This window comes from Mobiluncus curtisii subsp. curtisii ATCC 35241 (assembly GCF_000146285.1).
GTDB classification, from domain to species: domain Bacteria; phylum Actinomycetota; class Actinomycetes; order Actinomycetales; family Actinomycetaceae; genus Mobiluncus; species Mobiluncus curtisii.
Map to the genome: position 1 here is coordinate 57672 of NZ_GL385912.1, position 57671 is coordinate 115342.

50 protein-coding genes (2 of these 50 cut by a window edge) are annotated in these 57671 nt (G+C 55.7%); 34 read left to right on the plus strand and 16 right to left on the minus strand.

What is annotated here, in order from left to right:
* Positions 1 to 415 carry the 5' end (the start) of a hypothetical protein gene (locus tag HMPREF0574_RS00280; RefSeq protein WP_004006652.1) on the minus strand. It extends 650 nt beyond the left edge of the window, so only the first 415 of its 1065 coding nucleotides appear in the window; the start codon lies at positions 413 to 415; its stop codon lies beyond the left edge, outside the window.
* 2 nt (positions 416 to 417) lie between these two features.
* Positions 418 to 3114, minus strand: coding sequence for a sodium-translocating pyrophosphatase (locus tag HMPREF0574_RS00285; RefSeq protein ID WP_004006653.1), 2697 nt, complete (start codon positions 3112 to 3114; stop codon positions 418 to 420).
* Positions 3115 to 3465: 351 nt separating this feature from the next.
* On the opposite strand from HMPREF0574_RS00285, the gene HMPREF0574_RS00290 reads away from it, so the two are divergent.
* The 5 genes from HMPREF0574_RS00290 (at position 3466) to HMPREF0574_RS00310 (ending at position 7963) form a co-directional block, all read left to right on the plus strand.
* Positions 3466 to 5100 (plus strand): methyl-accepting chemotaxis protein, encoded by a 1635-nt coding sequence (locus tag HMPREF0574_RS00290; protein ID WP_036324797.1) that lies wholly within the window; start codon positions 3466 to 3468, stop codon positions 5098 to 5100.
* A gap of 306 nt (positions 5101 to 5406) precedes the next feature.
* Positions 5407 to 6510, plus strand: coding sequence for a translation initiation factor IF-3 (infC, locus tag HMPREF0574_RS00295; RefSeq protein ID WP_004006655.1), 1104 nt, complete (start codon positions 5407 to 5409; stop codon positions 6508 to 6510).
* A gap of 1 nt (position 6511) precedes the next feature.
* Positions 6512 to 6706, plus strand: coding sequence for a 50S ribosomal protein L35 (gene rpmI, locus HMPREF0574_RS00300; protein WP_004006656.1), 195 nt, complete (start codon positions 6512 to 6514; stop codon positions 6704 to 6706).
* Between the two features lie 19 nt (positions 6707 to 6725).
* Positions 6726 to 7109: a 50S ribosomal protein L20 gene (gene rplT, locus HMPREF0574_RS00305; protein WP_004006657.1), complete on the plus strand. Its 384-nt coding sequence runs from the start codon at positions 6726 to 6728 to the stop codon at positions 7107 to 7109.
* A 26-nt stretch (positions 7110 to 7135) separates the two neighbouring features.
* Positions 7136 to 7963 carry a TrmH family RNA methyltransferase gene (locus HMPREF0574_RS00310; protein ID WP_004006658.1) on the plus strand — a complete coding sequence of 276 codons (828 nt, stop codon included), beginning with the start codon at positions 7136 to 7138 and terminating at the stop codon, positions 7961 to 7963.
* A gap of 48 nt (positions 7964 to 8011) precedes the next feature.
* On the opposite strand, the gene tpx is transcribed toward HMPREF0574_RS00310, so the two are convergent.
* Together tpx and rpmB are read right to left on the minus strand one after the other, a co-directional pair.
* Positions 8012 to 8509, minus strand: a complete 498-nt coding sequence (gene tpx, locus HMPREF0574_RS00315) for a thiol peroxidase (protein WP_004006659.1) — start codon at positions 8507 to 8509, stop codon at positions 8012 to 8014.
* A 181-nt stretch (positions 8510 to 8690) separates the two neighbouring features.
* Positions 8691 to 8888: a 50S ribosomal protein L28 gene (gene rpmB, locus HMPREF0574_RS00320; RefSeq protein WP_036324183.1), complete on the minus strand. Its 198-nt coding sequence runs from the start codon at positions 8886 to 8888 to the stop codon at positions 8691 to 8693.
* Positions 8889 to 9155: 267 nt separating this feature from the next.
* On the opposite strand from rpmB, the gene aspA reads away from it, so the two are divergent.
* The 4 genes from aspA (at position 9156) to HMPREF0574_RS00340 (ending at position 17406) form a co-directional block, all read left to right on the plus strand.
* The gene (aspA, locus tag HMPREF0574_RS00325) at positions 9156 to 10601 is read left to right on the plus strand and encodes an aspartate ammonia-lyase (RefSeq protein ID WP_004006661.1); all 1446 of its coding nucleotides are present in this window, start codon (positions 9156 to 9158) and stop codon (positions 10599 to 10601) included.
* A 167-nt stretch (positions 10602 to 10768) separates the two neighbouring features.
* Positions 10769 to 12388, plus strand: a complete 1620-nt coding sequence (locus HMPREF0574_RS00330) for a DAK2 domain-containing protein (protein ID WP_004006662.1) — start codon at positions 10769 to 10771, stop codon at positions 12386 to 12388.
* An 86-nt stretch (positions 12389 to 12474) separates the two neighbouring features.
* Positions 12475 to 14925, plus strand: a complete 2451-nt coding sequence (locus HMPREF0574_RS00335) for an ATP-dependent DNA helicase RecG (protein WP_004006663.1) — start codon at positions 12475 to 12477, stop codon at positions 14923 to 14925.
* Between the two features lie 42 nt (positions 14926 to 14967).
* Positions 14968 to 17406, plus strand: a complete 2439-nt coding sequence (locus HMPREF0574_RS00340; RefSeq protein ID WP_236585896.1) for a tellurium resistance protein TerC — start codon at positions 14968 to 14970, stop codon at positions 17404 to 17406.
* Here the strand turns inward: HMPREF0574_RS00340 and rsmD are convergent.
* Complete coding sequence (rsmD, locus tag HMPREF0574_RS00345; protein WP_004006665.1) at positions 17378 to 17938, minus strand: 16S rRNA (guanine(966)-N(2))-methyltransferase RsmD; 561 nt, start codon at positions 17936 to 17938, stop codon at positions 17378 to 17380. The two genes, HMPREF0574_RS00340 and rsmD, sit on opposite strands and share 29 nt — an antisense overlap.
* 38 nt (positions 17939 to 17976) lie before the next feature.
* Here rsmD and coaD point away from each other — a divergent pair, with 38 nt between their 5' ends.
* Genes coaD through HMPREF0574_RS00375 form a run of 6 tightly spaced genes read left to right on the plus strand, consistent with a single transcriptional unit; the run spans position 17977 to position 22323 of the window.
* On the plus strand, positions 17977 to 18519 hold the full coding sequence (coaD, locus tag HMPREF0574_RS00350; protein WP_004006666.1) for a pantetheine-phosphate adenylyltransferase: 543 nt from the start codon (positions 17977 to 17979) through the stop codon (positions 18517 to 18519).
* An 8-nt stretch (positions 18520 to 18527) separates the two neighbouring features.
* Positions 18528 to 19295 carry a hypothetical protein gene (locus HMPREF0574_RS00355; RefSeq protein WP_004006667.1) on the plus strand — a complete coding sequence of 256 codons (768 nt, stop codon included), beginning with the start codon at positions 18528 to 18530 and terminating at the stop codon, positions 19293 to 19295.
* Entirely contained in the window at positions 19288 to 19929 is a 642-nt protein-coding gene (locus tag HMPREF0574_RS00360; RefSeq protein WP_004006668.1) for a YceD family protein, read from the plus strand. Before HMPREF0574_RS00355 ends, HMPREF0574_RS00360 begins: the two co-directional genes overlap by 8 nt.
* Positions 19926 to 20675: a ribonuclease III gene (gene rnc, locus HMPREF0574_RS00365; RefSeq protein ID WP_004006669.1), complete on the plus strand. Its 750-nt coding sequence runs from the start codon at positions 19926 to 19928 to the stop codon at positions 20673 to 20675. The genes HMPREF0574_RS00360 and rnc overlap by 4 nt, the downstream gene beginning before the upstream one ends.
* 7 nt (positions 20676 to 20682) lie before the next feature.
* The gene (mutM, locus tag HMPREF0574_RS00370) at positions 20683 to 21648 is read left to right on the plus strand and encodes a bifunctional DNA-formamidopyrimidine glycosylase/DNA-(apurinic or apyrimidinic site) lyase (RefSeq protein ID WP_004006670.1); all 966 of its coding nucleotides are present in this window, start codon (positions 20683 to 20685) and stop codon (positions 21646 to 21648) included.
* 12 nt (positions 21649 to 21660) lie between these two features.
* Positions 21661 to 22323: a response regulator gene (locus HMPREF0574_RS00375; protein ID WP_004006671.1), complete on the plus strand. Its 663-nt coding sequence runs from the start codon at positions 21661 to 21663 to the stop codon at positions 22321 to 22323.
* 38 nt (positions 22324 to 22361) lie between these two features.
* Here the strand turns inward: HMPREF0574_RS00375 and HMPREF0574_RS00380 are convergent, their stop codons facing one another.
* From HMPREF0574_RS00380 to HMPREF0574_RS00400, 5 genes are all read right to left on the minus strand, one after another.
* Positions 22362 to 23573: a GAF domain-containing sensor histidine kinase gene (locus tag HMPREF0574_RS00380; protein WP_013189620.1), complete on the minus strand. Its 1212-nt coding sequence runs from the start codon at positions 23571 to 23573 to the stop codon at positions 22362 to 22364.
* 109 nt (positions 23574 to 23682) lie between these two features.
* Positions 23683 to 25626, minus strand: a complete 1944-nt coding sequence (gene cydC / locus HMPREF0574_RS00385) for a thiol reductant ABC exporter subunit CydC (protein WP_004006673.1) — start codon at positions 25624 to 25626, stop codon at positions 23683 to 23685.
* A complete protein-coding gene (gene cydD / locus HMPREF0574_RS00390) occupies positions 25623 to 27416 on the minus strand; it encodes a thiol reductant ABC exporter subunit CydD (RefSeq protein WP_178029817.1) in 1794 nt (597 codons plus the stop codon). Before cydD ends, cydC begins: the two co-directional genes overlap by 4 nt.
* A 127-nt stretch (positions 27417 to 27543) precedes the next feature.
* Positions 27544 to 28698: a cytochrome d ubiquinol oxidase subunit II gene (gene cydB / locus HMPREF0574_RS00395; protein ID WP_004006675.1), complete on the minus strand. Its 1155-nt coding sequence runs from the start codon at positions 28696 to 28698 to the stop codon at positions 27544 to 27546.
* A 15-nt stretch (positions 28699 to 28713) separates the two neighbouring features.
* Entirely contained in the window at positions 28714 to 30321 is a 1608-nt protein-coding gene (locus HMPREF0574_RS00400) for a cytochrome ubiquinol oxidase subunit I (RefSeq protein ID WP_004006676.1), read from the minus strand.
* A gap of 992 nt (positions 30322 to 31313) precedes the next feature.
* Here HMPREF0574_RS00400 and HMPREF0574_RS00405 point away from each other — a divergent pair.
* From HMPREF0574_RS00405 to HMPREF0574_RS00445, 9 genes are all read left to right on the plus strand, one after another.
* Positions 31314 to 33122: an Rne/Rng family ribonuclease gene (locus tag HMPREF0574_RS00405; RefSeq protein WP_004006678.1), complete on the plus strand. Its 1809-nt coding sequence runs from the start codon at positions 31314 to 31316 to the stop codon at positions 33120 to 33122.
* 68 nt (positions 33123 to 33190) lie between these two features.
* Positions 33191 to 34993 carry an ABC-F family ATP-binding cassette domain-containing protein gene (locus HMPREF0574_RS00410; protein WP_004006679.1) on the plus strand — a complete coding sequence of 601 codons (1803 nt, stop codon included), beginning with the start codon at positions 33191 to 33193 and terminating at the stop codon, positions 34991 to 34993.
* Positions 34994 to 35047: 54 nt separating this feature from the next.
* Positions 35048 to 35983, plus strand: a complete 936-nt coding sequence (gene rapZ / locus HMPREF0574_RS00415; protein WP_004006680.1) for an RNase adapter RapZ — start codon at positions 35048 to 35050, stop codon at positions 35981 to 35983.
* A 17-nt stretch (positions 35984 to 36000) separates the two neighbouring features.
* Positions 36001 to 37026, plus strand: coding sequence for a gluconeogenesis factor YvcK family protein (locus HMPREF0574_RS00420; RefSeq protein ID WP_004006681.1), 1026 nt, complete (start codon positions 36001 to 36003; stop codon positions 37024 to 37026).
* Between the two features lie 67 nt (positions 37027 to 37093).
* Positions 37094 to 38074, plus strand: coding sequence for a DNA-binding protein WhiA (gene whiA, locus HMPREF0574_RS00425; RefSeq protein ID WP_004006682.1), 981 nt, complete (start codon positions 37094 to 37096; stop codon positions 38072 to 38074).
* A 73-nt stretch (positions 38075 to 38147) separates the two neighbouring features.
* Positions 38148 to 40229: an excinuclease ABC subunit UvrC gene (gene uvrC, locus HMPREF0574_RS00430; RefSeq protein WP_004006683.1), complete on the plus strand. Its 2082-nt coding sequence runs from the start codon at positions 38148 to 38150 to the stop codon at positions 40227 to 40229.
* A 3-nt stretch (positions 40230 to 40232) separates the two neighbouring features.
* Positions 40233 to 41513, plus strand: coding sequence for a methyl-accepting chemotaxis protein (locus HMPREF0574_RS00435; protein ID WP_004006684.1), 1281 nt, complete (start codon positions 40233 to 40235; stop codon positions 41511 to 41513).
* On the plus strand, positions 41510 to 42691 hold the full coding sequence (locus HMPREF0574_RS00440; protein ID WP_004006685.1) for a methyl-accepting chemotaxis protein: 1182 nt from the start codon (positions 41510 to 41512) through the stop codon (positions 42689 to 42691). Before HMPREF0574_RS00435 ends, HMPREF0574_RS00440 begins: the two co-directional genes overlap by 4 nt.
* A 17-nt stretch (positions 42692 to 42708) precedes the next feature.
* The gene (locus tag HMPREF0574_RS00445) at positions 42709 to 43497 is read left to right on the plus strand and encodes an HAD-IIB family hydrolase (protein ID WP_004006686.1); all 789 of its coding nucleotides are present in this window, start codon (positions 42709 to 42711) and stop codon (positions 43495 to 43497) included.
* A gap of 22 nt (positions 43498 to 43519) precedes the next feature.
* On the opposite strand, the gene HMPREF0574_RS00450 is transcribed toward HMPREF0574_RS00445, so the two are convergent.
* The gene (locus HMPREF0574_RS00450) at positions 43520 to 44371 is read right to left on the minus strand and encodes a TrmH family RNA methyltransferase (protein WP_004006687.1); all 852 of its coding nucleotides are present in this window, start codon (positions 44369 to 44371) and stop codon (positions 43520 to 43522) included.
* A gap of 203 nt (positions 44372 to 44574) precedes the next feature.
* On the opposite strand from HMPREF0574_RS00450, the gene HMPREF0574_RS00455 reads away from it, so the two are divergent.
* On the plus strand, positions 44575 to 45234 hold the full coding sequence (locus HMPREF0574_RS00455; RefSeq protein WP_004006688.1) for a hypothetical protein: 660 nt from the start codon (positions 44575 to 44577) through the stop codon (positions 45232 to 45234).
* 55 nt (positions 45235 to 45289) lie between these two features.
* On the opposite strand, the gene HMPREF0574_RS00460 is transcribed toward HMPREF0574_RS00455, so the two are convergent.
* The 3 genes from HMPREF0574_RS00460 to HMPREF0574_RS00470 form a co-directional block, all read right to left on the minus strand.
* Positions 45290 to 46336 carry a quinone-dependent dihydroorotate dehydrogenase gene (locus HMPREF0574_RS00460; protein ID WP_004006689.1) on the minus strand — a complete coding sequence of 349 codons (1047 nt, stop codon included), beginning with the start codon at positions 46334 to 46336 and terminating at the stop codon, positions 45290 to 45292.
* A 36-nt stretch (positions 46337 to 46372) separates the two neighbouring features.
* Positions 46373 to 47377, minus strand: coding sequence for an aldo/keto reductase family protein (locus HMPREF0574_RS00465; protein WP_004006690.1), 1005 nt, complete (start codon positions 47375 to 47377; stop codon positions 46373 to 46375).
* A 92-nt stretch (positions 47378 to 47469) separates the two neighbouring features.
* Positions 47470 to 48108 (minus strand): DUF3043 domain-containing protein, encoded by a 639-nt coding sequence (locus tag HMPREF0574_RS00470; RefSeq protein WP_004006691.1) that lies wholly within the window; start codon positions 48106 to 48108, stop codon positions 47470 to 47472.
* Positions 48109 to 48191: 83 nt separating this feature from the next.
* On the opposite strand from HMPREF0574_RS00470, the gene HMPREF0574_RS00475 reads away from it, so the two are divergent.
* The 6 genes from HMPREF0574_RS00475 (at position 48192) to HMPREF0574_RS00500 (ending at position 53290) form a co-directional block, all read left to right on the plus strand.
* Complete coding sequence (locus HMPREF0574_RS00475; RefSeq protein ID WP_004006692.1) at positions 48192 to 49565, plus strand: dipeptidase; 1374 nt, start codon at positions 48192 to 48194, stop codon at positions 49563 to 49565.
* Between the two features lie 10 nt (positions 49566 to 49575).
* Positions 49576 to 50094 carry a hypothetical protein gene (locus HMPREF0574_RS00480; protein WP_004006693.1) on the plus strand — a complete coding sequence of 173 codons (519 nt, stop codon included), beginning with the start codon at positions 49576 to 49578 and terminating at the stop codon, positions 50092 to 50094.
* 122 nt (positions 50095 to 50216) lie between these two features.
* On the plus strand, positions 50217 to 50561 hold the full coding sequence (gene erpA / locus HMPREF0574_RS00485; RefSeq protein WP_004006694.1) for an iron-sulfur cluster insertion protein ErpA: 345 nt from the start codon (positions 50217 to 50219) through the stop codon (positions 50559 to 50561).
* A gap of 200 nt (positions 50562 to 50761) precedes the next feature.
* Positions 50762 to 51646, plus strand: a complete 885-nt coding sequence (locus tag HMPREF0574_RS00490) for an FKBP-type peptidyl-prolyl cis-trans isomerase (RefSeq protein ID WP_004006695.1) — start codon at positions 50762 to 50764, stop codon at positions 51644 to 51646.
* Positions 51647 to 51698: 52 nt separating this feature from the next.
* On the plus strand, positions 51699 to 52754 hold the full coding sequence (locus HMPREF0574_RS00495; RefSeq protein WP_004006696.1) for an FKBP-type peptidyl-prolyl cis-trans isomerase: 1056 nt from the start codon (positions 51699 to 51701) through the stop codon (positions 52752 to 52754).
* Between the two features lie 131 nt (positions 52755 to 52885).
* On the plus strand, positions 52886 to 53290 hold the full coding sequence (locus HMPREF0574_RS00500) for a response regulator transcription factor (RefSeq protein WP_004006697.1): 405 nt from the start codon (positions 52886 to 52888) through the stop codon (positions 53288 to 53290).
* 5 nt (positions 53291 to 53295) lie between these two features.
* On the opposite strand, the gene HMPREF0574_RS00505 is transcribed toward HMPREF0574_RS00500, so the two are convergent.
* Positions 53296 to 53640 carry a hypothetical protein gene (locus HMPREF0574_RS00505; RefSeq protein ID WP_004006698.1) on the minus strand — a complete coding sequence of 115 codons (345 nt, stop codon included), beginning with the start codon at positions 53638 to 53640 and terminating at the stop codon, positions 53296 to 53298.
* A gap of 45 nt (positions 53641 to 53685) precedes the next feature.
* On the opposite strand from HMPREF0574_RS00505, the gene HMPREF0574_RS00510 reads away from it, so the two are divergent.
* From HMPREF0574_RS00510 to HMPREF0574_RS00520, 3 genes are all read left to right on the plus strand, one after another.
* Positions 53686 to 54510, plus strand: a complete 825-nt coding sequence (locus HMPREF0574_RS00510; RefSeq protein ID WP_004006699.1) for a lysophospholipid acyltransferase family protein — start codon at positions 53686 to 53688, stop codon at positions 54508 to 54510.
* A 21-nt stretch (positions 54511 to 54531) separates the two neighbouring features.
* The gene (locus tag HMPREF0574_RS00515; protein ID WP_004006700.1) at positions 54532 to 55731 is read left to right on the plus strand and encodes a pyrophosphate--fructose-6-phosphate 1-phosphotransferase; all 1200 of its coding nucleotides are present in this window, start codon (positions 54532 to 54534) and stop codon (positions 55729 to 55731) included.
* A 100-nt stretch (positions 55732 to 55831) separates the two neighbouring features.
* A complete protein-coding gene (locus HMPREF0574_RS00520; protein WP_004006701.1) occupies positions 55832 to 57226 on the plus strand; it encodes a class II 3-deoxy-7-phosphoheptulonate synthase in 1395 nt (464 codons plus the stop codon).
* An 81-nt stretch (positions 57227 to 57307) separates the two neighbouring features.
* Here HMPREF0574_RS00520 and pknB read toward each other — a convergent pair whose 3' ends face one another.
* On the minus strand, positions 57308 to 57671 hold the final stretch of the coding sequence (gene pknB / locus HMPREF0574_RS00525; RefSeq protein ID WP_004006702.1) for a Stk1 family PASTA domain-containing Ser/Thr kinase. Its footprint extends 1628 nt past the window's final position; 364 of the gene's 1992 nt are visible here — the last part of the coding sequence; the start codon falls outside the window, past its right edge; it ends in the stop codon at positions 57308 to 57310.

A 57671-nucleotide genomic window follows, 5' to 3' on the forward strand; every position in this document is an offset into this window, starting at 1 on the left:
TCCATTTTTCTGCCATCTCCCGGACTTCCATAGCGGTGCGTTCCGAGTTCGCAAAAGTGGGGAACAGGGCACAGGACAGAGCCATGGAGGCAATGCCTTCTACCGTCGTCAATTCGCGCGGAGACCACCACATGAAGTTCATGATGTGCGGTTTCGTCGCTCCGGCATTGTGCATTTTTTGCCACAGTCGCGGTGAATCAATGACATCCATATTGATAACCGCCGTGTCAGTCGGGTCGAGCATCTCGAGGGGAGCCACACTGAAGTTTTCGGCGCGCCGGGCGGGACCGCCTATCAGGATGGAGTCGGGGAAGTTACGCAAAACCCGTCGCACCAGAGTGTCGCCGGCAGAATGCCCAGACACCCGCCCGGCTTCGTCAACTTGGGCATTTTCCCACTTGATTGCCAATTTCATGGTTATTCCCCTTTCTGTTCCGCAGTCCGGTCGGATGGCTGCGGGGAATCGCTTTGCGATGGCTCTGCCGTTAATTCGAGGTCGGGAACGTGTTTCAGAAGGTCGGTGTCTGACGGTGATGCCTCGAGGATTTCGTCCAGCGCGGCCGCGTCGATGGGGGCTTCAATGCCTCCAGGGCGAGGAATCGCCTTGAATGAGGAACGGGCGACCCGATTCTTAACACTGGGAATCCCGTTCAACTCAGTGTCAACCGGAGGTTCATGATCATGCATAGCGTCCCGAGAGGCCCCGCGGATACGCATCTGATAGAAACTGCACCACACAAAGTAGGCTGAAGCCACAAAAAAGACCCCAGCTAGGATATGCACCAGCCGTGCCTGACCCTGGTTCGTCAGACTCACTGCCAATTCCACTGCCAACAGACCAAACAGGGTGGTGAATTTGATAATCGGGTTGAGAGCTACCGAGGACGTGTCCTTGAACGGATCGCCGACCGTATCACCGACGATAGTCGCATCGTGCAGTTCGGTGCCCTTCATATGCAAATCGACTTCCACGACCTTTTTCGCGTTGTCCCAAGCCCCGCCGGCATTAGCCATAAATATGGCTTGGTACAAACCAAAAATAGCGATGGAAATCAGGTAGCCGATGAAAAAGAACGGCTCGGCAAAGGCGAAAGACAGCGTGGCAAAGAACACTGCCAGGAAGATAAGCAGCATCCCCTGCTGAGCGTACTGTGTACAAATTTCTACCACCGCGCGGCTGTCTTTTTCGGAGGCTCGTTCGCTGCTGGCATCAAGGTGGATATTATCTTTGATAAACGCCACGGCGCGGTTTGCCCCGGTCGTTACCGCCTGGATAGAGGCCCCGGAGAACCAGTAAATGACGGCACCTCCGGTAATCAACCCCAGCAGGAAAGGAGCGTGCAGCAGGGAGAGATTGCCCACGGCTTGTGTGTCCTGCAAACGATTCGTGAGGGTCATGATGATAGAGAAAATCATGGTGGTGGCGCCCACTACGGCGGTGCCGATGAGAACCGGCTTTGCCGTGGCTTTAAACGTGTTGCCCGCCCCGTCATTGTCCTCCAGCATGAGTTTCGCGGTGTCCCATGCGGGCTTAATAGTGAAGTCTGCCATCAGCTCGGCTTCGATGTTCTCGACCGATTCGATACGCGAGAGTTCATAGACAGATTGGGCATTGTCAGTGACAGGACCGTAAGAGTCCACGGCGATGGTTACCGGACCCATCCCCAAGAAACCAAAAGCTACCAGTCCAAAAGCGAACACTGCCGGAGCTGCCATCAGGGATTGCGGTATCAGCAGGGAAATCAGGAAGGCAATTCCCATCAAACCCACTATCGTCATCCCCAGCCAGTACCCGGACATATTGCCGGAAACCATGCCGGACAAAATGTTTAGCGAGGCACCGCCCTCACGAGAAGATTTCACCGTTTCCCGCACGAAACGCGCTTTGGTAGAGGTAAATACTTTCACAAGTTCAGGAATCAATGCCCCCGCGAGGGTCCCGCAGGTAATGATGGTCGCCAGTTTCAGCCACAGGTGGCTGCCTTGCTCACCCAGTACAAAGAAAGTCACCAGGAAAATCAATACGATGCATAGCATCGAAGTCAGCCAGACCAGTGTCGTCAAGGGGGTCTCAAAGTTCATGCGTTTCGCGTCTCCGTAACGCCCTTTGACCCACAGGGCATTGAGGGCGTACGCCAGTGCCGCACCCAGAATCATTGCCGCGCGCACCGTAAAAATCCACACCAGCAACAGCGCCTGAATGGAAGTGTCGGGGACTGCCAGGATGACGTAAGTTACCAGGGCTACACCGGTGACTCCGTAAGTTTCAAAGCCGTCAGCGGAAGGTCCCACCGAATCTCCGGCATTGTCCCCGGTGCAGTCTGCGATAACCCCAGGGTTACGCGGGTCGTCCTCGTCAATTTTGAACACAATCTTCATGAGGTCCGCGCCAATATCGGCAATCTTGGTAAAGATACCCCCGGCGATACGCAGGGCGGACGCTCCCAGGGACTCCCCGATGGCAAAACCGATGAAGCACGAACCTGCCACGTCAGCGGGCAGAAACACCAGAATAACCAGCATCATGAACAGTTCGAGGGAAATCAGCACGGTCCCGATGGACATCCCGGCCTGCAGCGGAATCTGGTGGACAGGGTAGGGCTTGCCGCGCAGCGAGGCAAAAGCCGCCCGGGCGTTAGCAAAAGTGTTGACCCGAATGCCAAACCAGGCAACGGCAAACGATCCGCCCATCCCCAACAGGCTGAACAACACCACAATTCCGACTTTACCCCAGCTAAATCCCACCAGTACCTTGTAGTAAATGAGAATGATTACCGTGATGAAAGCCCACAGCAGCAACAGGAATTTGCCTTGCTTCACCAGGTAGGCTTTGCAAGTGGAGTAAATGAGTTCCGCTACTTCTAGCATGGATTGATGCACTGGTAGGCTGCGGAGTTTAAAAAACGTCACGATTCCAAATGCCAGACCTGCCAGGCACACTATCATGCCAAAGATTAGCAAGCTGGTACCGGCTATGCCGTGAACGTTAGCGAGGGACAAATCGGGAAGCACCAGGTTTGCCTCCCCGCCGCCGGGTCCGTCGCCTGGTTTTGCGCTGATTAGCGGGAATACCCCTGTCGGGCTTGCATCCAGAACCTTTAAGCTAGGAATCATTGGTCAGCCTCGTTTCCATAGGTCGTTACCTTGTTTGTAATTTTAGGAGGTATTTCCGGTATTTTGGGGGATTCTAAGAGGAAGCTTTGATTACGTCTGACAAAGCCGACTCCGTCGGTCTCATAATTGCCCTTAACAACCAATTGTCATTACTTAATGTCGTGGGTGAAATGGCTGATGGCACACTTATTCAGGATAATCAAAATTGTGAGAGTTGAATAAACGAAAAATATGCGTCTGAACTCTAGACCAAACAGACCGTATTGCTGTACACTTTTTGGAAAATATGGCTAAAGAATGTTTAGATTCTCGCCGTATGACGGCAAAAAGTCCATTTATCAAGGAGGAACAATGGCAAAGAGTATCTCTCGTTCGGCGAAACGTTTTACTATCGCCATGAAGCTGGCTTTGATTACCCTGGTAATGGTGCTGGCTATGGCGCTGATTGCCGTGGTTGGGGTGATTGGCTTACGCTCTGTGAATGCTGCCACCGCCGAGACTATGAAAGCCTCGGCGCTAAAGGAACCCATTCAAAAAATTTGGCATGCTGAAGTTTATGTACGCATGATGAGTGACTGGGTAGCACTGGAGCTGAAGCCTAAAGATAAAGATGGCGATAAGGAACGAGTCGATAAACACGATGCCATTATCGAAGAATCCATCCAGGAAATCAGTGAATCCCCGGAATCAAAGTACCTTCCCACCTTCCCGAAATTCGTTGAGACTTACCAGAAGTGGAAGACTCTGCGCGCCAATCAGTTGGTTCCTATGGCATATGCTGTCCAGGACGGTCCGAACTACGCTGCGGATTTTTGGGATTATGGTCTCGAGACTTTTAAAAAAGGACCGCAGGACAACCTCGGACTCATTAACGCTATGGAAGAACAGCTCACCCAGGTTGGCGTAGAAATTGATAAGCGAGTCTCCACGGCAAAAGCGGACGCTGCTCGTGCTCAAACTACTATGTTCATCGAGGTGGGAGGGGTCGCTCTAGTCAGCATAGTCATTGCAATACTGTTGAGTGTAAATATGACTCGACGTATCGTTAATCCCATTCGCCAAGTTAATCAGGGACTGGAGGCTTTAGCTGGCGGTAACCTGACCGTACACATGGACATTAATAGCAACGATGAGGCTGGCGACATGGCTTGTAATATGAACTTGGCCACCGAAAGCTTAAGAGGACTGATTGCCGATACTTACAATGTTTCCGCCAAGGTAAAAGAGTCCTCACAGCACGTTACCAACACTCTGGACGAAGTTGCGAGCAGCGCGTCCCAGGCCAATAGTCTGATTGCAAAAGTCGATAGTAGCTCAGAGCATGTCTTTTCTAATGTGTCCACCATTGCAGCCGGTTCGGAACAGATGGGTGCGTCTATTCGCGAGATTTCTTCTAACGCTACAGAGGCGGCGTCGGTTGCTCGTAATGCCACACAGGTTGCCGAGCGTACGAACAAGGTCGTAGCAAAACTGGGGGAATCTTCACAGGAAATCGGTGAAGTCGTAAAAACCATTACTAAAATTGCGGAGCAGACCAACCTGTTAGCTTTGAATGCCACGATTGAGGCGGCGCGCGCTGGCGATGCTGGGAAAGGCTTCGCAGTTGTGGCCGGTGAAGTCAAGGACCTCGCTGCTGAGACCGGTAGGGCCACGGAGGAAATTTCCACCCGTATTGAGCAAATTCAAAACGATACTACCGGCGCGGTGGAAGCTATCGAAGAAATATCTCAAATTGTCTCTCAAATCTCTGATTTCCAAACTACTATTGCCTCCGCGGTGGAAGAACAAACTGCTACTACGAACGAAATGAGCCGTTCTACAGCAAACGCGGCTTCGATTGCTGACGAAATAAACAGCATGATTACCGCGGTGGCTCAGGGTGGACAAGGCATCTCAGAATCGGTGGAGCACCTTTTAGAGGCGACTTCGGATTTGCGAGCCTTCGCCGATGAACTCGAATGTCACATGAGTGGATTCAAGGTTTAGCACAGGCGTTCGGTCTTTTGCTATACAGGGGGTCGTTGATGCGGCAGCGTCCCCCTGGCTTGAATCTGGTAAAATTCGAATCGGAAGTTCCTTTGCTGTGGATTGAATCTTGTCTAGGTGCGCAAAACCGAAATGTGCGAAAACCTCGTGGATGCGCTAGAATCAACTTTGTTCGGCTGTATGCCGAAGTAAGCGGAAAGTTTTCCCACCTCCACCCGGTGTAGTTTCCTGAGGGACGCACGTCTTGGGTTATGGTCTAAAGCGCTCGGCTGTGCTTTCTATGCCACGGTTGCGGGGTAACTTTGCGTGTGCTTTGGTTCGCGGCGTGGTTACAAGCAAGGAGTCCTCATTACTGACGTAAGGATTAATGACCAAATTCGGGTGCCCGAAGTGCGCCTGGTTGGTGTCAACGGCGAACAAATCGGAGTGGTGGCCACCATGAAGGCCGTCTCTTTAGCTGATGACGCCGGTCTGGACCTGGTGGAAGTCGCTCCCGATGCGCATCCGCCAGTTTGCAAACTGATGGATTACGGCAAATACAAGTACGAAGCCGCGCAAAAGGCTCGTGATCAGCGCCGGAATCAAGCCAGTACCCAACTGAAAGAAATTCGCCTGGGACTTAAGATTGACAGTCACGACTACGAAGTGAAAAAGGGTCACATTCTGCGCTTCCTCAACGGCGGAGACAAAGTCAAAATCATGATTAAGTTCCGGGGACGGGAACAGAGCCGCCCGGAAATGGGAATCAAACTTTTAGAACGCTTGGCTGAGGACATCGCGGATGATGGTGTTGTCGAGTCTGCCCCCCGTCAAGACGGTCGTTCTATGACTATGGTGATTGGTCCGGTTAAGAAAAAGACTGACGCCATGAGCCAGCAGCGCAAGCGCCGTGAGGACGAACGTCAAGCGAAGCGTGACGCTAAGGCGGAACGGGCGTTACGGAATCAGCAGCGGGTGGCACAACAGGCAAACGCCCCGGTTTTGAAGCCGTTGACATTTGACCAACTCGGTTCGAGCAACCTGAGCGCCGCGGCTCCTAAAGCTACAGAGCCTGCTGATGTAAAGCCGGCGAAAGCGCCAGCCCGAAAGAAACCTGCCAGCTCTGCGGACCCAGAAACTTCGGCGGCAGCGGAAAAACCTGCTGCACAGAGTCCAGCGGCTGCCCAAAGCCCGGAGGTTGGCGAAAAACCGGCAACGCGGAAAGCCCCGGCACGGAAGACAGCCGCCAAGACTGCGACAAAGACCGCTGCTAAAACTGCAAAGGCGAGCGATGCCCCTGCTGAGAGCAGTGCCAAGACTCCTGCCCGGAAAACGACTAGTACTACCAAAAAATCTGCCCCCAAGACAACCGCGGGCAAAACCGATAAACCGGCCACCAAGAAGGCCCCGCTTAAGAAAGAGGAGAAATAATATGCCAAAGAATAAAACCCATTCTGGGACTAAAAAGCGGATTCGTGTTACTGGCTCCGGCAAACTGATGCGTGAACAGACTAATAAGCGTCACCTGCTGGAACATAAGTCGTCTCGGCGCACCCGTCGCCTAAGCCAGGATCAGGTCGTGGCTCCGGCTGACGTGAAACGTATGAAGAAGCTGTTGGGTAAGTAAAGGAAAAAGGAGATAAATCATGGCACGTGTCAAGCGCGCAGTAAACGCTCACAAGAAACGCCGCACCACTCTGGAACGGGCCGAGGGCTACCGCGGTCAGCGTTCCCGCCTGTACCGCAAGGCTAAGGAACAGGTCACCCACAGTTTTGTGTATAACTACCGGGACCGCAAGGTCCGCAAAGGCGACTTCCGTCGCTTGTGGATTACCCGCATCAATGCGGCTTGCCGCGCCCAGGGTATGACCTACAACCGCTTCATGCAGGGTCTGCGTCTGGCTGGTATCGAAGTCGATCGTCGGATGCTGGCAGAACTGGCAGTGAGCGACATTGCTGCTTTCAATGAATTGGTTAAGGCAGCTCAAGCTGCCCTGCCCAAAGATGTAAACGCTCCCGCGGCTGCCTAAGCCCAGCGTTTATCGAGCAAAACTCTATGGTAGAACGCCGCGAAATTCTCGACAACCCCGGAAGCGATCGCATCCGGAAGGTGGCGGGGCTTTCGCGGCGTTCCGCGCGCCTTCGTTCGGGACTGACCCGGGTGGAAGGTCCCCAAGCAGTCACTGAGCTGCTGCACTGCGCGCCCCAGGGGGCAGTCACAGATTTATATGTGACTGAGGCGGGTGCTGCGACTCGTCCGGAACTGCTGGAATTCGCGCAGTCCACAGTATCCGCTGGGGGACTGCATATACATACTGTTTCCCCGCAAGTTGAGAAGGCTCTGAGTGACGCTGCACAAGGGTGGATTGCAGTGGCGCGTTTCGAGGCTTTTCCGTCTGTGACAGGCTCTCCCGAGGGAAGTTTGGCTTTGATTTTGCCTGCCACCCAAGACCCCGGTAACGTGGGGACGCTGATTCGGCTGGCTGATGCTTGTGGGGCATCGACAGTGTTTATGGGGCAGGATTGCGCAGACGCGACCAGCCCGAAAGTAATCCGTGCCTCGGTGGGCAGTGTGTTCCATGTTCCCACCCCGCGGTTCCAGGATTTGGCAGCGGTGGTGAAGGCTCTGCGAGCCGAGGGATGGACCATCGTGGGCACGTCCCTATCCGGAGACGTCATGCTGACGCCCGTTACTGCCGGGACTTGGAGCAACAAGAAAGTCGCCTGGGTCATGGGTAACGAGGCACACGGACTGGACGCAACTGAGGAGTCCTGGTGCGACGTGCTGGTGTCCATTCCCATGTTTGGGCGTGCCGAGTCCCTAAACGTGACGTCCGCAGCGACCTTGTGCTTGTGGATGAGTGCGGTTGCGCAACGGATGTAGCCGGTGGTTTTCCCGGTCGCTGCGGATTCGGCACGTAAACGGGGGAGCCTAGTTCAGTGCTTTTAGCGCATCTTCAAAGTTAGGATCCGTGGTGATTTCGTCGACCAGCTGCGTGTATTTCACCACACCGTTCGGATCAACAATCACGATAGACCGTGCGAATAAGCCTGCCATAGGGGAGTCAGCTATCTGCACGCCGTAATCCTCACCAAAACTGGAACGGAAGGCTGAAGTCGTGGTGACGTGATCAATCCCTTCTGCAGCGCAAAACCGACCCAGGGCGAAAGGAAGGTCACGCGAAACACAGACGACTTCCACCCCCTCGAGCTGGGCGGCTTCGGCGTTGAAACGACGAACAGAAGCCGCGCAAACCCCCGTATCGATAGAGGGGAAAATATTGAGAAGCACAGTCTTGCCACGTAAATCAGACAATTTCACTTCGGACAAGTCCTGTTTGACGGTCACGAAATCCGGGGCGGGAGAACCCACCGCGGGCAGTGAACCAACAGTGTTTACGGGATTACCTTGCAAATGAGTTGTAGCCATATCCCCATCCTAACAGTGTCCCATCCCGGTCAGGTCAAACCATAGCGGTGCCGGGGTGAGTCTAAATTAACGCCAAAACCCGAATCACACGTCCGTGGCGGGAAGAGACTGCTGCATTTGCTGAGAACAAATACCGCGCCAAGGGCGGACCCTGACGCGGCATTCAAGAAGTGAATTGGGGTTAGCGACCCGTATTACGCACCACTCGATTGGACTTAATGCACTTGGTGCACACGTTCAAATGACGGGGAGTGCCCTCGACGATGGCGCGAACCCGCTGAATGTTCGGGTTGAAACGACGCTTGTTGCGCCGGTGAGAGTGAGACACGCTCATCCCGAAACCGGGACCTTTTCCACATACATCGCATACCGCAGCCATGTTCTTACCTCTGATTTCCTGTAATTTTTCAAAGCCATTCACGGGGTTGAACCCGCAGCTCTAAACGAGCAACCTCACTATGATAAGGCAAAACCCGCTGATTTTCAAATCGTATCCCACTTTGGAGGCGTGTTGTCGCACGACTCCAAGACTACGGTAGTTCCAAACACGGCGTTGAACTCGCAGACTAGAATGGGACTGTCAGGACAATGCAGTCCTGGTAAATCGCGCGTACAAATCCTTTATCCGAGAAAACAGATAGGAGCGATGATGACTGGGCGTATCGAAGAGGACTTGCTCGGGAAACGAGAAATTCCTGAGGACGCATACTATGGAGTACAAACCTTGCGGGCAATCGAGAATTTCCATATCTCGGGCAAGAAGATTCAAGATGTTCCCGAATTCGTACGCGCCATGGTCCAGGTCAAAAAGGCTGTGGCGTTAGCGAACGAGGAACTGCACGTACTGCCTCATGACATTGCCCGTGCCATTGTGTCTGGCTGCGATGAAGTGCTGGTGAAAGGTCGCGCGATGGATCAGTTCCCGGTGGACGTGTTCCAGGGTGGGGCGGGCACCTCGGTGAACATGAACACGAACGAAGTTGTGGCAAACTTGGCGCTGGAACTGTTGGGCTATGAAAAAGGTCGCTACGACATCATTAATCCCAATGACCATGTGAACAAGAGCCAATCTACCAATGATGCCTATCCCACCGGGTTTCGGGTGGCGGTGTTTACCTTGCTGCGTGGGGTCGAGCGGGCGGTACGGGAACTGTCCGAGGCTTTTGCACGTAAAGGCGAGGAGTTTAAAGACATCCTGAAAATGGGGCGCACCCAGCTCCAGGACGCTGTTCCGATGACGTTGGGGCAAGAATTCAATGGTTTTTCGGTCAACATGACCGAGGAACTGACACGTTTGTCAGTGGCGGGAGATTTACTGCTGGAAATGAACCTGGGCGCGACAGCTATCGGCACCGGCGTGAACACCCCGGAGGGTTATCCACAAGTCGCGTGCCAAAAGCTGGCGGAGGTGACCGGTTACGACATTGTTCCGGCGACGAACCTGTTGGAGGCCACTTCGGATAACGGTGCTTACCTGGCAGTCCATGCGGTGCTGAAGCGGTTGGCATCCAAACTGTCAAAAATTTGTGATGATTTGCGGCTGCTTTCGTCGGGACCGCGCTGTGGTTTGCACGAAATTAATCTTCCCGAGATGCAGCCGGGTTCCTCGATTATGCCTGCCAAAGTCAACCCGGTCATTCCCGAAGTCGTCGATCAAGTCTGCTTTAAAGTCATGGGCAACGATGTTGCCCTCACCCATGCTGCCGCCGCGGGGCAGCTGCAGCTAAACGTGATGGAACCAGCTGCCGCTCAATGTATGTTCGAATCTATTGAGCTGCTGACCAACGCTATTGACACCTTGCGTACCAAGTGCATTGACGGTATCACCGCGAATCCTGAAGTCTGCGAGGCTTACGTGCACAATTCCATCGGTATCGTCACCTACCTCAATGACATTATCGGTCACCACAACGGTGATTTGATTGGTAAGGAAGCTGCCAAGACAGGCAAATCCGTCAAAGAGCTGGTGATTGAGAAAGGTCTGATGAGCGCTACGGAACTTGACGAAGTGCTCAGTGTAGAGTCCCTCATGAGTCCCCACTACACCGGCAAGGTTTGGGGTGACGAGGAAAGGGGTTTGCCTCCGCGTTGAATGCGTGGTGAGGACAGTTCCCGAGTCCGATTGGTCCCATTGTCGTTTCGGGTAGCGGCAGTGGGACCAATGTGTTGGTCACGGCGCGAAGCGGGCAGAAACCGGAATGGGAATCGGAAAAATTGGTCGGTAGCGGGTAACTTGGAAAGAAAGCAGAGGGGAACAGTTTGGATACCGCGCGACAAAAGCTAGAGACTAATGACCTGCGTGAGTGGTGCGTGCGCACGGGAGCGGTCCTGAATCAGGCGCGGGAATTGTTGGATGATCTCAACACTTTTCCGGTGCCAAACTTTAATACCGGGACCAATCTGGCGAACTCTTGGGCGGTGGCGACACGGGCGACTCAAACCTTGCCCCTTTCGCTGCGTCCTGCCGAATTTATGGCTGCGGTGAGTCGAGAAGTGGCGAAATTTACCCACGGTTCGGTCGGAATTTTTCTCGCTTCCGGTTTTGCGGCCTGTGCTGAAGCTTGGGGGGATGCACCGGTGGTGCGTCCTGCTGATTTGCTGATGTCCGTCGACGCTATGGACAGGGCGTTTCGGGAAGTCAGCGGGTCAGATACTTGGGAATTTGGGTTGTCCCGATTGATTACTACCGTTTCAGAACAGCTATCGGAGCTGGAATTATTGACGTTGTCTCAAGTCGTGGACACGGCTTTGGTTTGTGCGCAGGAGGCCACTATTGATTCTGCTGATGCCCACGGTGGGGTGGGGGATGCTGGTCTGGCAGGTGCGTGTTTGATTTTTGCCTCTTTGGCTGACTTGGCGGCAACGGCTGAAGGGGACGTTCCCACCAATGTTTCCACGGTACAAGCCATGCTGAGTGATTGGGCTAATCGATCGCGTAGCGTTGCGGAAAGTCTGCGTCACACGGTGCCGGGCGGCGAATTTGGTGCTACTTTCCATTTTGAAGCCCTGGACATGCCCACCGGAAAACTGCGGGAAAGTCTGCGAGCAGCCAGTTCCGAAGTGCTGATTTGTAAGGTTCTGGATGGAATTGGAGCGGGTCGTTTCGTGGCTCACGTACACACTCCATCACCGCTGGCAGCCCTGCCATATCCGCACGGGGCGGTGTTGATTCACCATCTCGGAAGGAACCCCGAGGCTTTCGAAGGCGATGAAGATCCCCTGACTCGACTCACTGCTGATTTTGACAATGTGGTGGTACTGTCTGACTTTGCCGCCCGTCAGGTTCCGTTGGTGACCCCCGGTCTGCTGGTTCTCAGCGCCGCTCCGGCACTGGTAGAGACCTACGCGAGGGCGGGAGCCACGGTCCTTTTGGGGACGGAAAATTCCGAACAGATTTGCTGGGCGTGGCGTTCTCTCCCGAAAGGTCGCGCTGCTCTCATCATTCCTGCTGACCCCGAAACGCGAAAAATGGCTCTGACGATGCGTGATTCTCTGGATGATGCCGAGTTATCGGATTCTCCCGTGATGGTGGCCGATACCGAAGACGAACTGAGTGCTGCGTGGCTGGTGCAATCTCTGCAGGGGAAGCAATTTCGTGGCAGGAATCTGGAGCAATTGCGCGATCTGGAAACTGCTTGCCGGGATTTGAAAGCCGGCATCCGTGTTGAGCCTTTGTCCCACCATGACCTAGATACCCAAATCCGGGATCTGGTCAATGATCTGGGACCAAACCGGGAACTCCACGCAGTAATCAGTTCTGGAAACGTCAGTACGGACCGGATGAATTTGCAGCTTGCTTTGGCGAACTATGCCGATATCGAACTGGTTGCCTACTACGGAGGACAGCCTGGCTCCACCTACATCGGGGTCAGATTTTGAAGCCTGACCCCGGTCTGACTGTGACGGTCTTCCATTTCTCAAAACTTTCGAATTTTCGGTGCGAGGCTCCCTGATAGGGTGAAATCATGGTTAACTTGCAGACCCCTCTCGAGCGGATAATTAAGGCGAAGTCTGTCGTCTCCAAATTCGCTCACCTAGGAGTGCTAACCTTGGGTGACCTGCTCTGGTATCCGCCACGACGGACTTATAGGTGGGGGGAACTGACAAATTTTGACTCGCTGATTCCCGGAACGGATGTCACCGTTTTTGCGGTGGTCATGGACTCGCACTTGGGCTGGACTCGTCGTCACGACAAAGCCATGCTCACGGTAACCCTGCAGGACCAACTGGAAACCGATGCGCGCAACGAGGGAGGTGCCCGTCCGGACTTGTGGGGTCAGAGAGCTAACCGCCTGACCGTGCGTTTCTTTGCGAAACATCCCAACGCCTTAAATCTGCATGCAAATCGCCTGGAAAAGGGAACGTTAGCGGTTTTTGCCGGGCGGCTTTCGGGGAAACCAGACAGCCTTGCCAGTGAAGCCTTCTTGGCGCATCCGGAATATCGGGTGCTTGCCGATTATGACCCGGAGATCGTGAAAACACTTTCGACCCAACCCCAGCCGCTATATCACGCCACCGCGGGTCTACCCTCGTGGAAGATTGGGAAAATTATCGACGCGCAGCTGCTGATGGTAAACCCTGCGGAGATTCCCGAAGCTATTCCCGACTCGCTGCGCCGGGAGAGGAACCTCCCTGATGCCTACACAGCTTTGCTCGGTCTGCACCACCCGGAGACTGATGCTCAATACCAAGCGGCGCTGGACTATCTGCGTTTCCGCGAGGCTTTCACGCTGGGGGCAGCTCTGGCGAAAGCCCGTAATCAGATTCAATCCCATCCGGCCTGGTCCTTGCCGGTTTCGCAGGATGTTTTCGAGTCGAGTACGGACTCAGACGGGGAACCTGGTGACTTGGTCGCACAAGCCGTGGCGGGGTTGCCTTTCCAGCTCACTGCGGGGCAACGCCAGGTTTGGGAAGAAATCGCCGGGGATATTGCCCGCGAAGTTCCGATGAATCGACTGTTGCAGGGGGAAGTCGGGTCGGGCAAGACCGTAGTGTCGGCTTTGGCATGTCTCGCCGCGGTACAAAACGGTTTTCAGGCGGCTTTCATGGCGCCCACCGAAGTCCTTGCCCACCAGCATTTTCAGACCTTGAATCGGCTGTTAGGGGACCTGGCTGACCCTCTGGGGGGTCTTTCCGGGGAACAGCCCGGCACGGATAATGTCCCACTGCGTTTACTGACCGGGTCAACACCCGCCCCGGAGAAACGAGAAATTGCAGACCGGGGTGCGGCCGGTGAGCCGATGCTGGTGGTGGGAACTCAGGCCCTGCTGACTGAGTCGCTGCAGTTATCCCGACTGGCCTTGGTTGTAGTTGACGAACAGCACCGTTTTGGGGTGGAACAACGTGGCGCCCTGCTGACGAGAGGGGAGAGAGCGCCGCATTTCTTGACGATGACCGCTACCCCGATACCGCGAACCGTCGCCATGACCGTGTTTGGGGACCTGGATGTTTCCGTATTGCGTCAGCTGCCCGCGGGGCGTGCGGAGGTTCAGACGTTCCTGGTCAATGAGGCAAATGTACGGTGGGTCACACGTGCCTGGAGCCGAGCCGCGGAAGAAATCAAACAGGGGGGACGTGTTTATGTGCTCTGCCCCAAGATTGCGCCGGATGCCACGGGACAGAACCCTGTTTCCTCCAGTGATTCTCGGCATCCGCCGCAAGGTGACCGGAAAACTCGGAAACCTGCGGTGCAAACCAGTTGGGGTGATGATTTAGCGGGGTTCGGTGAACTCGAGGCACTGGAGCCCGACCGGATTCTGCACACCGTCACCCAGACCGCGGCGCGACTGGCTGCCCTGCCTATATTCAGGGATGTTCCTATCGGGGTGGCGCATTCCAACCTGGATTCTGCCGCCAAACAACAGGCAGTGTCAGACTTTGCCGCGGGTCGCACCCCACTGTTGGTGTCCACCACGGTTGTGGAAGTCGGCATGGATGTGCCCGAAGCCTCCATGATGATCATCTTGGATGCAGACCGCTACGGGATTTCGCAGCTACATCAGCTACGAGGGCGGATTGGTCGCGGTTCTCGACCTGGCGTTTGCCTCGCTATTGCCCCCCTGGATTTCCCACCCGTTTCGGGCAATCTGCCGGAAATGATGGCACTAGCGGGGGCGGGGACACTGTCTCCGGCTCTGGCACGTTTGTGCGCTTTTGCGGCGAGCCGGGATGGATTTGCGCTGGCTGAAGCCGACTTGACTATCCGGCGAGAGGGTGACGTGCTGGGACAGAACCAGTCGGGTCGCCGCTCCCGACTGAAAGTGCTTTCCTTGGTTAATGATGCGGAAGTTATTACTGCCGCGAAAGTTGCGGCGGCGGCATTGGTCGCGGCAGACCCACAGCTTAGCGCTCATCCAGAGTTGGCTAGGCTGGTATTTGAGCTGGGGGATGGTGCCCAGAATCTCACCAAGTCATAGGGGAGTACGGTAGGCGTGTTTAAACTTGGTAAAATTCCACCTATGTGTTCATGGTGGCGGCGTCTGGGAGCATTTGTCGCGATGCTAGCAGTAACGCTGGCAGTACTACTTCCGCAGGCTAGCGCGATGACCGAGGTCGTGCACGAACCACAATTTCCCACCGCGAGGTGGACACAAAACGCTGACGTTATCCTTCCTTCTCCGGATGCCCCCGGCGTGTTGTTTTTAGGGATGAGCGGTCTGAAACCCAGCGATCTTGATTTACAGGGCAATCAACTGGGTCAAATGCTGGTTCCGTTCACATTTTCGGCACTGAGTACCAGGTCTTTTCGGATTTATACCTGCCCCACTGAGGGATGGATGCAACTGCGTGCCCGTGGCGATGTCGCGGACGAAGAAGGACGTCGACTGGCGCAAACTGTGGGGGCGCAGTGCTTGGGGATGAAACTGGTGAAGAGTGACGGTACGACCGCGGAAACCCCAGCGCAGATAACTCCCGCCGCCCCGTCCTTGCCCAAAACTACAGCGGTCACCTATGCACAGTTCAAAGGTCGTACGGAAAACATCACCTGGCCCGCGCGCGGGATTTTTGCTCCGGATGCGTGGGCAGTAGGAAGAAATGCGGGAATTCCGCTGGCGAATCACCGCGGTCAGGTCGCGCATTGGCAACCTTTGCCGGTAATCCCTGAAATGGAGCGGATTAATCCCTCCGCGCTGGATTCTCTCTATAACGAGCGTACCGGGGCTGGTGCCCGAGCTGCCTTTGACGCCAAAGCGCAACAGCCTGTTCCGCCGCTGGGCAAGCCCCTAAAGAACCGGACAGCCCTGGCATCCGCCTGGCAAGAACTTCTCGCTGCTGCCCCCAGCGATGTCGTGGTGGATTTGGATACCGTTGACACCGCCGTTCTGAACCAGAACACTTACGACACGGCAAAGACCCTATCCTTACAGCAACTTTCTGCCATCTTGAGCGCAAATCAGAGTGCAGCGCATCCTCGACCGGTGGTTATTGCTTCTTTGGGAGATTTTGAAGGAGCCAGGTCGCTGCAGCTGCTAGCCGCACAGACTCCGGGATTGGCGCTGACGGATGGGAAACCATCCGCGACCCCGAGGAAAGGATTGACTGAAACCACCGGTGTGCTCTATACCTCCACGACTCATGCTCTCGGCTTAGCAACCCTTGCCGACGTACGCGGTTTAGTGTTCAATGCGCGTGCCTATGTGGAACCCAAGATGGTCCCACCGGCAAATATAATCCTTCCCGAGCTGAGCGTCACCCCGGTCGCCGGCGTCGCTAAGGCTTGTGCCATGATTACTGAACAGCAGCGCCATGCTACCTCCGCCCTGCGAGCCAATTCGCCGTGGTATCAGGTGTTTCACCTGTTTTCCTACCTCGCTATGGGGGCGCTGCTAATTTGGGCTTTCGCTTCGTCTGGCACGCGACGCTTGGCGAACAACTGGTGGGTGGTGCGGCTCCTGGGTCTTGTCGCTTTCGCGATGCTTCCAGCTGCGCTGATCCTGAACTGGATTCCGTGGTGGAACTTGCCTGGTACCGACTCGGCGGTCGGATCAGTCGGGATATCCCTGGCTTTGACCGCGGTGATTACGGCGGTTTTGGTGGCTTCTCTGTGGCGTAACTCTCACGCGGTGGCTATCCTAGCGGGGATTTCGTGTTTCATTTTAGCGCTGGACATCATGCTGGGATCTGCCCACCAACGCAACGGATTCATGGGCTCTCTGGTGCTCAGTTCGCGGCGTTACTACGGTATCTCTAATCGCACCTACATCATCCTCATTGCCGGAGCTTTGCTGGCATTGCTGCCGGTACTGCAACGTTTCTGGGGTCAGCGTCGAGCTGGATGGATTACAGCAGGGCTCGGTGTCGCGGTTCTTTTAGTCGATGCTTTACCCGGTTGGGGCGCCGATTTTGGGGGACCTCCGGGAATTATTCTGGCTTTCGGGATTGTCGCCCTGATGGCTGCGGGGGTGCCGCCACGCTGGTGGCACGCTGGTTTATGGGTGGTGTCTACTCTGGCGGTGATGGGGATTATCGGCTGGTTCTCCCGCGGCTCAGACAGCCATATTGGGAATTTTTGGTCCAATTTGGGCAGCAGCGAAAGCCGGGAGCTAATTGCTGGAAAAGTCCGTGACGTGCTGCGTTCCTTTGTGAACAATCTGGGGGTCGTTATCCTTTTGGTGCTGGTGGTCGCGGTATTAGCGACGACTTTGGTGATTGTGAAACGTCGCCAGGTGTTCTGGCCGCGGTGGGTGTCTTCTTGGAATCAGCTCACCGACCAGCCCGCGCTGCGCGTAGTGGCTTTAGGTATCTTACTGGGCATGGCGGTGGCGGTGCCTATCAACGATTCCGGGATGATGATTGTAAAAGAAGCCATCTATCTGGTGCTGCCGGCCCTTGGTGCCATCATTGCGCAGGGTGCCGCTCAACTGAACCTCAGCTCGACACCCTCTGCAAATAAGTAACCAGGGTATCGCCGTAGTTTTTGGCGGCATAGGCTTGCAGTCCCGAAGGAATTTCAGGAGCAGGAAACTTTTTTGACGTCTCCAAGACCATGATTCCTTCCGGGCTGAGATGCGCGGTCAGACCTGCCAGAATCTCGCAGAGCACATAAGGCGCCAAAGCATAGGGGGGGTCCAAAAAAATGAGGTCAAAACAATCCGTCGGCTTCAGCTCCGAAACGAACTTGGCAGCGTCTTTCACCAGGACGCGCACGCGGTCGCGGTAGCGCAGGGCGTCGATGTTCGCGCGCAACACTTTGGCTGCAGACCCGGCGGCATCTACGAAGACCGCAGACGCCCCGCCGCGGGACAGCGCCTCCAAACCGAGAGCTCCTGAACCAGCAAACAAATCCAAAACCGTGGCACCTTGTGGGAACCCCGAACAAAGCAGGTGAGAGAACATCGCTTCGCGCACCCGCTCCGAAGTGGGACGGGTCCCCGACTTCGGGACATTCAGGCGCAAGCCCCCTTTTTCGCCAGCAACAATTCGTGTCACAGACCACAGCCTAGTCGAATTGCCGGTAATCTGGATACGTGACTCAAGCGCTTTGCCCCGGAACTTTTGATCCCTTCACCTATGGGCACCTCGATATGGTGAAGCAATGTTTAGCTTTTGCTGATGTCGTGGTAATCGGAATTGCTAATAACTCAAAGAAAACTCCACTGCTTTCAGTGGAGAAACGTATCGAACTGGCGCAGACCACTATCCGGGAAGCGAAACTCGAGACGCGTGTCAATGTAGAGACCGTGGAGGGACTGTTAGCTGATTTCTGTAAAGAACATCAGATTGACGTCATCGCGAAAGGGCTGCGCACGTCCCAGGACTTTGATTACGAAAATCCAATGAGTCAGATGAATCGCCAAATCGGAGCTCCGCCGACCGTATTCGTGGGCTGCAAACCGGCGTTGATTCACGTCTCAAGTTCTATGGTTAAAGAAGTCGCCAGTTACGGGGCTGATGTCTATACGATGGTATGTGCGGATACTGCGCGGGCTCTGTATGAGGCTTACCAAGTCAGCCCGCCAAACCGGGATAATAATGTCATTGCAGCCCGTTTCGACAAACACAACAGCTAGGGAGAAAAATGAGCGAGGAAAACAGGGACGACGAGATGAAGGAATCGGCGGATTTACCTACCGCAACAGAGGACAGCGTGGACGAAACAGCTGCCGAGCAGGTAACCTCTGAGACTCTCGGCGAGGAGGTGGACTCAGCAACGCCGGAACAGAGCGATAAAGCAGAAATCGTGGAGCCGGAAGCCCTAACCTCGGAACAAATGGTGGCGGCACTGAACGCTCAGGACTATAAAGGCTCGGAGCTGATGGATGTATTAGCCCAGATAGAAGCCTTAATTTCACAAGCGCGCTCCCTGCCGATGAGTTCATCCGTGCTGGTCAATAAGGCTCAGGCGCTCTCCTTGGTGGAATCGGCGCGCGAAGCTATGCCGGCAGATATCCGTATCGCAAACCAGATTGTAGCTGGAGCCAATGCGGTCATCGCCCGTGCCCAAGAGGAAGCAGAGGAAGCTTTGGTGCAAGCAAATTCCACTTCTGAACGTATCCAAGCTGATGCCCATGCTCGTGCCGATGAATTGGTCAATCAGGAACGTATCGTCGTTATGGCCAAGGAACGTGCCGAGATGATTATCGAGACCGCGACCCAACAGGCTACTGACCTAGCGGCGGGAGCGGATCGCTATTGTGAGGAAAAGCTGACGGTGCTGGAAGAAACCCTCGACAAGCTAAAGGAACAGTCCGCCGCGGGGCGGAGAGTCTTAAGTGAACGCGCGCGCTTCAACCCCGACGATTTGCCCCACCTGGAAGGGGAGAACGCGGAGGTTAAAAATGACTAGCAGCGCCACAGCGCGTGATGCCGGTAAACCCTCTGCCCGGTCCACCGGTACGCAGACCGGGTCTGACTACTGCATCGGTTTAACCTCTCTGCCGGGCAATCCCGGAAAGACGCTGGAACTGCACGATTACCTGTTGCCGTTGCCAAGCACGTGGACGAATGGAGTCGTGGCTTTGCGGGAGCCCGAAGGTAGTTTCGAGGTCAGCTTGCAGTCCCTGCACGAGGGGATATTGGTCAGCTTGCAGGGGACGGTGCTGACCGATGCCCAATGCTCGCGCTGTTTGGACCCGGTTCCAAGTACAGTAGAGGTTAACGAAACGCAGATGTTTTTCTTTCCCGGAGCGCGCGAAGCTGCCCGCCGGGAGGGAGACGAGGAATGGGAAGACATCCTTGAAGTGAGTGCCGAAGACGAGGTGGACCTCGAACCGGTGCTGCGGGACGCTCTGGTGCTAGGCATGGAGACTCTGCCATTGTGCCGACCCGACTGTCAAGGATTGTGCCCGGATTGCGGAGAAAAATTTGAGAATTTGCCCGCCGATCACCATCACGAAGTTTTGGACCCGCGGTGGGCGGCGTTGGGAGATTTAGCGAAAGAGCTGCGCGCCCAGGAAACTGGAGGGGACGAAGCCTCGTGAATCAGTCCCCACGAAACACAGACAAAATTGGCGAACCGGGTCAACCTCGAGCCACCCTAGAACGTTTACTGGCGGACTGGGGACAACCGGTCGATACAGAACTTTTGGTGGTCGCGATGACGCACCGGTCCTTTGCCCACGAACATGGGAAAACTGGCTCAACCGGCACGAATGAACGGTTGGAATTCCTAGGGGATGCGGTGCTACAGATTGTGGTCACCGAATACCTGTTCCGTAACTTCCCCGATGTTCCCGAAGGGGAGTTGGCTCCGATGCGGGCCGCCACCGTCAGTCAAACCCCACTGGCGGAAGTTGCACGACGACTGCATCTGGGCGATTACATCTTGCTGGGAATCGGTGAGGACCGACAGGGAGGTCGAGAAAAGGACTCCATCCTGTCCGACACTTTAGAGGCTCTGATTGGTGCGTCCTACCTCACCTCAGGGTTGGAATCGACGCGCGTCACTATCGAGCGTCACCTCCGCCGATACTTGCGCAACGCGCCGCGCCGGGCGGTCGGGATGGATTGGAAGACCCATCTGAGCGAGTTCGCGGCCGCTAATTCTCTGGGTGAACCGGAGTACGTGGTGCAGGGGAGTGGACCGGACCATGCTCGGGTATTTACTGCTCAAATTCGTATAGCCGGTGAAGTGCTGGGCGAAGGTCAGGGAACCTCCAAGAAATCCGCTGAGCACAGCGCAGCCGAGGCAGCTTTCGAAATTTTGCAAGACCGTTTCGGGGAATAGATAGCATATGCCGGAGCTTCCCGAAGTGGAGACAATTCGCCGTAATCTGGAGCAAACCGTGGTGGGGGCGCGGGTTCTCGGTGCCAGCGACCCCACCCATGAGCGGACTTTGCGCAATCAGCAGGGGGGAATCACGGGGTTGCGCGCAGGACTGGTGGGGGCGTGTCTAGGTGCGGCAGTACGGCGCGGAAAGTTTTTGTGGTTTCCTTTGCTAGGGGATACCCCCAGGGAAAAAGGTCCGCTTGCCCTCGTGATGCACCTGGGTATGTCGGGACAGCTGCGAGTGGAATCTAGGGGCGCGACTTTGCACCGTAAAGAGGCAGCCGCGTCACCACAAGCCGCTCCGCAGCATTCGAGAGAGACTCGACTTTTGCCTCATGAACGCGTTCGCATCACCCTCGACAATGGGAAAGACCTGGTATTTTGCGACCAGCGCACCTTTGGTCATGTCGAACTCCGACCGTTGCAACCCACCGCGGATGGTGCTCCCGGAGGGATGGGTGCCCCGGAACCGCTGCTACCGCAGGGCATGGAACATATTGCCCGCGATGTGCTCGATCCGTGCCGAGATACAACAGATTTCGTGAAAAAAACTCATGCCAGCACGCGAGCAATCAAAACCAAGTTGTTGGATCAGGGCATTGTCTCCGGTATCGGAAACATTTATGCAGATGAAGGCTTATTTGCTGCCCGGATACATCCCGCTGCTCCCGGTCGGTCGCTCAGCGATAGGAAACTGCGGAAATTGCTAGGTGCCGTGGCGGCGGTGATGGAACAGGCGTTGGTCTTTGGGGGTACTTCATTTGACCGCTTATACGTGAATTCTTGGGGCAATCCAGGCGAATTCGCAAAAGAATTGCAGGTTTACGGACGGGGTGGACAAAGTTGCCACCGCTGCGGGACACGGCTCGATAAGATGATTATTGACGGTCGCTCCAGCGTGTTTTGTCCACGCTGCCAGCGAAAGCGTTAGGAAGGACCAGAGATGACTGAGCTGTCGGAAATTCGCGTCATGATTGTCGACGATCACGAGATTGTACGCCGTGGCATCGCTGAGATCGTGGATAGGGCTGCGGATTTACAGGTCGTCGCCGAAGCCGGCTCAGTTGCCGAGGCCCTCTCGAGAGCCGAGTTGGCAAACCCTAATGTGGTTTTGGTGGACTTGCAGCTGCCCGATGGCACCGGCATTGATTTGATTCGACAACTGCGAGTGATGACACCAAACGCGCGCATGATTGTGTTGACCTCCTTTGATGATGACGAGGCCCTGGCAGAATCCTTGGAAGTTGGGGCGGCTGCTTATTTGTTGAAGACTGTGGCAGGGGTGGAAATCACTAACGTTATCAAAGCAGTAGCGGCAGGCAGAACTCTGCTTGATGAACGCACCGTGACACGCACCAGCGCTAATCGCAGCGGTCCTACCGAACACTTGACCCCTACCGAAAAGAAAATTCTGGGATTAATCGGCGATGGTCTGTCTAATCGAGAAATCGGGGACACTTTGGGAGTGGCTGAAAAGACCGTGAAAAACCACATTACCGCACTGCTGTCGAAGATGGGTCTGCAGCGGCGCACTCAGGTGGCAGCGTGGGTGGCTTCGCAGCGCTCTGCCGAGTGGCGCAAGAATTCTCCGCGTGCCGAACTGTAACCACCACAGCAGTTGACCAGGGGGTACCTCTCGCGTAGCTACTCAAGCGGAATGCACCAGGTCAGAAGGGTTCCGCTGGCTCCGTCAGGGCGTTTTCCGATGCGCATCATCCCCAGGTGAATCGTGGCGCGGGCGGTCATGTTGGCTAAGCCTGAATGGTGATCAATCCTGGAATCAAGCCCGCACCCGTCATCCTGAATCTCTACTCGCAGCATCCCATTGGTCTGGGTGGGCAGGGGAACGCTTGCTTCATTGAGGGCGCAGCGAGGCGGAACCAACCCCGGATTAAACCAAATATCGACTTCCAGACGTACCTCAGTAGCATGAGCGTGCCGAGCCACATTCGTCAGTCCCTCTCGTACTACCGCAAGAACATCAGAGATGAGAGAATCCGGTAACCTGTGGCGCAGCCGTTCCTCCATCCTTTCCATATTGTCCAGAGTGCAAACTTCATTATCTAGGCGCACAATGAGTGACGGGGCAAAGCCGAGGGAGCGGCGAGACAGCGAAGCCTCCATTCGCAACCCACCCAAAAGTTCCGGTTCGGCAGTGTCTTGATCTTTCAGTTCACTGACAATCCGACGGATTTCCCCTACCGAGTCGCCCACTGAATGCAGCGCTTCATCCAGAGTCGTGCGAATTGTCTGTGCCGTGAGTTCCCGATCGCTGAGGTCTTCCTTTAGCGCTTCGAGATGCAGAGAAGTCGCGAACAATTGTTGGATAGCCAGGTCATGCAGGTCGCGGGCAATGCGCTGGCGTTCTTCCAACAGCTCCGCACGATCCTCGGACTGTCGCACGCCGGACAAGCGCAACGCTAGGGTAGCTTGGGCCGCAAAATTCTCGGCGGAGCGCAAATCCGGGACGGTAAATTCGGGGCTGCCGGGATTGCGAAATAGGATAATCACACCGCTGGCAGCACCGCGCTCGCTCATCGGGGCATAGAGAGCCGGACCAAAAATGGACAGTTCCGGAATTCGCAGTAAGTTGGCGCGCTCCATAGATTCCACGATAATGCCAACATTGTTGCGGATGACCGACTGGGCGCGTCCTTCGGGAGGAAATTCCAAACCAATCATCTGTGCGGCTGCCTCGCCGTCAGCAATTTCACAGATGTATTTTCCGCCCAAGCTGGGCAGCACAATCAAGGTCGTATCAGCCTCCGCCACCCGACGCACGGAGGAAGCAATGAGAGCCAGTGCTTCCTCCTCATCGGTATCTTCCAACAGAGCCGTGGTGATGCTTTGGCTCATGCGGTTCCATCGCTGTAAAGTTTCAAGCTCCAAGTTCAGTGCATTAATTTTTTCACGCAAAACAGCATGACTTTCCCCTAAATATTTATTGACCTTGGGGCTGACTCGCTCAGACGTAGCTCTTCTCCTGTTCTAGGTTCCAACGGTAAGTGGGGTTAGTCTCGACCAAACTAGCGTGTGTTCCCCGCGCGGTGATGCGGGTCACCTCGTCATTTTCGCTATCCAGCTTACCGAGCACAATAACTTCATCGGCTTTGTCCAGGGCGCTGAGCCGGTGAGTGACCAACAGCACACCACGTTCCCCACTCTTGCCGGTAGACAGCAGGTCGGAGACAAGCTGGTCAGCCATAGCCCCGTCCAGATGCTCGCCGGGCTCGTCCAGGGCAAGGAGTTGCGCTGGGGTCGCCAAAGCTCGTGCCAACAGGATGCGTCGGCGCTCCCCGCCGCTCAACGCTGCCCCGTCCATGCCGAGTAGAGTGTCCAGACCATCTGGGGCAGCCTGCAGCCACTGACCCATCCCGGCCTCTTGCAACAGCTTTTCCGCTTCTAGGGTTCCTACATTGGCTCGTGCTACCCGAATGTTTTCCAGGGCGGTAGTGGCAAAAATATGGGCGTCCTCTGCGGTCATCACGATTTTTTCACTCACGATGGACCGCGGCAGCGCGGTGATGTCGATTCCTCCCAGTGTCAGGCTGCCACCTCGGGGGGGAATCAAGCCTGCCAAAGTATAAAGCAGTGTGGATTTGCCAATTCCAGAGCGCCCGACAATTGCCAAAGCCTTGCCGGGGCATAGGTCCAGGTCAATCCCGCTGGCAATAATCGGTCCGCCGGGCCACCCAATCTCCAGGTCTTTTGCCACCAGATGAGCCTCAACTTCGGTGACGGGTGAGATTTCCGCGTGGTGCCCTTCCTCGTTGAAGACTGCCTTCGGGGCAGCATTGCTGTTCGGGGCGGCGTCCGCGGCGTAAATCTGTTTCAGGGCTGTCTCGACATAGTCCGCTCCACCCATCAAATCCACCAGCCGGGTCGCGGCGGCACCGGAGGACACCAGCTGTACCGCAGCGGCAGCCAGTTGGGAGGTTCCTTCAAAGGCTGCCAGGGGAGCCAGCACTAAAATCGCCAGGTTTACGTCCCACAGTTGACCGCTGACGACCAGGGGAGTGCCAATCAGGAAACCGCACAGGACTGCCGCGCCCATCGAAATATTGTCAATAAAGGCGGCGATTGCAGAAGGACGGGCAGCCTTGTCTTTAAGCTTTTGGATGACTTGTTCCACCTGGTTCAGGTGGTCTTGTGCGGCTTGCAAGCGTCCGGAAACCGCCAACTCGCTGGCATTCATCAGCAGGTTTTGGGCGCTGGCAGTCAGCTCTATCTGAGCCTGCTGGGAGGCTAACTCGGCGATACGTGCCGAACGAATCGTCAGGAGGGGTCCCACCACGCCAGCCATCAGCAGACAGATTAGCAGCGTGAGCGCCGCCAGGGGAGCCAGGAACCAGAATAATATAACGGTGGCGATGGCAGTGATAGCGGTAACCATTCCGGGGAGGACAGACTTCACCACGAAGTCTCCGACCGAATCGACATCGCCTCCGGTACGCGCCAAGATTTCTCCGCGTCGCAAAGCCGCGATGTTCTTTGCCGGGCGACCAGCCAAAATGCGGTAAACCGTGTGGCGCAAATCAGCGACTCCCAACAGGGCGACCTTGTGAGACGCTAGGCGCTCCAGATAGCGAAAGAGTGCCCTGCCAATCCCAAAGAAACGTACCGCTACGGCTGCGACCGCCAAATCCATCCACAGAGCGTCAATCTGGGCAGCACGGGCAATGAGCCAAGCCGCCACGACCGACAGCCCGATGGCGCAGACTAGCGTCGAAACACCCAAGAGAATAGCCAGAGCCATATTGGCACGATTCAAGCGCATCATTCTGTAGGTCAGGCGCAGGTTACGCAGCTCCTCGCGAGAAATAAATGCGGTATTTGGCATGGCAGAGCTGGCGGACTCAGCAGCAGATTCCATAAACTCGGCGGGAAAAGTTGACTTGTTGCTACTCATGCGCGCACCTCGTTATCAGCAAAATCAAGATTCAAAATGAGTGGGGGCAAATCCTCACGCCCATCTGGTTTGCGTTTGTGTGCTCGGACCTTCGGCTTTGCCGCAGCTGCTGCCTGGGCTTCCTGTTCCACCTCAGCTGCGGTGAAGGGTCTGGTGTCTACCGGAATGGACACATCGGCTACGTTCAGCACTGCTTGACGGTGGGCAATGACAACTACGGTTTTACCTTGGGACTTTAGGGTTTTAATTCCAGCGATTACCTGGGTTTCCAGGTTCGCATCGAGGTGCGCGGTCGGCTCGTCCAAGACGATGAGCTGCGCCTGTTGAGTCAGTGCATGGGTCAGTGCCAAGCGTTGCCGCTGACCGACGGACAGACCCAAGCCACCAGCGCCAAGCTGGGTCAGCCAGCCTTGTGACAACCCCTGTACCACCTCGTCAAAGTGCGTGATGCGACTGGCTTCCACTAGGGCGGGACTGGGCTCGGTTCCGGACTCGCCTAAGTTTTCTAACACTGTGCCGGGCAGGATAGCAGGATTTTGAGGAACCCAAGCACACTGCTCCCACCACGAGGCGAGGTCGATTTCGGGCAGTGGTACACTCCCCGCAGGTCCGCTCACCGTCAGTTCCCCCTGGTCGATGGTTTGCAGCCCTAGTATGCTCATAGCAGTGGTCGTTTTCCCGGAACCGCTGGCACCTGTCAGAGCATAAATTTTCCCCGGTTCGAGGTTGGCAGTCAGACTGGCAGGAGCCCACATTCCGCGGGCTTTCACCCCTACGTCATGCAGCTGGATAGTGGCTTTGGTCAGGTCAGGAGCCGCGATATGTCCTGTTTTGGGCAACGGTTCTTCCAAGATAGCAAAAGCGGCTTCCGCGGCGGTAACCCCATCAGAGGAGGCATGGAACTGTTTGCCCACTTCCCGCAGCGGGCTAAACACCTCCGGTGTCAGCATAATGACCAGCAGCCCGGTGAACAGGTCAAGTTGGTTATTCAACAAGCGAATTCCGACTTCGACCGCTACCAGTGCTACACACAGTGTGGTCAAGAATTCCAGGGCACCGCCACTCATAAACGCGACACGTAAAGTCTGCATGGTGGAACGGGAATATTCATAACCGACGCGTTTCACCTGCTTGGCAGGATCTTGTTCGCGACCCAAGGACTTGAGAGTAGCCAGACCAGCCAATAGATCCACCAGCTGACCGCCCATGCGTTTCATGGAGGCCAAACGTTTATCAGAGTATTCCTGGGTCAAAATCCCGATGAGAATCATGAACAGGGGGATGAGTGGGATAGTTGCCAGTACGAAAATGGCACTAATCCAGTCGAGGTAAACGATTACCAACAATGTCAGGGGAGTAACTGTCACCGAGAGTAAAAGCTGGGGGAGAAAAAAGACAAAGTAGGCGTCGAGATCTTTCAAGGCGCGTACGACTGTGGTGACGGTGTCTTGACCGTGTTGGGTTTGCCAGCGGGGACCGAGCTTCGTGGCATGAGTCAGGACTTTTTGCCGGATTTCCCGGATCGCGCCCGTCGCTGCTCGGTGCGCAAACCACTGTCGAATCAGCAGGGACAAGCCCCTGCCCAAAAGGACTAAGACCAACACGCCGAGGGTGGGAACGATGAAAGACAGAGGCTGATGTTCCATGATGACCGGGGTCGCGGCTTTGGAGATAAGGCAATCTTGCGCGATGATGAAAACTGCTGAGAGAAAACCGAAAACGGTGATAAAGATAATGTATCCGCGGGCGGTTTTGGCGTACTTCAGCAGTCGGGGATCCAGGGGTTTCACCCCCTCAGCTTTCCATATTTTAGAGAAAATCTCCACAGCGAGCTCAGCCAAAAATCCCTGATAAAACTGGTGCGGGCGGGTCACCGTGGTGACCCGCCCGTAACGGTTTAGACCGTCGTCGCTTTATTTAGCCAACCAGGAAGTTCGCGCCTTCGCGAATCTTGCCGGGCTCCAGACCGCCCGCAGGCGCCACGCTGATACGAGCGCGGAACATGTAGACCGACCAGATGGTGTAGCCCAACACGATTGGAACCAGGATGATGGCCGCTACGGTCATCACAATCTGGGTACTGGGAGAAGCCGCAGACTGAGCAATAGTCAGCGAGTATGCCGGATCAATCGAGGACTTCATCACGTTGGGGAAGAGCATGGCGAACACCCAGGCAACGCTCATTGCAATCGCAACGGAGTTGAAAGTGAAAGCCTTAGCCGAAGCGCCCTTGAACGCGAAGAGCAGGCTGACGATGAGGCAGACTGCAGCGACAACCAGGAACACCAGGGCGAAGAGGAAACCAGCGCCCTTGAACGCGAAAGTGCCCCACACCGCAAAGACCGCGGTTAGGACGGTCGAAACCAGACCCAACTTCGGGGCAAGCGCGACTGCGCGTTCCTGTACCGCTCCGTCGGTCTTCAGAGCCAAGAAGTTGGCACCTTGGACCAAGGACAGGGAGGCAATCACCAAACCACCGAGAATTGCGAAGCCAGAACCGCCAATCAGCAAGCTCACCAGCTGGCTGAAGGGGAATTCGCCCAAACCAATGAAGGAGTGAATCTGAGACATACCGGCGTTAGCGATGTCGACGTTCTCAGGACCAACCTCGGTGAACGGAGTCTTGGGATCTGCCACGATAATCTTCATGCCAGCGACCAGGTTGCCAAAGGCTACGCCCAGCAGAACCGGAACCAGCCAAGCTGCGATGGTCTGGATAGTATCCCAAGTGCCACGCCACTGCAGCGTGTCCACCTTGTTACGCCATTCAATAGCCGCAATACGACCAATCAAGCACAGCAGAACCAAGAACAAAGCGATGTACATACCGGAGAACATCACGGCGTACCATTCGGGGGATGAAGCGAAAGTCGCACCACCAGCGGTGAGCAGCCACACTTCGTTGCCGTCCCAGTGCGGACCGATGGCGCGAACCATCTGACCACGCTCGTCATCGGTCTTACCGATGATGCGCAGCAACATGCCCGTGCCCAAGCCGTAGCCTTCGAGGACGAGATAACCAGCCCACAGAACCGCTACGAGGATAAACCAAAGGATTTGCAGAAAAGTCATTGTCTGAATTCCTCCTTAGTAAGCGAACGACAAGTCTTGAGAGGCAGCGTTCGGACCACCATCGGAGGCCGGGGTGTTGATGCCCTCTTTGGAGTAACGAACCATGAGCTTGAACCAGATGATACCGAGCACCAGGTAAACCAAAGTGAACAGAATCAGCGAAATCAAGAACTCAAGCGGGTTGACTACACCAGACAAACCATCGCCAGTCAGCATGAATACGCCGGCAGCGTCGGTCTTAACCGCGAGGTCTGAACCAAAAGCGTCCTGGTTCGGGTACACGATGAAGGGCTGACGACCAAACTCGGTCATAATCCAGCCGAAGGATGCCGACAGGAACGGCATCGGCAGCGTAATCAGGGCGAGATTCTTCAGACCCTTAGAGGTCGAAACCTTGCCACCGCGAGTCTGGTACAGACCAACCAGTGCCAAGACTGCGCAGAACAGCCCCAAGCCCATCATCAAGCGGAAGGACCAGAATACCAAGAGCAGGGAAGGCGAGTAAGGCGCCCAGCTGTAAACACCGGTTTCACCCTTAATCCCGGAGGTGTTAGCGGTGTCGATATTCGGAGCCTTATCACCGAACTTGTCCGCGGCGTTCTCCAACATGGTCTGGGTACGCTCGGAAGAGTCAGCCATACCAGCGATAGAACGGGAGAACGAGTTGTGTGCCACGAAACCGAGCAGACCCGGAATCTTACCGACACCGACCTCGGTCAACGGCCAAGTACCGTCATCGTTCTTTTGGATGTCCTGCGGGCAATCCGAGAAGGCTAGCAGTGCCAGCGCGCCGGATTCACCGGCACACAGACCCTCAGCGGCAGCCATCTTGGCAGGCTGGTAGTAAACCAGGTGCTGACCTTGCAGGTGACCCGAAGCGATGGTCAAAACACCGGAGACCAACATGATGGTCATGCCCCAGCGGGCAATCGGACGCCAGACTTCGCGAGCTTCGGTATCGCCGATACCGCCAGCGTTGGCGGCGCGAACCATCCACCACAAAGAAATGCCAGCCACGATGGTGGAGGCCAGCAAAATAGAAGAAGTTACTACGTGGAACACCGCGAGCCACATGGTGGAGTTGGTAACAACCTGGAAGAACGCGGTAGCGCCATTCAAGGTTGCACGACCGGTAGCCGGGTCAAAGACTGCCCCTACCGGGCGCTGCATCCAGGAGTTAGCGCCGATAATCCACAACATAGAAGTGTTGACGCCGACCATTACCAGCCAAGACACGACAACGTGAGCTTTCTTGGAGATCTTGCCCCAACCGAAAATCCACACTCCGAGGAACGTGGACTCCATAAAGAACGAGAGCAGAGCCTCAAAAGCCAGAGGAGCGCCGAAGATATCACCGACGAAGCGGGAGTACTCGGACCAGCCCATGCCGAATTGGAATTCCTGCACGATACCGGTTGCAACGCCCAGGGCAAAGTTAACAATAAACAGCCTTCCAAAGAACCGTGTCGCCTTTAGCCAGTATTCCTTGCCGGTGCGGTACCACAGTGTTTCCATCAGTGCTACCAGCAAGGACATGCCAATGGTGAACGGAACCAGGATGAAGTGGTAGACGGTTGTGATACCGAACTGCCACCGCGCCAAGTCGAGGCTTTCAAGCCCCATTGAGACGACGGTCACCTTTTCCGCCTTTCCGTAGAATTTATAGAAATTGCATGAGGACCAGATTTACTTCGTGGTCACGCAGCGTAATCGCCAAGTGAACCTGAGCCATCTCTTAAATCTACCCTAAAATTTTACCAACTTGTACATTTCGGACCTGCGCAGAAGTTTTTTTCTGGGCAAAATTCTCACGGTGCGATAGGATGTCGGACAGAGATAGGAATGTCTTGAGCAGCCCAAGTCGGCGACTCGGAACTTTTTGTGGACGCAGTCTCACGGTTTCATTAGTCCGGTTTATCCCGTCTCTCTCTAGACTTTCCACCGTTTGGTGATGACTGATAACTAAATAGACCGGCAGGTTGCTGGCTGGTCTCTGCAGGAGCTTTATAGTGAATAAGACAACAGAATCTGATGCTAATACGGTTGCTAAAAAAACTTCCCGTAATTCTGGTGCGGCACGCGCGCGTACTCGGGTCTCCGCAGCCAAAGATACGAAAGACGAGACTTTCCAAAAAGTTAATTCCTCAGCCAGCAAGGCAGTAAAGGATTCCAATCCGACTTTCTCTGCTTCGCAAGCGTTGTCTGCCGCCAGTGCGCCCAGTGCCGGGGTAGCTCTGCCTGCTGCCAGTTTGCTTTTCCAGGCCCCGGACCTGTCCAGCTTTGCGCCGGCAGCACCAGCCGAAGAAAAACCCGCTCGTAATTCCCGCTCTAAACAAGGCAGTGGCAGTGGCGCCACAGCTGAGTCGGAAAGCCACGGTCGAAAGAAGTCTGCGGCTACAAAGAATGAATCGGCATCGAGCTCTCGGACTAACTCCAGAACTTCCAGTCGCAAAAAACCTTCGGCGAACGATACCCCAGAGGGAGCTAACTCTCCCGCCGACCGGAAAGACACGACTTCAGAGGACGAGAACAGTACGACGCGTCGGCGCCGTCGCCGGACTCGTTCCGATAGTGGGGAGAACGAGGAAGTCAAGGCTCTCGACGGCTCCACCCGGTTGGAAGCAAAACGGATTCGCCGGAAGGCGGGACGAAAGGAGAGTCGTAAACGGACTCCCATCACGGAAGCGGAATTCCTGGCTCGCCGAGAAAACGTGAAGCGCGAGATGGTCGTGCGCGAACGAGACAATCTGAACCAGATTGCGGTTTTAGAGGACGGCTTACTGGTCGAACATTATGTTTCGCGCCATACCCAAGAGACTGCCGTGGGTAACGTTTACTTGGGCAAGGTACAAAACGTGCTGTCCTCGATGGAGGCGGCTTTCGTAGACATTGGTAAGGGTCGCAACGCGGTCCTCTATGCCGGGGAAGTAAACTGGGACGCCGCCGGTTTGAATGCTAAGACTGGGCGTATTGAGGAAGCCCTCAATCCTGGTGACCTGGTTTTGGTACAGGTCACCAAGGATCCGATTGGTCATAAGGGTGCCCGTTTGACGTCACAAATTACCCTGGCTGGTCGTCACCTAGTGTTGGTGCCCAGCGGTGCGATGACCGGTATTTCACGCAAATTGCCTGAGGAGGAACGTAAACGTCTGAAGGCTCTGCTGAAAACTATGATTCCGGCTGGGTACGGAGTTATTGTGCGGACTGCTGCGGAGGGCGCCACGGAAGAACAGCTGCGTGCCGATGTGGAGCGTCTCACTCGGATTTGGGAAGAAATCGAGACGAAACAGCGCAAGACCCGCAACGGACCGGTCCTGCTGCACGGAGAACCCGAACTGGCAGTGCGGGTCGTGCGTGACATATTTAATGAGGACTTCCGCTCCCTGACCATTCAGGGTGACAACGCATGGAAGACCATTTCCAAGTATGTGCGCGATTTGTCCCCAGAATTAAAGGACCGCCTGAAGCATTGGGAAGGCGAGGACGACATTTTTGCTGCCCATCGTATTGATGAACAGCTCGCAAAAGGCTTTGAACGCAAAGTATGGCTGCCCAGTGGCGGCTATCTCATTATCGATAGAACCGAAGCAATGACGGTCATTGATGTGAACACCGGGCGCTATATCGGGGCGGGAGGCACCCTGGAAGAAACCGTCACCAAGAACAACTTGGAGGCCGCCGAAGAAATCGTGCGTCAGCTGCGGCTGCGAGATATCGGTGGCATCGTGGTCATCGACTTTGTGGACATGGTTATCGAATCGAACCGGGATTTGGTACTGCGCCGCCTGGTGGAATGCTTGGGTCGTGATCGGACTCGTCACCAGGTCACCGAAGTGACCTCCCTGGGTCTGATTCAGATGACCCGCAAACGGGTCGGGCAGGGGCTGGTGGAAGCCTTTTCGACCCAGTGTGAATGCTGTGATGGGCGTGGCTTCATCGTCCACGATGTGCCGGTTGAGAACAATGGGCAAGCCCCGGAAGACGTGGTGTCACATTCCTCTGCCCGACGCGGTTCGGCGTCTGGGACCAGCTCGAAACGTGGTCGGTCCCGAGCGAAATCCGTGAAGGAAACAAATCCGGAAGTGCGTCAGACTATGGCGGCTATCGCTACCGCAGCTCATGCCTCTGAGGAACATGAGTCATCCGCAACCGCCTCGGAATCGCACTCGTCGCGAACTACGGAACCGAAACTTTTGACATCATCGACGGAAAGACCTTCCCTGGAAAAGGCTGCGGAAGAACCCTCCTTAGAAAGGGCCACCGAGAAACCCGCTTTGGATGGTGCACAAGCGCGCCTAGAACTGACTGAAGCCGAGACTCCCACGGAGAATACTGCGCCGCGTCGTCGTCACCGGAGGGCTGCTTCTACCGGGGTCATCAATACGGATTCCACGGACGCCGATATTGTGGTCTCACAAGGGTAGTTTCCCGGTTTTTTCGCAGTTGGTCCGGTTCCACAGAGGGGTACCGGCAGTTTTGAGAGTGAGGCGTCTTGGGTAACCTTTTGGGTGGGCAAAACCTGCATGTGGAATACCCGGACAAGCTGCTGCTGGACGATGTCACGGTGGGAGTTTCCGCTGGGGATCGTATCGGAATCGTTGGTCGCAACGGAGATGGCAAATCAACGCTGCTGCGGGTGCTGTTTGGAGCCCAACAGCCACATTCCGGGCTCGTTACCCGGCGCAACGGGCTGCGGGTGGCTCTGTTGGGACAAGAGGATGTTTTAAGCGGCTCCGACACTGTGGAAACTGTGCTGTTGGCAGGCTCCAAACACCACGAAGTCCTCAGTGACCCGCGCATTCGCGAAGTGCTGGACGGGCTGCTGCCCGCTATCGCATGGGAATCGCCGGTGGAAGCCCTGAGCGGAGGACAGCGGCGACGTCTCGCCCTGGCCAAACTCCTGATTGGCGATTGGGACGTCATCGGGCTGGACGAGCCCACGAACCACCTGGATATGGAAGGCGTAGCGTGGCTGGCGCACCACCTCAATCGCCGCTGGTCCACGCGGGAGGGTGCCCTGCTGCTGGTGACGCACGACCGGTGGTTTCTCGATGCGGTGTCGCGCGATACTTGGGAAGTTCACGACGGTAGGGTGGAGCCCTTTGAAGGAGGCTACGCGGCATATATTTTGGCTCGCGTGGAACGTGATCGCCAGGTCGCCCTCGCTGCCGAAAAGCGTCAAAACCTGTTACGCAAAGAACTGGCGTGGCTGCGGCGCGGAGCTCCGGCGCGAACTTCCAAACCGAAGTTTCGCATCGATGCCGCCAACGCTCTCATCGAAGATGTCCCGCCGGTGCGCGACACGGTGCAGCTGGTGAAACTGGCCACCGGCAGGCTCGGCAAAATCGTCGTGGACCTGGTGGACGTGGATTTTTCCTACGACGGGTCGGACGATTCACACCCGGTTTTACGCGATGTGACGTGGCGGGTGGCGCCGGGAGAGCGCGCCGGAATCTTGGGAGCCAACGGGGCGGGAAAGTCGACCCTGCTGGGTTTGCTGGCAGGGGAGCTCACCCCGACTCGGGGACGGCGCCGCGAAGGTAAAACCGTCCAGATTGGCATCTTGGACCAAGAGTTTCGGGCACTGCGCGAAATCGCGGAGTACCGTGTCTATCAGGTGCTGGGCAAGCTCAAAGGTTCTTTCGAAGTGGAGGGCAAGGAACTCAGCCCCGCCCAGATGCTGGAACGTTTGGGATTCAATTCCTCTCAGCTACAAGCCAAAGTGGGGGCGTTGAGCGGGGGACAGAAACGACGTCTGCAAATCCTGCTGTTACTGCTGGAAGAACCGAATGTGATGATTCTGGACGAGCCCACCAACGATATTGATACGGATACTCTGACCGCTTTGGAAGACTTGTTGGATGCCTGGTCAGGAACGTTGCTGGTGGTCTCCCATGACCGCTATCTCATCGAACGCATTACCGATAATCAATACGCCGTTATTGACCACGGGTTGCGCCACCTTCCCGGAGGCGTGGACGAATATTTGGAGCTGGCAGCTCAGGCGCGGCAAGCCAGCCGACCCAAGTCTGACGAGCCGTTGACGTCACAGACTCCCCTTGTGAACGGAAAAACCAGTTCCAAAGCAGATTACGAAACCCAAAAATGTCTGCAATCCGTGGAACGCAAGATTGCCAAGGCCACCGCGCAGGTCGCCCAGATTGAATCTCAGCTGGCAGCCACAGACCCCGCAGACTATGAAAAACTGGCAGATTTAGCCAAAGAATTGCACGCTGCCCGTGATCAACTCGAACGACTTGAGGAACAATGGATGGAAGCGGCGGAAGAGCTTTAGATTTGGGCGCTTGCAAATCCTGAACTTCCCCCGGCAACTCGATAAGCTGGAAACATGAGTGAAGATTCCACCCCGACGGTTCCCTCCGGTATTCCCCAGTTGGATGCCCAGTCCGTGCGCGACGTTAGCGAACGCGCCCAGATGATGATTATTACCGGGATGAGTGGGGCTGGGCGCAGCCAAACCGCTCAGGTCTTGGAGGATTTGAACTGGTATGTGGTGGATAATCTGCCTCCCCGGATGCTCGGTCCTTTGGCGCGTATGATGACCCCCGGCGGCGAGGGTGTGCACCGTCTAGCAGTGGTCGTGGATGTCCGTTCGCGCAGTTTCTTTTCCGAATTTATGTCGACCTTGGATGCCTTACGCGAAGCTCAAGTCGATCTGCAAGTGTTGTTTCTCGACTGTTCGGACGCGGTGCTGGTGCGGCGCTACGAACAGGTGCGCCGCCCGCATCCGCTGCAGGGAGAAGGGCGGATTATGGACGGGATTGCCTCGGAACGGGATTTGCTCGGACCGATTCGCGACCGTGCCAATATTTATGTGGATACGACCCACATGAATGTTCACGACCTGGCCAGGAGGATTCGTGAAATCGTGTCCGGAGAATCCGTCAATGGTTTGAACGTGACGGTGATGAGTTTCGGGTTTAAATACGGTTTACCCATGGACGCCGATCACGTGGTCGATGTGAGATTTTTCCCTAATCCTTACTGGGTGACGGAGCTGCGGCATCTGACCGGTCGGGACGAAGCAGTGGCGAAATATGTTCTGAGTCAGCCTGGAGCCAGTGAATTTGCCCAAAACTATGTTGATACTCTGGCGCCGGTGCTGAATGGCTACCTGCACGAGTTGAAGCCGTTTGTGACGATTGCCGTGGGGTGTACCGGAGGTCAGCATCGTTCGGTGGCGATGGCAGAACGCCTGTCTAACCTGTTGCGATCTAAAGGCTTCCAGGTGCGTACCGCGCATCGTGATATTGGTAAGGAATAATTCGGGGGATTGTAAGCATGGAGACACAAGGACATTATTTTGAACCTCCCCAAGATTCCGTGTGGCCGGGGCGCGCGAGCGGTCCGAAAGTGGTGGCTTTTGGTGGGGGACACGGACTGTATGCTACGCTTTCAGCTCTGCGTCACCTTACTACTGACCTCACGGCGGTCGTCACCGTAGCTGATGATGGAGGTTCCAGCGGGCGTTTACGGCAAGAGTTCGACCTGCTGCCACCGGGGGATTTGCGCATGGCTTTGGCAGCGCTGTGCGATGAGTCTGATTGGGGTCTAACCTGGCGTGATATCCTGCAGTTTCGGTTTAAATCGAACGGAGAAATGAACGGCCACAACCTGGGCAATCTGTTGTTGGCTGGCTTGTGGCAGATTCTGGATGATCCGGTGGCGGGACTGGAATGGATGACCCGGCTGTTGGATGCACAAGGTCGAGTGTTGCCGATGTCTACCGTCCCCATGGCTATCGAAGCTGATTTGGAAGTCAACGGAGAAATCCAAACGATACGCGGGCAATCTAAGATCGCGAAAGCGCCGGGAGTGGTGCGCAGAATCCGTTTGGATCCTCCCGACGCTCCGGTTACGCCGCAGGTCCTGCAGGCGCTCACAAGTGCGGATTGGGTGGTTTTGGGACCGGGTTCCTGGTACACCTCGGTGATGCCACATTTGCTGATTGCAGACTTACGGAAGGCGTTGGTGCGCTCTCCGGCACGGAAAGCGCTGGTGCTGAACCTCAGCCGCCAACGCGGAGAGACACAAGACTTGACCCTTCCCGACCATTTGCGGGTATTGCATCAGATTGTGCCGGAGTTGCGACTGTCTGTGGTCATTGGGGATCCCGTTTCGGTGACCGATATTGATGACTTGCAAGATGCCGCTAACGACCTGGGAAGTCAGGTCATGTTGCGCCAGATTTCAATCGGAGACGGCACCCCACGTCACGATTTCTTGCGGTTAGCGGCTGCGTTCAAGGATGCGATGAGCGGAAACTGGGGAGATTTGTCCAGTATCGAGGCCCTCGACAATCATTAGCTAGAATGGTGATTGGACTCACGGCTCGTAAACGTGCCGATTCTCACAACCAGGAGGAAGTTACACTATGTCCCTTACGGCAGTCGCGAAAGACGAACTCGCGGGGGTTCGCGTCGAATCGCGAGCTGATTTTCGCGCTGAAATATCTGCGCTGCTGCGATTCGCGGGGGGAATTCACCTGGTGGCGGGCTCCATCGTGGTGGAAGCGGAACTGGATCATGCCAATAGCGCGAAGCGGCTGCAGTTCGCTTTGCAGAACCTGTATCACGCGGCATCTTCCGTGGTGGTGGTCAGTGGAACCGGAATCCGTAAATCGGATCGTTACGTGGTGCGGGTGGTCTCCGGGGCGGAAAAGCTGGCGAAAGAAACTGGTCTGTTGGACAAGCAGGGGCGTCCGGTGCGAGGTCTGGCACCGGAAATTATCGCCGGACCCCTGTCCGGATGTGTCGCCGCGTGGCGCGGAGCTTTCTTGGCACGAGGTTCGCTGACGGAACCAACCCGATCATCGGCACTGGAAGTCACGGCGCCCGGTCCTGAAGCGGCGCTTGCTCTGGTAGGGATGGCGCGGCGGATGGGAGCGAACGCCAAATCACGAGAAGTGCGTCAACTTTGTCGAGTAGCCGTGCGAGAAAACGATTCGATTCGGGCGTTGCTGACGCAGATGGGTGCGTTAAAGGCTTTAAACGAGTGGGCAGATAAACGTGAAAGGCGCGAAAAGCGCGGGGAAGTCAACCGGTTAGCTAATTTTGATGATGCCAATATGCGCCGATCCACCCGGGCTGCCGTGCTGGCAGGGGCACGTGTGCGCCGAGCTTTTGAAATCCTGGGCGACGACATTCCGCCGCATCTCATTTCCGCGGGACGGCTGCGACTGGAATACAAACAGGCTTCACTGGAAGAACTCGGTCAGCTCAGTGAGCCGCAGCTGACGAAAGACGCGGTGGCAGGTCGAATTCGTCGTCTGTTGGCAATGGCTGATAAACGAGCCGAAGAATTGGGGATTCCTGACACCGAGTCAGGGTTAAATTCAGAAGTGTTGGACTCATGACCTTTACCGGCTATGCCGTGTTGTATCCGGGTCAAGCGCCGCGTGACCCTGTTCGCGGCGACGTGAGGTATCCATGAAACCGCAGGATTTCCCCAAAGCCTCCGAGATTCCCACGCAACCGGGGGTGTACCGGTGGCGCGATGAACGTAATCGAGTCATCTATGTGGGAAAAGCCAAGAACTTGCGTAATCGGCTGACCTCATACTTTGTAGATCCGGCACGCCTGCATCCGCGCACGGCAAAGATGGTCGCAACTGCCGCTTCGGTGTCCTGGGTGGTGGTCGGTTCCGAGGTTGAAGCCCTGACCTTGGAATACACCTGGATTAAAGAACACGACCCCAAGTTCAACGTGATGTTTAAGGACGACAAGTCCTACCCGTACTTCGCGGTGACGATGAACCAGGAATATCCGCGCATGGGAGTATTGCGTACCGCCCATCAACGCGGGGTGCGCTACTTCGGTCCCTACACGGCAGTGTGGGCAATTCGTCAAACCCTCGACCTGCTGCAAACGGTGTTTCCGGTGCGGACCTGCTCTGACGGGGTGTTTGCACGGGCTCAAGCCGCTAATCGGGCGTGCTTATTGGGCTATATCGGACGGTGCGCCGCGCCATGTATCGGTCGCGTTAGTGCCGCGCAGCATCGGGAACTGGCAGAAAAAGTCTGCGACTTCATGAGTGGACGCGATGCCGGGTTCCTTCGCGAAATCGAGACTGCCATGTGGGAAGATGCCCAGGCTTATCGTTTTGAGGAGGCTGCGCGGAAACGGGACCAACTGGAGGCCTTGCGCAAAGTTTTGGAAAAAAACGCCGCGGTGCTCAGTGATGATACAGATGCGGATTTGTTCGCCCTCGAAGCCGATGAACTTCAGGTTTCTGTCCAAGTGTTTTATGTGCGCGCAGGACGAATTCGCGGACAGCGCGGTTGGGTGAGTGCGCGGGAAGAGGATCTGGACGAGCCCTCCCTGATGGCACGCGCTTTGGAACAAATTTATGGAGAAGCGGCGGCAGACTTTGCTCACGAGGGGGGAGTCGCGCGACCGCGGAGAGTTGGACCCAGTTCTGCCAACGATACGGCGCATTTTGACACCTCCGTCATCCCTAAAGAAATTTTGGTTTCGGTTTCTCCGGCAGACGTGGGTATGCTGCAGCGTTGGTTGGGTGCCTTGCGGGGCTCCCAAGTGAGCATCCGGGTGCCACAGCGAGGGGCGAAACGTGAAGCTCTCTCGCGGGTACAGCTCAACGCGGTGGAAGGGCTCCGACTGTACAAGACTCGGCGGGCTCGGGATTTGACGCAGCGAAACCTGGCATTGAACGAGCTGGGACGGCTGCTCGAGATTGATCCACCGCTGCGCATTGAATGCTACGACATTTCCCATACCCAAGGAACCTTTCAAATGGGCTCCATGGTGGTCTTCGAGGACGGTGCCCCCCGCAAAGACGCCTACCGGAAGTTTTCGATTCGAGGTGAGGACGGTACAGGGACCCCGGATGATACCACCGCCATGAACGAAGTGCTGCGCCGGCGCTTTGAACGTCTCATTCAGGAAGAAAACGGACAGAGCTCGGCGCAATCCGAGCCTAATGCGGCAACTACAGCGCGCGGCACGGACCTGGTAGAAACAAAACATCCTTCCCCCCAGACGACGCCTTCTGTTGCCCTACCCCCCCTGGGAACAGAAAGAGAACCACGACGGTTTTCCTATCGTCCCGATTTGGTCGTGGTAGACGGAGCGCTGCCCCAGGTTCATGCTGCTCGGGCAGCGATGGATGAGGTCGGGGTATGGGACATTCCAGTCATTGGGCTGGCGAAACGCTTGGAGGAAGTCTGGCGGGTGGATGACGATTTTCCGGTCATTTTCCCGCGTACCTCCGAGGCTCTGTACCTGCTGCAATATCTACGCGATGAATCCCATCGCTTTGCCATCAGCGCGCATCGTCAGAAACGCGCCCGTGCCATGACGCGTTCGATTTTGGATGCGGCACCGGGCGTGGGTCCCGCTAAACAGAAGGCGTTACTCAGGCACTTTGGTTCGGTAAAACGGTTACGTGAAGCCAGTGCCGCAGAGATTGCCGAGGTTCCCGGTTTTGGCTTGAAAACCGCGGAAAATCTCGTGGCTTTCCTAAATAATTCTGGGAATTCTGGTAAAAATTAACTTATGTCTGATCACCCAACTGAGCTGCGTCTACGCGGAATTAGGTTTAACCTCTTGGCGAAAAACCTGGTCAGCGGGGTTGCGGTGCTGCTGGCTCCGGGACTGATATTTGTAGTCTCCCTAGTGGTTTTGTTCCGCCTGCTGTTGCGGGTCGGCAACCATTCCCAAGGTGCGCTCAGCGTCAACCTACCGCTTGTGATTAGCGCCCTCGTCGTCGTGGGAGCGCTCGGGGCAGCGGGGGCGTGGGTACTCATCAGATTCATCTCCCGTTCCATTACCGACACTGCCAGCTCGGTACAGCGCAGTGCCCAAGCGATAGCGGCGGGAGACTTCACCGTAGAGGCCAGGAGCGTGACCAATGATGAACTGTCCGACTTGGCACAGGTGATGAATGAAACTCGTATAGCTCTCAGCCGGCTGATGAATGAAACGCGGAGCGTATATCACCAAGTTTCTGCGGAACAAACTGGATTGAACGTAGCGGTCAATGCCTTGGGGGATACCGGCGGACAGGTCAGTCAGGAAGTCGCCACGGTTACACCACAAGCCCAGAAGCTCACCAAGTCAGCGGAGGAACTGGCTGCTGCCGCTGCCGAGATTTCTGCATCCCGTAGTGACATTGCTCGCCACACTGAGCAAGCCTTAGCGATTGGGCACAGTGAAGTGCAGGACTTGGTTGAAATTTCTCAGGTCATTCAAGAGTTTCAATCCCACAGCCAGGATATTTCTGTTTCTGTGGATAAAATCGCGCAAATTGCGGAAAGAACCAGCTTGCTAGCTTTGAACGCCACCATCGAATCAGCGAAAGCCGGAGAAATCGGCGCGGGTTTTGCCGTTGTGGCAGGTCAGATTAAAGAACTCGCGGTGCAAACCAGCACGGCAGCGGCGGCGGTGACGGAGGCTTCTACAGAAATTCAAGATCGCTGCGACCGGGCTGTCGGTGTGACTGCCGATGTCACCGAAAAATTGAACCAGATTAATGACTCTCAGGAAGTCTCTGCGCAAGCCGTAGCGGATCAGGCTGCGGTAGTAGCGTCGATGGAGGCAGCTTGCACAGGAGCTCTCGCTCAGGCTCGCGCCTTAAGTGAGGAAATCGAGATTATCAATGAGGCTGCTGCCGAATCTAAGACCAGTCTGCAAAATATAGATTCCGAATCCGACAGGGTGGAAGAAATTATTTCCTCCACCCGCACTATGATTCATAACCTCCGGATGATTGCGGAAATGGAGGAGCCTCGTCCGTCAGCATCGGAGGAGTCAGAGGAATCGGAGGAACGGCCATGAGGCAAAAGCTGATTTCCATTGCGGGGCAGTTCCGGTTCACCGCCTTTTTGAGTTTTGGATTCTCCGCGCTAGCGGTGGTGTTGCTGCTGGTGGGATTGCAACGAATCCTCTCTCTGGGAGGTCAGCCTCAAGCCCAGCAGCGTGAGATTTTCACCCAAATCATTATTCAGGTCATCTTGATAGGGATTTTGGCAATTCTGGGAACGATAATCGGCTTTACCATGCGGGCTCGAATCCGTCGCTCGGTGAAATCTGTGTCCCTGACCCTGGCAGATTCCGCGGCGGGCAATTTCACGAAACGCGCCCAGATTTATGCCCAAGACGAAATCGGGGAGATGTCGAAGGCTGTCAACGAAGCGATGGTTTCTCTGTCCTCGCTGGTGGTTAATCTGCGCGGTGGTGTGGACGGACTGCGGAATTTTGCCGCGCTTGCCGGCGACCAAGCGGAAATCGTCAAAACGGGCAACGATCGAGTCTTTGAAAGCAGCAACCGGCTGTCTACCACGGGGACGGAATTGGGACAAACAGCGCAAACTTTGACGGATAACGGTACCGCGGTAGCGGGGGACATCGCGCATCTCTCCGAAATTGCCACCAGCAACGAAGTCTTGCGTTCGGAAGGCATCACTGCCGCGCGCAATCTCAATACCGCGGTCACTGAGCTGAAACACTCGGTGGAAAAAATCATGACTTTGATGACAGATATTTCTGTAATCTCTGAACAAACCAACATGCTGGCACTGAACGCCACCATTGAAGCCGCTCGCAGCACGGATGCCGGGCGGGGCTTTGCTGTAGTTGCCAACCAAGCCAAAGATTTGGCTTCGCAAACAGCTCAAACCACCGGTGAGGTCCTCAGCCAGGTCGCCCAGCTGCAGACTCAGGCAATCGCCGGGGAACAGCGCATTGAGTTTCTGTTGACCCAGCTGGAGGCTCTGAGCACGTCCCAACAGGCTGTCAATCTGGACGTAACCCGTCAAGAAACTGCTTTGTCCACAGCTAATACCGGCATCGAACAGGTGCGTGAGTCCTCTGCGGACCTGTTTACCCACTCGCAGTCCTTAGCGTCACTCTCCCATACTGCCCATACGCAATCTGAGCAGTTCCAGGAACACATGAGTGTGGTGCAGGACGCCGTGTCCACCTTGGACCGGCGAATGGCTCGGTTTACGGTCTAGCTTGCCAGGATTGTCTCGTGAGCTGGCACTGTACCTTTCCTGCTGATTTGCGTCTGGTTGCTTTTGACCTGGACGACACACTGGCGCACTCAAAAATGCCCCTGGACGAAGAGATGGCAGTTGCCCTGGCTCAGCTGCTGAACAGCTATGAGGTCGCCATTATCTCTGGTGGTCAACTCTCTCAGTTCCAATCCCAAGTTCTGTCCCGACTCGCCAATCAACTGGCTTCGCAATGCACGCTGCATCTGCTGCCCACCTGCGGCACCCAGTACTACCGGATAGAACCGGGCACGAGACCGGAGCGGCTGGTGCGCGTCTACCGTCGAGATTTGGCGGCGGACCTGCGGCGACAGGCTGTTGAAACCATCGAAAAGACGGCTCGTGAACTCGGCTTCTGGGCTGTCTCGCCGTGGGGAAATATCATTGAGGACCGTGGCACTCAGGTGACATTTTCCGCTTTGGGACAGCAAGCCCCGCTCGCGGCAAAACGAGCCTGGGACCCAGATGGTTCTAAAAAATCCGCTTTGGTGAAAGCTTTGAGAGAACGGCTCTCCCAGCTGGAGGTACGCAGCGGTGGGGCGACCTCGGTGGATGTCACAGCTCGTGGAGTGGACAAAGCCTACGGCATCCGTTCCCTGCTGGAATCGACCGGATATACACCGCGCAACCTTGTGTTCTTGGGTGACCGTCTCGATGAACGGGGCAATGACTATCCGGTGTTGTCAACCGGGGTGCCGTGTCAAGCGGTGAGCGGCCCAGAGGACACTTTGGACTGGCTGCAGCGGTTGCTGGCGTCGAAATCATAAGTTTGGGTTGGCGAGCAGCCGTTTACGGGCGGTTTGTGGCGGTCGCCCAGCAGGCGATAGCGATAGCACCTGCCACGTTGAGAGAATCGACTCCGTGAGCCATCGCGATGCGCACCACTTTATCGGCGCGAGCAATCGTCTGCGGTTTCAATCCGTCCCGTTCAGCTCCCGCAATCAAAGCTACTTTTCGACTCGGAGCAGCGCCCAGTTCCATCGCGTAATCTCGCAAATCCTGGGAGTCCTCCCGCAATGCCAGAGCAGCCAGTTCAAACCCCGCCTCATGGAATAGTGCCGGATCAGGCCAGCGCTCCAGCCGGGTCCAAGGCACTTGAAAAATCGTGCCCATGGAAACCCGTACTGCCCGGCGATACAGGGGGTCAGCGCACGAGGGAGTGACCATAATTGCGTCATAGCCGCAGGCCGCGGCGCTGCGCACCGCTGCTCCCACATTTGTGTGATCCACCAAATCTTCCAGAATCAAGACCCGCGAGGCATGTTTCAGGATTTCACGCGGATTTGGGGCAGGTTTGCGGAGCATTGCCGCAATAGCCCCGCGATGCAAATGGAAACCAACCAAGCGTTCCAACAGGTCTTCTGAAGCCACGAATACAGGAATGGGACCACCATCGGGGGCAAATCCGGTGGCGGGGCTGGCAGCGAGAAACGGGCGGATAATCTCTAACCAATGCGGAGCCAATAGCAGGGAACGCGGAGTAAACCCGGCGCGCAGGGCGCGACCGATGACTTCGTTTGATTCCGCCATGAACAGTCCCTGTTCGGCTTCCAGACTGCGGCGCAGATTCACGTCTTTTAACTGGGTATAGTCATGGAGATATTCCGGGTAAGCAGTGAGGGAATCCAAGTCAATCAGCACGCTTAATTGTGCCTGTTATTCTCTATAAATCCCAACTTTAGACCGAAAATACGCGGATTTGCTAGGTTTTCCACAAGGGCGGAAAAATCTGGGTTTTCCACAGGTAACGAAATATTTTCTCGACATTAGTACTGGTTACGAGAACACTGAAAACCGAGAAGTCACACTACCGCCGGGTCTGGGGGAAACAGAAAGGAACATCTATGGCGACTTTGGAAATTATGCAGGAACTGCGCAATTGGAGGGCAAAGGAAGTACCGCATCACGACGTTAGCTGCGATTGTGAGCGCTGTAACTTAGCAAAGACCATGTCTTTGGAAAGTTTGCGGGGACTCATCGGCAATCCGCTGCTGGACCCCGGCATCTATGGTCCTCGGGGTTGGACAGTGATGGAAGGAGTCACCACTCTCACGCTGCCTTACTCGGATTGGATGTGGTTCGACATGGCACGGGAATATCCCGATGTGGAGGTGGAGGAAATGGTTGACTATCTGCCTTACTCGGACGGGGACGCGTGGTTAGCGACTCAGCTGTTGAAAGTGATACCGCCCAATGCATTGGACGAGCGGCAAAACTACGCTCCGCGGGTGCAGGATCTGTTGCAGTTCGTGGCGAAGCATCCCGGTGAGGCGTTCTTTTCCGGATACATGATTGGACCCCAGCGCTTTGATGAACGGTTGAGTATAGATACTATTTTCGTCTCTCCGCAGCTGCTGGGGCTTGCAACTGACAACGAAGATGCACACGCCGCCTATGCCGGTTTGAAACGATTTGAATTGGGAGAGGACGCTTGTCCCGATGAAATCAACGCCTTTCATAACCAACATCTGAATCAGCAGCTGTGGCGTTTTTGGTGGGATTAGGCGGGAATCAGACTCGATACGTGTGGGGTGCAGGCTGTTTCTCCCCGGTCAGTAGCTAGCTGTGGGTCAGTTCCCGATTCAGGTGTGCTGGCCAGGCGGGACCCTCATAGATGAATGCCGAGAATCCTTCAATGAGGTTCGCACCGGCAGCCAGCATGGCGCGGGCATCCTCAGGAGTGGTGATACCGCCGACCCCGATAATGGTTTTTTCAGGACTCAGGTGTTCTCGCAATAATTTCACGACCTCCAGGGCGCGGTTTCGCAATGGCTCTCCAGACATTCCACCGGCTCCCAAATCGTGCTTAATAGTCGTGTTGGTCGCTACCACCCCAGTCAAGCCTTCATCCATGGTCAGCTGTGCCACCGCGGCAATGTCCTCATCGACCAAATCCGGAGCAATTTTTACAAACACGGGCAGCTCGGATAGCCCTTGGGACTCCAGTTCGCGCTGCACCGCTTTGACGATGGGACGCAAGGAGGAAACTGCCTGTAGGTCACGCAATCCGGGGGTATTGGGGGAGGACACGTTGATGACCAGGAAATCCACCAAGGCAGCCAATACCCGCGTGACTTTACGGTAATCTGCGGGAGCTTTTTCGGGGGGAGTGACCTTATTCTTTCCGATATTAGCTCCGATGATGATTCGCTCGCCGTATTCGGCTCGCCAGCGGCGAAGCCGGCGGGCTGCTGCACGGGCACCTTCATTGTTGAAACCCATCGCGTTGCGCAGGGCACGCTGTTGCGGGATACGCCACAAGCGAGGACGGTCATTACCGGGTTGCGGCAGGGGAGTGATGGTTCCGATTTCCATGAACCCGAAGCCCAGCGCGTCCCACATGGCGATTGCACGGGCTTCTTTGTCCATGCCTGCTGCCAATCCCAGGGGACCGTAAGTCCGGAACTTGGTCCCCGCAGGGGCGGAATCGAAGTTAGGACGAGGCAGGGGCCAAGTAAAAGTTGGTTCGCCGCGGTGGACTATCCGGGCAGCCACCTGGCGGGTCAACCCGAAACGCCCCCAAAATTCCAGCCAGTCAATAGCGCGCCGGTGGACCCACTCGGCATCGAGTTTCACGAAAAGGTGACGAAACACAAACTTGTACATAATGGCAAGTCTAATCGGGACGGTCGAGAAACGGCACTAGGGACGCTGCAACGGCGACTTGGGATGATCTTCGGGTTGCGTATGAACCACGAATTTACCCAGTACATCGTCAATAAGAGCGTTCAAATGGTCGTCAATAGTTACGTCTAGGGCACCTACATTGTCCTCAATCTGAGATGCTTTGGAAGCTCCGATGATGACGCCGGAAACATTGGGACGTGCCAGCAGCCATGCCAAAGCCAGCTGATTCATGCGGCACCCGGCTTCTTCCGCCACTCGGCGCAAGCCTTGTACCGCTGCCAGCAGGTCGTCCTGCATCCACCGGCGCATGAACTTGGCGCCAGCTTTGTGGGCAGCGCGCGTCTTTTCTTTCGGAGTCTCTCCCGGACGGTACTTGCCAGTCAACACCCCTTGTGCCAGAGGAGAAAAACACAGGTGTCCCATGCCGTTGTGTTCGCAAGCCTCGACGACCCCGTCCTCGACGACTCGCCACAGCAGAGAATATTCAGCCTGATTAGAAATTAGGGGAATCTTTAGTTCGCGAGCCAAATGCGCGGCATCACGAATCTGGTCGGGATACCACTCGGAAACCCCGACATAAAGAATCTTGCCGGCGCGCACCAGGTCAGCAAAAGCCAGCATGGTTTCTTCCAGCGGAGTTTCGTAATCGAAACGATGGGCCTGATAAACATCCAGGTAATCTGTGCGCAGTCGTTTCAACGAGTTGTGGCAAGACTCGAAAATATGCTTGCGGGACAGTCCGGCGTCATTCGGACCGAAGCCCTTGACCGGCCAATAAACCTTGGACATCAGCACCAAGTCCTGACGATCCACGTCCCGCAAAGCCCGACCCAAGACTTTTTCGGCAGCGCCATTGGCGTAAACATCGGCGGTATCGAAAGTAAAGATTCCGTTTTCCAGAGCAACCCGAACGGCTTTTTCAGCAGCCTTATCATCAACTTGAGCGCCATGGGTGAGCCAGTTTCCGAGAACCAGCGAAGAAATCTTAAGTCCAGAGTTACCTAAAAAACGTGTTTCCATGATGCCCAGTCTATAAGTTTTAGGACCGGGGCGGAGACTCTTGCGGTTTCGCTACCGCTGAATTTACGGTGTTTTAATAAAAACCTGTGAAATTACCGGGAATTTTGCTGTTGCTTAGCAGCTTTGCCCCGCGCTACTTGCGGCTTCGGGCTGCGCCACCGGCGAATCATGATGGCGCGGGTAAAGGCGTACCAGCGCAATCCACGTGGGATATTTTCCAAGCCCAGGCGCTTGACGCACTGTCGGTGGGCTCGTCCTGCGATGATACCGCCATCTAACATGCCCAGAATCAAGGCTGCGTATGAGCCAAACAAGGTCCATGTGTTGACCTTTTGTGCCAGTTCAGTGTCTTGTCGGTTCAAAATAGAAACAGCAATCAAGCTGAGAGCCATGAGCACCAGCATCGTGACCAGCATAAATTCGGCAAAAGAATAGCGGGAATCGATGAAATCACGGGTCATCCGACGAGCCTGACCGCGATGTTGATAAGGCAGCAAATCCTCGCGACCGGTGCGTAAGCCTTCCTGTTCACGTTCATAGCGACGGCGGGACTCCTCACGTGCTCGTTCTTTCGCGATTTTCTTATCAACGCCTAGCAGCCCTTGATAGTTGCGGGCTTCCTGCTGTTTTCGGGAGGGGGTTGGTCCCTTCTTTTGGCGTGGATTGGTGGAGGATTTAGATTCCCCTGGGTTTTTAGATTCGCTGGGCTGTGGCTTTTTTAATAGACTCATGATAGGCAAATCATGCCACAGATTTTTTATGTTGGAAAACCGGGAAAGCGACCGGCAAATGAATAAAGGGAAAGGAAAATGCGGTGGAGGAAGTAACCTTGCGCGAACGCGTAACTGCCGATTTCAACAATGTCGTCGAGTTCTTGAAAGACCTGGTGCGGATTCCCGCGGTGTCCTCGCTGCCGGAACATGCCTCGGACATGCAGGTCAGCGCGGAATACATCGTGAAAAATTTGGAAGCAGCCGGCGCGACGGCACGCATTGTGACCGTGACAGATTCGAAAACCGGGCTGGTTTCTCGTCCCGCAATTTTGGCTGAAAAGTCCGGACCAGCTGGGGCTCCCACCGTGCTGCTCTATGCCCACCATGACGTGCAGCCCACGGGGGATTTGGACAAGTGGGACTCGGACCCGTTTGAGCCAGTGGAGCGCGACGGACGCCTCTATGGGCGCGGTGCCAGTGATGATGGCGCGGGGGTAGCGACCCATTTGGGAATGCTGCGCGCGTGGGGAGACAAACTGCCCGTCAATGTGAAAATTTTTATCGAAGGTGAGGAAGAAGTCGGCTCTCCGACCTTTAACGCCTTCCTGGAACAGAATCGGGAATTCCTGCAAGCCGATGTCATCATCGTGACTGATTCCGGGAACTGGGACGTTCACCAGCCAGCCCTGACCACGGGTCTGCGCGGTGTGTTGAGCGTAGACGTGAACGTCAAAACTCTGGATCACGCCGTGCATTCCGGAGCTTTCGGTGGGGTCACCGTAGATGCCTTGACCTGCCTGTGCCGGCTCCTCGCTACTTTGCACAATCAGAAGGGCAGTGTGGCGGTTCCCGGATTGGTGACGAAGACGGTGGCGGACGTGGACTATCCGGAAGATGACTTGCGGAAACAAATGGGAGCCGTGGCAGGTCTGGAACTGACGGGGACTGGGGACCTTGCCTCCCGCCTGTGGACCCAGCCGGCTATCAGCGTCATCGGGATTGACGCGCCCAGCGTGGCGAACAGCTCTAATACCATCATTCCGCAGGCGAAAGCACGAATCTCGATGCGTATCGCGCCCGGTCAAGATCCTCAAAAGGCGGCGCAAGCGCTGTCGGATTACCTGGTAGCAAACGCTCCTTTCGGTGCCGAGGTCAGTGTGGAATGCCTGGAAACTGGACCAGCTTATGCCGCCAACCTGGACTCTCCGGTGCTGGCTTTGATGCACGGAGCCCTGACTGATGCTTTTGGGGTCAAGAGCGTCAATATCGGTCAAGGCGGTTCGATTCCGTTCATCGCCACGTTCCAGGAATTCTTCCCCGCTGCCGAAGTCCTCGTGACCGGGGTCGAGGATCCCTACACCAACGCTCACTCTGAGAACGAGTCCCAAGATATAGCGGATTTGCAGGGAGCAGTGCTTGCTGAGTCTCTGTTATTGGGACGTCTAGCCAAGGATGCGAACACGCCCCAGAATTAGGTGGCACTCGGTGCGGATACAAATCCTGGCGACCCCCGAATTCGCCGAATTTGCCCAGGACTTTTGCGGCGCTTGGAGCCAGAACCATCTGGCTGACACCCTGCACCTAGAGGTGGCAGATTTACGGTCAACGCAGTCGTCGCAGCCGGTGAAATCGAGAAACGCGAGTCCCGCCCTAACCACGCCAGCCAATCCCGCCCCGAACAGTGGCGGCACGGCGCTTGTGAGAGGACTGACGATTGCCAGTCCTCGGCAAGTCCAACTGGATGCGCAGGCGGATTTGTACCTGGTCATTCAGCCGGAAATCACCGACGTCCCCGACCCGACTGACTTAGCGAACCTGGTCGTCGCGAGGGCGACGCGGCGAGGTCTTCAACCGGTGGTGGTTTTGGCTGCCGATTCCCCGCTGTCACGTCGCCAGCTGCAGGAATCTGGCATCGCGCAAGCTTACTTCCTCGCCGAACACCCCGCACGTAGTGCCGCGCAGTGGGGGCGTATCTTGGGTCAAACGTGGCGTTTGCCCGATTGAGAGAAATCAAATGCCTACCGGCGCTGATATTTCCAGTTCGGGAGGGTACAGAAACCGAGGAAGAAAAACGGCGCAAATAAGGTTAAACTAAGTTGCAGTGTTTTCTCATGAAAGGAATATAGATGGAGACTTCTCCCTTGACCCACGAAGTCACTTTAACAGATGCCGCCGTAGCCAAGATTAAATCCTTACTGGAACAGGAAGGTCGCGATGATTTGCGGTTGCGCGTGGGCGTAGCTCCCGGAGGCTGCTCCGGCTTGATTTACCAACTCGAATTTGACGATGAACTGTCCGAAGACGATGCGGTGCGCGATTTTGATGGCGTGGAACTGGTTGTCGACAAAATGAGCGTGCCCTATCTGGCTGGTGCCACCGTAGATTTCCAGGACACCCTGGCTCAGACCGGGTTCGTGATTGATAACCCGAATGCTGCCAATACTTGTTCTTGCGGAGGATCTTTCCACTAGATTCCATTAGAGAAAAATCAACCGGAGGTTACGGCGAGCCTGGTTCTGTAGGCTCGCCGTTTCTCTATCGTCGTAAGGCAATCCAACGGAACGGGAAACACAAAGTTGCAAAGTCAATGACGATTAGGTTCGAATGTCGGTTGGTTCAAGGTAAAATCGGGTTTGGACAATTCTGAACTTGAGTATTCCTGGGGAGTATTGTGTTACGTAAATTTGCTTTCGCCCTAGCGGCTGCCAGTCTCGCGCTGTCGCTGACTGCCTGTTCTAAACCTGCTGGTAGCGAGATGCCCACTGTGGCTTCACCTCAGTTCGGGACGATACCGGAGATTAATTTCCCGGCAGCCCCGCCTCCGGAAGCGCCCGTGATGAAGATTCTCGATGATGGTGACGGGAAAGGCGAAGAAGTCAAAGACGGTGACCTGGTCGTCGTCGATTATTACGGCAAAGTTTGGGGCGGAGCCGTAATGCCCGATTCCACCATTACTGATACTGCCGGTCCTCGCGCGATTTCACTGGCTCACCCGCCAATCGAAGGCTGGAAAGAACTCCGTGGGGTCAAGGTCGGTCAACGGGTGTTGATGATTTTGCCTCCGAGCCAGGCATACGGTGAGATGGGTTCCAGCAGTATCGGGGTTAAAAAGGACGATACGCTAGCTTACGTGGTCGACGTGCGTTTAGCAGTGTCTCCAGACGCCGCCTCCAAGTTCCAAGTCACTCCGACCAATAACCCGCTGCCAAACGGTATTAGCATCAACCCGGACGGACAGGGAGCTTACACTCTGAACACTGCCGCAGCTGGGGCATATCCCTCTGCCCAAGACACCGCAGTCTACGCCACCGGTGACGGTCCGGCGGTTAAAGCGGGACAGGGCGTCATTGTGAAGCGGGTCAGCACAGATTGGAACGGACAGACCACCGCTGCGGACTGGAATGCCAGTGAGATGATTTCAGTTTCAGCTGATTCCATGGGACTGGCTGATCTGCCATTGGGAAGTCTGGTCTTGGTCATCACTCCGGCTACGCCCACTGCTGACCCCCAGGCAACCTTGTTACAGCTGGTTGCCGCTTACGATTCCAGTCGTTAATACCGCAGCGAGCGGGACACAAAACCTGAATTTTGGAAAAAGAGGAGCAATCTTGCAATACCTACAGAAGAGACTAGCGGTACTTTCCCTGTTTGCTTTAGTGGTCGCGGGTTTGACAGCTTGCCAAGAGACCCCTAAGGAGCAAAATGCTCCGCTTGCCAATCCGAAAAACTGTGTGAACACCATTACCCCAGCCACGTCTGCGGAACCCGCAGCGGTTAAGCCGGTGGAAAATGGACCGGTTCCTGCCGTCGACCCTTCCGATGGTTTCGGAACGGAACCGAACATTGCGGCGGGGACAGGACCGGCTCCGAAAGATTTTATCCGTACGGTCTTGCATGAAGGCACCGGGACAGTAGTTTCGGCAAACGCAGACGTCATCGTCCACTACAAGGGACAAAAGTGGAACGGTGAGGTTTTTGACGACTCCTGGCAAAAAGGTGAACCCGCTTCTTTCTCTCTGGGCAGCAACATTATTGAAGGCTGGAGATGGGGTCTGGCAGGACGCAACGTTGGCGATCGGATTGAGCTTGTCATTCCGCCGCGCCTAGCCTACGGGGAGCTTACGGAACGGGAACAAGCTGCCAAAGACGCCGGTCAGCCTCTGCCGGGCAAGAATCACCCGTTAGCCGGTGAAACCTTGGTTTTCGTGATAGACATTCTGTTCGCGCCTCCCGTGATGGAGGAAACCCAATTGGCCGCCTACACCCAACTTTTGGGGCAGTCAAAGCCCACCGGGGCAAAACTTCCTGACGGTCTGCGTATCTATTGCGGACCCGGCACCGAACCGCAACCGGCTTATATCGAAGGTTCAAAAGTTCCCGGCAAGCCTTTTAACGTTTGGACTTTGGAAGGTCAGGGACAGCCTATTCAAGCTGGCGACCAAGTGGGATATGTGGTTGTTTCTGGTTCTTGGGGTGACAAACCCACTTCTACCTGGATTAACGGTAAGGGAGTTTTGTGGGCGGATGCGGAAACCATGAAAGCCGTGGGGAAAAATGTCGGTTCCCGCCTGGTGATGGTGGGACCTCCGAACAAATCCGCGCCGCGCGGAGTAGTCCAGATTGTCGATATTGTAGACGCTATCGCTCTTCCGACCCTGGGATAGGGCGGACGTCACAAGGGTTTTCGGCTCGACCGGAGGGGTGACACCCGACGGTCGTGGGGGATGCTGAACTGTTTGGTGTGCACCCAATAGGTAGGTAAAATGTTTATGTCTTCAGTAAAGGAGCGAATTCTATGGAAGCAAAAGCTGGCACTGATGCCGTGCAAGTCATGCTTTTCAGTGGCAATCCCCATACTCGTCAAGCTGTCATGGATGCTGCCGGACTCAGCGGTAGTTTTGATATGCCACCGATTGAATGGCAGGAAGTAGCGACGTCGGATGCGGTGAAACAAAATTTTGCCGAAGACCGCTACGCGGCACTGGTGCTTGACGCAGAAACCTATCAGGAGGGTGGACAGTCAGTGGCGCGTTGGCTTAATATCCATGCGGATAAGGTCCCGCCTATCATCATGCTGGTGGCTCGTCAACAGGACGAATGGATGTCACGCTGGTCTGGAGCGAGCTATAGCGTGCCCGCTCCTTATGAGGCAGACGCGGTGATGGCTGCCTTGCGACAGGCTCTTGCAGAGACTGCCTGAATGCCTTAGTGACGGCGGAGGGGCAGCAGCAAACCTAAACCCACCGCTAGGGCAATCAAACACAAAGTAGCTGCCACTGCCGAGTAAATCGGCTGGGTAATTCCCAAGACTACGAAGCCGATGATGGCGGCAGCCAGCAGCAGCCAGCCGACCTTGGTGCGGGTCCGCAAAGTCGGTAATGGGGGATTGGGCGCTACGAAACCTTCGGTGTCTTCCACTGGGGTCCAGTCCCGAGGTCCGAAACCTCCGAGTTCAGGAGTAGCCGCCGCGAGTTGCTCGAAACGACGGTTTACTTCCTCAGGGGTTTCCTCATTGCGATCCTTGTGACCGCTTCGATTACGAAACGTCATAATTGAACTATACATGAAGCCCTGTGGGCACTGGAGGTATCGACTGTGTACAGATTTCCAAAGTTTGTCGCTGGACCGTTGTTGCACCTCTTGTTTCAGCCGTGGATACGCGGAGCAGATAACATTCCCGAAACCGGTCCGGCAATTTTGGCTTCCAATCACCTCGCGGTTATTGACTCAGTGTTCCTGCCATTGATGATTAAACGGGAAATTACTTTCGTCGGGAAATCAGATTACTTTACCGGTACCGGTATAAAGGGCTGGATTACCAAGCATTTTATGCAGTCCGTGGGGGTCATTCCAGTGGATCGTTCCGGTGGTAAGGCTTCCCAGGTCGCTTTGGATAAGGGACTGCAAGTTTTGGAACGCGGCGACCTATTCGGTATTTATCCCGAAGGCACGCGTTCTCCGGACGGCAGGCTTTATCGCGGTAAAACGGGGATTGCCCGACTGTCTCTCATCAGTGGCGCTCCGATTATTCCGGTGGCAATGGTGGGAACGAACAAATCGCAGCCCATCGGCAAGACCATCCCGAAGCTGGAACGTATCGGTGTCATCATCGGGAAACCTCTGGATTTTTCTCGCTACAAGGGCATGGAAAACAACCGCTATGTGCTGCGTTCCATTACCGACGAAGTCATGTATGACCTGATGCTGCTGTCCGGGCAGGAATACGTGGATGAATATGCCGCCAATGTGAAAAAGCGTTTGGAGATACAGCGCAAAACCAGCAAGGAAACCAGCAAAGACTCCGAAACCGCCGCTAGTGAGGTCGGTACGGCGGAGGCATCTCCCGCGGAGGGACAATCCGATACACAACCAGATGTAGCCGCCCAACCAGGCGACGAACCCCAGAATGTAAAGAAATAGGATAACAAGAAAGGCAGAAATATGGCTCTGAAACGAGTGGCTCTGTTGACAGCGGGCGGTTTTGCGCCGTGTCTGTCCACCGCGGTGGGCATGTTGATTGAACGGTACACCGAGTTGGAACCGGAGGTGGACATCATCGCGTACGAGCACGGCTATCACGGTCTGCTCACCGGCAAATACTTGCAGATTGATGATGATGCCAGGGCTAATGCCGCCCGGTTGCAGCTCTACGGTGGTTCACCCATCGGGAACTCTCGGGTCAAGTTGACGAACACCGCCGACCTGGTGAAGCGCGGTCTCATCAAGGAAGGCGAGGATGCGCTGAAAGTCGCCGCGGACCAATTGGTGAAGGACGGCGTAGACGTGCTGCACACCATTGGGGGGGACGATACGAACACGACCGCTGCCGATTTGGCAGCTTATCTGGAGGAGCACAACTATCACCTCACTGTGGTGGGGCTGCCCAAGACGATTGACAATGACGTGGTGCCGATTCGCCAATCCTTAGGTGCCTACACCGCGGCAGAAAATACTTCCATATTTGCCCAACACATCATTTCGGAATCCCGGGTATCTCCGCGGATGTTGATTGTCCACGAGGTAATGGGACGCAACTGTGGCTGGTTGACGGCTTACTCGGCAAAGCTGTATCGCGAGTGGCTGGACCAGCAAACCTTTGTGCCTTCGGTCGGGCTGGATCGCAAACACTGGGATATTAACGGCATCTATGTGCCGGAAATGCACATGGACATTGAGTCCGAAGGCAAGCGCCTTAAGAAAATTATGGACGAAAACGATACGGTCAACATTTTCCTGTCTGAAGGTGCCGGGGTCATGGACATCGTGGCAGAGATGGAAGCCCAAAACCAGGTCGTCAATCGTGATGCGTTCGGTCACGTGCGTCTGGATGAAATCAATCCGGGACAATACTTTGCCAAACGTTTCGCCCAGGCAGTCGACGCGGAAAAAGTCTTGGTTCAAAAATCTGGCTATTTCGCCCGTTCTGCCCCGTCCAATAAAGCTGACTTGCAGCTCATCAAGGGCATGGTGGACCTGGGTGTGCAGTGTGCCATCGCCGGAGAATCCGGGGTTATTGGGCACGATGAAGAAAATGGTAACCGTCTGAGCTGTATTGATTTCCAGCGCATCAAGGGTGGCAAGCCTTTCGACGTGAACCTGCCGTGGTTCCGCCAGATGCTCCAGGAGATTGGTCAAGCCTAGGCTTTTTTAGGTTTTCTCACTCGCCGCGCTCCGGGTTAAACTGTAGAAAGTTGCCCGGAGCGGGGCTTTTTAATGGCAAACACGAAATGGAAACGCGAAAATGGTCTTGAATGCACTTAGAGATTTTGAAACTGTGTGGCGTGGCGCACCTGCCCTCCAGCAGCCGCGCTATCCTGACCCAGACCAGGTCTCTGCGGTCTGTGCAGCATTGAAGCAGCGTCCGCCACTGGTTTTTGCCGGGGAAGTCAATGAACTGCAACACTTGATGGCACAAGCCTGTGTCGGGGAGGCTTTCGTGCTGACTGGCGGAGATTGTGCCGAAACTTTTGCTGAATCCACTGCCGACCACTTGAAACTGAAAATTCAGACCATCCTGCAGATGGCAGTCGTTTTGGCTTACGGTGGGGGACTGCCCGTCATCAAAATGGGTCGCATGGCGGGGCAGTATGCCAAACCCCGTTCTGCTGATACAGAAACTCGTGACGGCGTGACGTTAGAGTCCTACCGAGGCGATGCCGTTAACGGACACGAGTTCACCGCAGAGTCGCGTACTCCTGACCCGCACCGGCTGATGTCCTGCTACCAGTATTCAGCTGCCACACTGAACCTGATTCGGGCTTTCACCCAGGGCGGTTACGCCGATATGCGCCGAGTTCACGAGTGGAACAAAGGCTTTATGCGTAACCGGGCGTACGCAAAATTCGATGACCTGGCTACCGCGATTGACGCGGCAATGCAGTTCATGAAAGCTACCGGGGTTCCCTCCGATGCGCTGCGAACCACTGATTTCTATTCCTCGCATGAAGCGTTGCTCCTGGAATACGAAAACGCCCTGACCCGCGTGGATTCCATCAGCGGTGATTTGTATGACACTTCCGCACACTTCCTGTGGATTGGAGAACGCACCCGTCAAGTGAACGGGGCGCACGTGGCTTTACTGTCACAGGTGAAAAATCCTCTGGGCGTTAAGCTCGGACCAAACTCGACTCCCGATGATGTGAAAGGGCTGGTGGAAAGGTTAAACCCAGAGGGCGTGGCGGGACGCCTGACTTTCATCACCCGGATGGGAGCCAGCAATATCCGGGAAAAACTTCCCCCCCTGCTGCAAGCCGGCAAAGACACCGGCACTCCTCTGGTGTGGATGTGCGATCCGATGCACGGCAACACGGTAAAGACCGGTTCGGGCTACAAAACTCGTCACTTTGAGACGATTCTGGACGAGGTGCGGGGATTTTTTGCCGCTCACGAGGCTATCGGGACAGTTCCGGGGGGCATTCACGTGGAACTGACGGGCGAGGACGTGACCGAAATTGTTGGCGGTACGGAAACTATCGACGAATCCGCCCTGGCAAACCGTTACGAAACCCTGGTGGATCCGCGTCTGAACCACCAACAGGCTCTAGAACTGGCTTTCTTAGTGGCGCAAATGCTGGCGCAAGCGAAACCGGGCATCCAACCGGCAGATTTAGAGAACTTCCCGGCGCTAGGTTTTTAATCAGTCACCGGTGGCAACGCTTTAACCTGCCGGAGACTCTGAATGGCAGTCGCGACGCCGGTCCGCCGGGTTTAAGTTCGTTCAGAACAGAGTAATCGTTACCGTGGATCCGACTTTAGCTTGGGTTCCGGCACCTGGATTGGAATTCAAGACCCGCTTGGAATCTCCGAAAGTACGCTTTACATTCACCGTGAATCCAGCTGACTCCAGGGCAGAGCGGGCCTCGCCTTCGCTTTTACCAAATACATTCGGTACTGCTGCCATCTCTGGACCTTTAGAAACCACCAGGGTCACTTGGTCGAGATGGTGGAGGGTCGTGTTGGGAGCCACACTTTGGCTGATGACCTTGCCTTTGGGAACGCCATCCGAGAATTCTTCCTTAACCTGTGGCTGTAAACCAACCTTGGTCAATTCACTTTGAGCTTCCGAACCTGGTTTGCCGACC

Coding starts and splice junctions, on each gene's coding strand:
- HMPREF0574_RS00285 (WP_004006653.1), bottom strand. CDS start 3,114: ATGATTCCTAGCTTAAAGGTTCTGGATGCAAGCCCGACAGGGGTATTC.
- HMPREF0574_RS00290 (WP_036324797.1), top strand. CDS start 3,466: ATGGCAAAGAGTATCTCTCGTTCGGCGAAACGTTTTACTATCGCCATG.
- rpmI (WP_004006656.1), top strand. CDS start 6,512: ATGCCAAAGAATAAAACCCATTCTGGGACTAAAAAGCGGATTCGTGTT.
- rplT (WP_004006657.1), top strand. CDS start 6,726: ATGGCACGTGTCAAGCGCGCAGTAAACGCTCACAAGAAACGCCGCACC.
- HMPREF0574_RS00310 (WP_004006658.1), top strand. CDS start 7,136: ATGGTAGAACGCCGCGAAATTCTCGACAACCCCGGAAGCGATCGCATC.
- tpx (WP_004006659.1), bottom strand. CDS start 8,509: ATGGCTACAACTCATTTGCAAGGTAATCCCGTAAACACTGTTGGTTCA.
- rpmB (WP_036324183.1), bottom strand. CDS start 8,888: ATGGCTGCGGTATGCGATGTATGTGGAAAAGGTCCCGGTTTCGGGATG.
- aspA (WP_004006661.1), top strand. CDS start 9,156: ATGATGACTGGGCGTATCGAAGAGGACTTGCTCGGGAAACGAGAAATT.
- HMPREF0574_RS00335 (WP_004006663.1), top strand. CDS start 12,475: ATGGTTAACTTGCAGACCCCTCTCGAGCGGATAATTAAGGCGAAGTCT.
- HMPREF0574_RS00340 (WP_236585896.1), top strand. CDS start 14,968: ATGTGTTCATGGTGGCGGCGTCTGGGAGCATTTGTCGCGATGCTAGCA.
- HMPREF0574_RS00355 (WP_004006667.1), top strand. CDS start 18,528: ATGAGCGAGGAAAACAGGGACGACGAGATGAAGGAATCGGCGGATTTA.
- HMPREF0574_RS00360 (WP_004006668.1), top strand. CDS start 19,288: ATGACTAGCAGCGCCACAGCGCGTGATGCCGGTAAACCCTCTGCCCGG.
- mutM (WP_004006670.1), top strand. CDS start 20,683: ATGCCGGAGCTTCCCGAAGTGGAGACAATTCGCCGTAATCTGGAGCAA.
- HMPREF0574_RS00375 (WP_004006671.1), top strand. CDS start 21,661: ATGACTGAGCTGTCGGAAATTCGCGTCATGATTGTCGACGATCACGAG.
- HMPREF0574_RS00380 (WP_013189620.1), bottom strand. CDS start 23,573: ATGAGCCAAAGCATCACCACGGCTCTGTTGGAAGATACCGATGAGGAG.
- cydC (WP_004006673.1), bottom strand. CDS start 25,626: ATGAGTAGCAACAAGTCAACTTTTCCCGCCGAGTTTATGGAATCTGCT.
- cydB (WP_004006675.1), bottom strand. CDS start 28,698: ATGACTTTTCTGCAAATCCTTTGGTTTATCCTCGTAGCGGTTCTGTGG.
- HMPREF0574_RS00400 (WP_004006676.1), bottom strand. CDS start 30,321: ATGGGGCTTGAAAGCCTCGACTTGGCGCGGTGGCAGTTCGGTATCACA.
- rapZ (WP_004006680.1), top strand. CDS start 35,048: ATGAGTGAAGATTCCACCCCGACGGTTCCCTCCGGTATTCCCCAGTTG.
- HMPREF0574_RS00420 (WP_004006681.1), top strand. CDS start 36,001: ATGGAGACACAAGGACATTATTTTGAACCTCCCCAAGATTCCGTGTGG.
- whiA (WP_004006682.1), top strand. CDS start 37,094: ATGTCCCTTACGGCAGTCGCGAAAGACGAACTCGCGGGGGTTCGCGTC.
- uvrC (WP_004006683.1), top strand. CDS start 38,148: ATGAAACCGCAGGATTTCCCCAAAGCCTCCGAGATTCCCACGCAACCG.
- HMPREF0574_RS00435 (WP_004006684.1), top strand. CDS start 40,233: ATGTCTGATCACCCAACTGAGCTGCGTCTACGCGGAATTAGGTTTAAC.
- HMPREF0574_RS00440 (WP_004006685.1), top strand. CDS start 41,510: ATGAGGCAAAAGCTGATTTCCATTGCGGGGCAGTTCCGGTTCACCGCC.
- HMPREF0574_RS00455 (WP_004006688.1), top strand. CDS start 44,575: ATGGCGACTTTGGAAATTATGCAGGAACTGCGCAATTGGAGGGCAAAG.
- HMPREF0574_RS00460 (WP_004006689.1), bottom strand. CDS start 46,336: ATGTACAAGTTTGTGTTTCGTCACCTTTTCGTGAAACTCGATGCCGAG.
- HMPREF0574_RS00465 (WP_004006690.1), bottom strand. CDS start 47,377: ATGGAAACACGTTTTTTAGGTAACTCTGGACTTAAGATTTCTTCGCTG.
- HMPREF0574_RS00470 (WP_004006691.1), bottom strand. CDS start 48,108: ATGAGTCTATTAAAAAAGCCACAGCCCAGCGAATCTAAAAACCCAGGG.
- erpA (WP_004006694.1), top strand. CDS start 50,217: ATGGAGACTTCTCCCTTGACCCACGAAGTCACTTTAACAGATGCCGCC.
- HMPREF0574_RS00500 (WP_004006697.1), top strand. CDS start 52,886: ATGGAAGCAAAAGCTGGCACTGATGCCGTGCAAGTCATGCTTTTCAGT.
- HMPREF0574_RS00505 (WP_004006698.1), bottom strand. CDS start 53,640: ATGACGTTTCGTAATCGAAGCGGTCACAAGGATCGCAATGAGGAAACC.
- HMPREF0574_RS00515 (WP_004006700.1), top strand. CDS start 54,532: ATGGCTCTGAAACGAGTGGCTCTGTTGACAGCGGGCGGTTTTGCGCCG.
- HMPREF0574_RS00520 (WP_004006701.1), top strand. CDS start 55,832: ATGGTCTTGAATGCACTTAGAGATTTTGAAACTGTGTGGCGTGGCGCA.